The organism is Microbispora siamensis (assembly GCF_016863095.1).
In the GTDB taxonomy this organism is placed as follows: Bacteria; Actinomycetota; Actinomycetes; order Streptosporangiales; family Streptosporangiaceae; genus Microbispora; species Microbispora siamensis.
The window spans coordinates 1-55974 of record NZ_BOOF01000012.1; the positions used below are offsets into that span (position 1 = coordinate 1).

Annotated in this window: 51 protein-coding genes, 1 pseudogene and 3 riboswitches (1 of these 55 only partly in view); of the genes and pseudogenes, 21 read left to right on the plus strand and 31 right to left on the minus strand. The window is 74.2% G+C overall.

Annotated features, from left to right (window positions below):
• Nucleotides 1–285: hypothetical protein (locus tag Msi02_RS12430; protein ID WP_373308264.1), on the minus strand; the 285-nt coding region annotated here is incomplete at its 3' end.
• A gap of 531 nt (nucleotides 286–816) precedes the next feature.
• Here Msi02_RS12430 and Msi02_RS12435 point away from each other — a divergent pair.
• The gene (locus tag Msi02_RS12435; protein WP_204048493.1) at nucleotides 817–1257 is read left to right on the plus strand and encodes an HNH endonuclease signature motif containing protein; all 441 of its coding nucleotides are present in this window, start codon (nucleotides 817–819) and stop codon (nucleotides 1255–1257) included.
• Nucleotides 1258–1335: 78 nt separating this feature from the next.
• Here Msi02_RS12435 and tsaA read toward each other — a convergent pair whose 3' ends face one another.
• Entirely contained in the window at nucleotides 1336–1755 is a 420-nt protein-coding gene (gene tsaA, locus Msi02_RS12440) for a tRNA (N6-threonylcarbamoyladenosine(37)-N6)-methyltransferase TrmO (protein ID WP_239108353.1), read from the minus strand.
• A gap of 85 nt (nucleotides 1756–1840) precedes the next feature.
• On the opposite strand from tsaA, the gene Msi02_RS12445 reads away from it, so the two are divergent.
• Both Msi02_RS12445 and Msi02_RS12450 read left to right on the plus strand, forming a co-directional pair.
• On the plus strand, nucleotides 1841–2398 hold the full coding sequence (locus Msi02_RS12445; protein WP_204048494.1) for a YceI family protein: 558 nt from the start codon (nucleotides 1841–1843) through the stop codon (nucleotides 2396–2398).
• Nucleotides 2399–2428: 30 nt separating this feature from the next.
• A complete protein-coding gene (locus Msi02_RS12450) occupies nucleotides 2429–3274 on the plus strand; it encodes an NAD-dependent protein deacetylase (protein WP_308441802.1) in 846 nt (281 codons plus the stop codon).
• 10 nt (nucleotides 3275–3284) lie between these two features.
• Here the strand turns inward: Msi02_RS12450 and Msi02_RS12455 are convergent, their stop codons facing one another.
• Nucleotides 3285–4031, minus strand: a complete 747-nt coding sequence (locus tag Msi02_RS12455) for a CbtA family protein (protein ID WP_204048495.1) — start codon at nucleotides 4029–4031, stop codon at nucleotides 3285–3287.
• 20 nt (nucleotides 4032–4051) lie between these two features.
• On the minus strand, nucleotides 4052–4264 hold the full coding sequence (locus tag Msi02_RS12460; protein ID WP_204048496.1) for a CbtB domain-containing protein: 213 nt from the start codon (nucleotides 4262–4264) through the stop codon (nucleotides 4052–4054).
• Between the two features lie 31 nt (nucleotides 4265–4295).
• A riboswitch (cobalamin riboswitch) is annotated at nucleotides 4296–4459 on the minus strand.
• Nucleotides 4460–4522: 63 nt separating this feature from the next.
• Here Msi02_RS12460 and cobF point away from each other — a divergent pair.
• The 4 genes from cobF to Msi02_RS12480 are packed head-to-tail and all read left to right on the plus strand — an operon-like array spanning nucleotide 4523 to nucleotide 7987.
• The gene (gene cobF, locus Msi02_RS12465; protein WP_204048497.1) at nucleotides 4523–5281 is read left to right on the plus strand and encodes a precorrin-6A synthase (deacetylating); all 759 of its coding nucleotides are present in this window, start codon (nucleotides 4523–4525) and stop codon (nucleotides 5279–5281) included.
• Nucleotides 5278–6498: a precorrin-6y C5,15-methyltransferase (decarboxylating) subunit CbiE gene (gene cbiE, locus Msi02_RS12470; RefSeq protein WP_204048498.1), complete on the plus strand. Its 1221-nt coding sequence runs from the start codon at nucleotides 5278–5280 to the stop codon at nucleotides 6496–6498. Before cobF ends, cbiE begins: the two co-directional genes overlap by 4 nt.
• Nucleotides 6495–7247, plus strand: a complete 753-nt coding sequence (gene cobM, locus Msi02_RS12475) for a precorrin-4 C(11)-methyltransferase (RefSeq protein WP_204048499.1) — start codon at nucleotides 6495–6497, stop codon at nucleotides 7245–7247. The genes cbiE and cobM overlap by 4 nt, the downstream gene beginning before the upstream one ends.
• Nucleotides 7235–7987, plus strand: coding sequence for a cobalt-precorrin-6A reductase (locus Msi02_RS12480; RefSeq protein ID WP_204048500.1), 753 nt, complete (start codon nucleotides 7235–7237; stop codon nucleotides 7985–7987). The genes cobM and Msi02_RS12480 overlap by 13 nt, the downstream gene beginning before the upstream one ends.
• Here Msi02_RS12480 and Msi02_RS12485 read toward each other — a convergent pair.
• The 3 genes from Msi02_RS12485 to cobG are packed head-to-tail and all read right to left on the minus strand — an operon-like array spanning nucleotide 7975 to nucleotide 11287.
• Nucleotides 7975–9471: a precorrin-2 C(20)-methyltransferase gene (locus Msi02_RS12485; protein ID WP_204048501.1), complete on the minus strand. Its 1497-nt coding sequence runs from the start codon at nucleotides 9469–9471 to the stop codon at nucleotides 7975–7977. The genes Msi02_RS12480 and Msi02_RS12485 overlap by 13 nt on opposite strands.
• Nucleotides 9472–9477: 6 nt before the next feature.
• A complete protein-coding gene (locus tag Msi02_RS12490) occupies nucleotides 9478–10110 on the minus strand; it encodes a precorrin-8X methylmutase (protein WP_444543489.1) in 633 nt (210 codons plus the stop codon).
• A 10-nt stretch (nucleotides 10111–10120) separates the two neighbouring features.
• Nucleotides 10121–11287 carry a precorrin-3B synthase gene (cobG, locus tag Msi02_RS12495; RefSeq protein WP_204048503.1) on the minus strand — a complete coding sequence of 389 codons (1167 nt, stop codon included), beginning with the start codon at nucleotides 11285–11287 and terminating at the stop codon, nucleotides 10121–10123.
• Nucleotides 11288–11359: 72 nt separating this feature from the next.
• Nucleotides 11360–11482, plus strand: a riboswitch (cobalamin riboswitch).
• A gap of 53 nt (nucleotides 11483–11535) precedes the next feature.
• On the opposite strand from cobG, the gene cobN reads away from it, so the two are divergent.
• The gene (cobN, locus tag Msi02_RS12500; RefSeq protein WP_204048504.1) at nucleotides 11536–15147 is read left to right on the plus strand and encodes a cobaltochelatase subunit CobN; all 3612 of its coding nucleotides are present in this window, start codon (nucleotides 11536–11538) and stop codon (nucleotides 15145–15147) included.
• Here cobN and Msi02_RS12505 read toward each other — a convergent pair.
• The 6 genes from Msi02_RS12505 to Msi02_RS12530 form a co-directional block, all read right to left on the minus strand.
• Nucleotides 15105–16451 (minus strand): cobyrinic acid a,c-diamide synthase CobB, encoded by a 1347-nt coding sequence (locus tag Msi02_RS12505; RefSeq protein WP_204048697.1) that lies wholly within the window; start codon nucleotides 16449–16451, stop codon nucleotides 15105–15107. The two genes, cobN and Msi02_RS12505, sit on opposite strands and share 43 nt — an antisense overlap.
• Complete coding sequence (gene cobO / locus Msi02_RS12510) at nucleotides 16448–17050, minus strand: cob(I)yrinic acid a,c-diamide adenosyltransferase (RefSeq protein WP_139572288.1); 603 nt, start codon at nucleotides 17048–17050, stop codon at nucleotides 16448–16450. Before cobO ends, Msi02_RS12505 begins: the two co-directional genes overlap by 4 nt.
• 1 nt (nucleotide 17051) lies before the next feature.
• Nucleotides 17052–19055 carry a VWA domain-containing protein gene (locus tag Msi02_RS12515; protein ID WP_204048505.1) on the minus strand — a complete coding sequence of 668 codons (2004 nt, stop codon included), beginning with the start codon at nucleotides 19053–19055 and terminating at the stop codon, nucleotides 17052–17054.
• Nucleotides 19052–19624, minus strand: a complete 573-nt coding sequence (locus Msi02_RS12520) for a histidine phosphatase family protein (RefSeq protein WP_204048506.1) — start codon at nucleotides 19622–19624, stop codon at nucleotides 19052–19054. Before Msi02_RS12520 ends, Msi02_RS12515 begins: the two co-directional genes overlap by 4 nt.
• Complete coding sequence (locus Msi02_RS12525; RefSeq protein ID WP_204048507.1) at nucleotides 19624–21117, minus strand: cobyric acid synthase; 1494 nt, start codon at nucleotides 21115–21117, stop codon at nucleotides 19624–19626. Before Msi02_RS12525 ends, Msi02_RS12520 begins: the two co-directional genes overlap by 1 nt.
• A 53-nt stretch (nucleotides 21118–21170) precedes the next feature.
• Nucleotides 21171–21294: riboswitch (cobalamin riboswitch) on the minus strand.
• A 62-nt stretch (nucleotides 21295–21356) separates the two neighbouring features.
• Nucleotides 21357–22799 carry a serine/threonine-protein kinase gene (locus Msi02_RS12530; RefSeq protein WP_204048508.1) on the minus strand — a complete coding sequence of 481 codons (1443 nt, stop codon included), beginning with the start codon at nucleotides 22797–22799 and terminating at the stop codon, nucleotides 21357–21359.
• Nucleotides 22800–22916: 117 nt separating this feature from the next.
• Here Msi02_RS12530 and Msi02_RS12535 point away from each other — a divergent pair, with 117 nt between their 5' ends.
• The 4 genes from Msi02_RS12535 to Msi02_RS12550 are packed head-to-tail and all read left to right on the plus strand — an operon-like array spanning nucleotide 22917 to nucleotide 29727.
• Entirely contained in the window at nucleotides 22917–25634 is a 2718-nt protein-coding gene (locus Msi02_RS12535) for an FtsX-like permease family protein (protein WP_204048509.1), read from the plus strand.
• Complete coding sequence (locus Msi02_RS12540; protein ID WP_204048510.1) at nucleotides 25631–28141, plus strand: FtsX-like permease family protein; 2511 nt, start codon at nucleotides 25631–25633, stop codon at nucleotides 28139–28141. The genes Msi02_RS12535 and Msi02_RS12540 overlap by 4 nt, the downstream gene beginning before the upstream one ends.
• Nucleotides 28125–29066, plus strand: a complete 942-nt coding sequence (locus tag Msi02_RS12545) for an ABC transporter ATP-binding protein (protein WP_204048511.1) — start codon at nucleotides 28125–28127, stop codon at nucleotides 29064–29066. Before Msi02_RS12540 ends, Msi02_RS12545 begins: the two co-directional genes overlap by 17 nt.
• On the plus strand, nucleotides 29059–29727 hold the full coding sequence (locus Msi02_RS12550; protein WP_239108354.1) for an ABC transporter ATP-binding protein: 669 nt from the start codon (nucleotides 29059–29061) through the stop codon (nucleotides 29725–29727). Before Msi02_RS12545 ends, Msi02_RS12550 begins: the two co-directional genes overlap by 8 nt.
• Before the next feature lie 2 nt (nucleotides 29728–29729).
• On the opposite strand, the pseudogene Msi02_RS12555 reads toward Msi02_RS12550, so the two are convergent.
• Nucleotides 29730–30374, minus strand: a pseudogene (locus tag Msi02_RS12555) (aldo/keto reductase); the annotation flags it as partial.
• Between the two features lie 36 nt (nucleotides 30375–30410).
• Nucleotides 30411–30665 carry an aldo/keto reductase gene (locus Msi02_RS43175; protein WP_239108356.1) on the minus strand — a complete coding sequence of 85 codons (255 nt, stop codon included), beginning with the start codon at nucleotides 30663–30665 and terminating at the stop codon, nucleotides 30411–30413.
• Nucleotides 30666–30766: 101 nt separating this feature from the next.
• Here Msi02_RS43175 and Msi02_RS12560 point away from each other — a divergent pair, with 101 nt between their 5' ends.
• Complete coding sequence (locus tag Msi02_RS12560; protein ID WP_239108357.1) at nucleotides 30767–31792, plus strand: family 2 encapsulin nanocompartment cargo protein polyprenyl transferase; 1026 nt, start codon at nucleotides 30767–30769, stop codon at nucleotides 31790–31792.
• On the opposite strand, the gene Msi02_RS12565 is transcribed toward Msi02_RS12560, so the two are convergent.
• The 3 genes from Msi02_RS12565 to Msi02_RS12575 are packed head-to-tail and all read right to left on the minus strand — an operon-like array spanning nucleotide 31789 to nucleotide 37041.
• Nucleotides 31789–32271: a MarR family winged helix-turn-helix transcriptional regulator gene (locus tag Msi02_RS12565; protein WP_204048512.1), complete on the minus strand. Its 483-nt coding sequence runs from the start codon at nucleotides 32269–32271 to the stop codon at nucleotides 31789–31791. The genes Msi02_RS12560 and Msi02_RS12565 overlap by 4 nt on opposite strands.
• A complete protein-coding gene (locus Msi02_RS12570) occupies nucleotides 32268–35270 on the minus strand; it encodes an FAD-binding and (Fe-S)-binding domain-containing protein (RefSeq protein WP_204048513.1) in 3003 nt (1000 codons plus the stop codon). Before Msi02_RS12570 ends, Msi02_RS12565 begins: the two co-directional genes overlap by 4 nt.
• Nucleotides 35271–35274: 4 nt before the next feature.
• The gene (locus tag Msi02_RS12575) at nucleotides 35275–37041 is read right to left on the minus strand and encodes a thiamine pyrophosphate-dependent enzyme (RefSeq protein ID WP_204048514.1); all 1767 of its coding nucleotides are present in this window, start codon (nucleotides 37039–37041) and stop codon (nucleotides 35275–35277) included.
• 102 nt (nucleotides 37042–37143) lie between these two features.
• Here Msi02_RS12575 and Msi02_RS12580 point away from each other — a divergent pair, with 102 nt between their 5' ends.
• Nucleotides 37144–38232 carry an enolase C-terminal domain-like protein gene (locus Msi02_RS12580; RefSeq protein ID WP_239108358.1) on the plus strand — a complete coding sequence of 363 codons (1089 nt, stop codon included), beginning with the start codon at nucleotides 37144–37146 and terminating at the stop codon, nucleotides 38230–38232.
• Nucleotides 38233–38288: 56 nt separating this feature from the next.
• Here the strand turns inward: Msi02_RS12580 and Msi02_RS12585 are convergent, their stop codons facing one another.
• From Msi02_RS12585 to Msi02_RS12595, 3 genes are all read right to left on the minus strand, one after another.
• Nucleotides 38289–39005 (minus strand): TNT domain-containing protein, encoded by a 717-nt coding sequence (locus Msi02_RS12585; RefSeq protein WP_204048516.1) that lies wholly within the window; start codon nucleotides 39003–39005, stop codon nucleotides 38289–38291.
• 258 nt (nucleotides 39006–39263) lie between these two features.
• Complete coding sequence (locus tag Msi02_RS12590; RefSeq protein WP_373308265.1) at nucleotides 39264–39965, minus strand: response regulator; 702 nt, start codon at nucleotides 39963–39965, stop codon at nucleotides 39264–39266.
• Entirely contained in the window at nucleotides 39953–41158 is a 1206-nt protein-coding gene (locus Msi02_RS12595) for a sensor histidine kinase (RefSeq protein WP_204048517.1), read from the minus strand. Before Msi02_RS12595 ends, Msi02_RS12590 begins: the two co-directional genes overlap by 13 nt.
• A 181-nt stretch (nucleotides 41159–41339) precedes the next feature.
• On the opposite strand from Msi02_RS12595, the gene Msi02_RS12600 reads away from it, so the two are divergent.
• Complete coding sequence (locus tag Msi02_RS12600; protein WP_204048518.1) at nucleotides 41340–41573, plus strand: hypothetical protein; 234 nt, start codon at nucleotides 41340–41342, stop codon at nucleotides 41571–41573.
• On the plus strand, nucleotides 41560–42558 hold the full coding sequence (locus tag Msi02_RS12605) for an AF_0692 family protein (RefSeq protein ID WP_204048519.1): 999 nt from the start codon (nucleotides 41560–41562) through the stop codon (nucleotides 42556–42558). The genes Msi02_RS12600 and Msi02_RS12605 overlap by 14 nt, the downstream gene beginning before the upstream one ends.
• Nucleotides 42559–42598: 40 nt before the next feature.
• Here Msi02_RS12605 and ligD read toward each other — a convergent pair whose 3' ends face one another.
• Nucleotides 42599–43597 carry a non-homologous end-joining DNA ligase gene (gene ligD, locus Msi02_RS12610; RefSeq protein WP_239108360.1) on the minus strand — a complete coding sequence of 333 codons (999 nt, stop codon included), beginning with the start codon at nucleotides 43595–43597 and terminating at the stop codon, nucleotides 42599–42601.
• 106 nt (nucleotides 43598–43703) lie between these two features.
• On the opposite strand from ligD, the gene Msi02_RS12615 reads away from it, so the two are divergent.
• Genes Msi02_RS12615 through Msi02_RS12630 form a run of 4 tightly spaced genes read left to right on the plus strand, consistent with a single transcriptional unit; the run spans nucleotide 43704 to nucleotide 46789 of the window.
• Nucleotides 43704–44417 carry an ABC transporter ATP-binding protein gene (locus Msi02_RS12615; RefSeq protein WP_204048520.1) on the plus strand — a complete coding sequence of 238 codons (714 nt, stop codon included), beginning with the start codon at nucleotides 43704–43706 and terminating at the stop codon, nucleotides 44415–44417.
• Nucleotides 44414–45103: an ABC transporter permease gene (locus Msi02_RS12620; RefSeq protein WP_204048521.1), complete on the plus strand. Its 690-nt coding sequence runs from the start codon at nucleotides 44414–44416 to the stop codon at nucleotides 45101–45103. Before Msi02_RS12615 ends, Msi02_RS12620 begins: the two co-directional genes overlap by 4 nt.
• A 4-nt stretch (nucleotides 45104–45107) precedes the next feature.
• On the plus strand, nucleotides 45108–46193 hold the full coding sequence (locus tag Msi02_RS12625; protein ID WP_204048522.1) for a sensor histidine kinase: 1086 nt from the start codon (nucleotides 45108–45110) through the stop codon (nucleotides 46191–46193).
• Nucleotides 46193–46789, plus strand: a complete 597-nt coding sequence (locus tag Msi02_RS12630) for a response regulator (protein ID WP_204048523.1) — start codon at nucleotides 46193–46195, stop codon at nucleotides 46787–46789. Before Msi02_RS12625 ends, Msi02_RS12630 begins: the two co-directional genes overlap by 1 nt.
• Here the strand turns inward: Msi02_RS12630 and Msi02_RS12635 are convergent.
• From Msi02_RS12635 to Msi02_RS12655, 5 genes are read right to left on the minus strand one after another with little or no spacing between them, the layout of a single operon-like run.
• The gene (locus Msi02_RS12635) at nucleotides 46786–47235 is read right to left on the minus strand and encodes a hypothetical protein (protein WP_193206244.1); all 450 of its coding nucleotides are present in this window, start codon (nucleotides 47233–47235) and stop codon (nucleotides 46786–46788) included. The two genes, Msi02_RS12630 and Msi02_RS12635, sit on opposite strands and share 4 nt — an antisense overlap.
• Nucleotides 47232–47465 carry a ribbon-helix-helix domain-containing protein gene (locus tag Msi02_RS12640; protein ID WP_142648514.1) on the minus strand — a complete coding sequence of 78 codons (234 nt, stop codon included), beginning with the start codon at nucleotides 47463–47465 and terminating at the stop codon, nucleotides 47232–47234. The genes Msi02_RS12635 and Msi02_RS12640 overlap by 4 nt, the downstream gene beginning before the upstream one ends.
• Nucleotides 47462–48532, minus strand: a complete 1071-nt coding sequence (locus Msi02_RS12645) for a GDSL-type esterase/lipase family protein (protein WP_204048524.1) — start codon at nucleotides 48530–48532, stop codon at nucleotides 47462–47464. The genes Msi02_RS12640 and Msi02_RS12645 overlap by 4 nt, the downstream gene beginning before the upstream one ends.
• Nucleotides 48533–48581: 49 nt before the next feature.
• On the minus strand, nucleotides 48582–49076 hold the full coding sequence (locus Msi02_RS12650) for a hypothetical protein (protein ID WP_204048525.1): 495 nt from the start codon (nucleotides 49074–49076) through the stop codon (nucleotides 48582–48584).
• A 4-nt stretch (nucleotides 49077–49080) separates the two neighbouring features.
• Nucleotides 49081–49647: a hypothetical protein gene (locus tag Msi02_RS12655; protein ID WP_204048526.1), complete on the minus strand. Its 567-nt coding sequence runs from the start codon at nucleotides 49645–49647 to the stop codon at nucleotides 49081–49083.
• Between the two features lie 160 nt (nucleotides 49648–49807).
• Between Msi02_RS12655 and Msi02_RS12660 the strand changes: the two genes are divergently transcribed.
• Nucleotides 49808–50542: an SDR family NAD(P)-dependent oxidoreductase gene (locus Msi02_RS12660; RefSeq protein ID WP_204048527.1), complete on the plus strand. Its 735-nt coding sequence runs from the start codon at nucleotides 49808–49810 to the stop codon at nucleotides 50540–50542.
• Between the two features lie 14 nt (nucleotides 50543–50556).
• On the opposite strand, the gene Msi02_RS12665 is transcribed toward Msi02_RS12660, so the two are convergent.
• The 4 genes from Msi02_RS12665 to shc form a co-directional block, all read right to left on the minus strand.
• Nucleotides 50557–51555, minus strand: a complete 999-nt coding sequence (locus Msi02_RS12665) for an RNA polymerase subunit sigma-70 (RefSeq protein ID WP_204048528.1) — start codon at nucleotides 51553–51555, stop codon at nucleotides 50557–50559.
• A gap of 94 nt (nucleotides 51556–51649) precedes the next feature.
• On the minus strand, nucleotides 51650–52654 hold the full coding sequence (gene hpnH / locus Msi02_RS12670) for an adenosyl-hopene transferase HpnH (protein ID WP_204048529.1): 1005 nt from the start codon (nucleotides 52652–52654) through the stop codon (nucleotides 51650–51652).
• Nucleotides 52654–54180 carry a 4-hydroxy-3-methylbut-2-enyl diphosphate reductase gene (ispH, locus tag Msi02_RS12675; protein WP_239108361.1) on the minus strand — a complete coding sequence of 509 codons (1527 nt, stop codon included), beginning with the start codon at nucleotides 54178–54180 and terminating at the stop codon, nucleotides 52654–52656. The genes hpnH and ispH overlap by 1 nt, the downstream gene beginning before the upstream one ends.
• A protein-coding gene (gene shc, locus Msi02_RS12680; protein WP_239108362.1) for a squalene--hopene cyclase crosses the window boundary here: on the minus strand, nucleotides 54177–55974 show its 3' portion. It continues 74 nt past the right edge of the window; 1798 of the gene's 1872 nt are visible here — the last part of the coding sequence; its start codon lies off the right edge, out of view; the stop codon is at nucleotides 54177–54179. Before shc ends, ispH begins: the two co-directional genes overlap by 4 nt.

The window sequence follows — 55974 nt, forward strand, 5'->3', positions numbered from 1 at the left end:
ACCGCCGAATCCCTCCCTGCCGACCCCGAAGACACCAGCGACCCCAGCGTTGCCGAAGACACCCGCGGCTGCACCCCGAGCGGCACCGGAAGCGCCGACGACCCCGGCACTGCCGATGCAGGGGCAGAGGCACAGGCAGATGTAGCCGCGGGTCCCGTTGCCGAGAGTGCCGACCGTGCCACCACCGCCTTCCGCGATGAGGAGTCTCGCGACCCCGGAGCCGTTGAGCATGGGGCTGGGGGGCACGAGACCCATGAGCATGGGGCCGGTGGGTGCGGGGTCCATGAGCAGCAGGCCAGCGAGCGCGACACCGCGAGCACTGCCTCTGCCGAGGGCGATGTTGACACGAGTATGGCCTCTGGCGAGGGCGACGACACCGCGCCGAACAAGGGCGGAGACGGCGATCGTGGTGCGGTCCAGGCTGGAGCTATGCACGCCAGGCGCGCATCAGCATGCCCCGCACATGGCGGCAGCGCGCGCCCGCACACAGCGCCTCCCACCACCGCGCCTCCGAACACCGCGTCTCCAACCACCGCGCCTTCGGCCGCAGTGCCTCCGAACACCGCGCCTCCGGCCACAGCCCAGCCGGATCCTCCTCCCGAGGACACAGCCGTGCATCACACCCACGCCGGGCATCGGCCTGCGGGGGAGTGCCGGCACGGGCAGGGCACGCGTGAGGACCACGGCCACGGGCAGCGGGGGCACGGCGAGAGCGGATGCGCGTGCGGCCGCAACACACGGTGCTCGTCGGCAGCACCGGGGACGCCGCGGACACCGGGAACGGCGTCAGGGACGGCGCTGGGAGCGTCATCGGGAGTGCTGCCGGGGGCGTTGCTGGGGACGGCGCCGGGGTTGTTGCTGGCGACCGGGCAGATGCTGCCCGTCTCCAGCGTGCACCGCCTCGCCCGCACCAGCACCCTGGTGCGCCTGGTCATGGACGCCGACGGGCAGGTGCTGGACATGGGCCGCAAGGTCCGCCTGGCCACCCCCGCCCAACGACGCGCGATCTTCGCCCGCTACGCCACCTGCTGGATCGACGGCTGCCCCCTGCCCGCCACCATGTGCCAGATCGACCACGCCGACAACTGGAGCACCGGCGGCCTGACCGACCTGAAACTGCTCGGCCCCGCCTGCCAGTTCCACAACCGCGACCGCTACCGCCACCCCGACCGCTACACCCGCCGCAAAGAAGGCACCGACCGCTGGGCCTTCACCTACCACCCCACCCACATAAGAGCCCGGCGACTACGGATCTAGGGGGCCCCTGTGGCACGGCCTCGGGACCGCGAAGAAATCCACGAGGAAATCTACGATGTAAAGGGGCCCGCGGGATTGTCATCGCTCGACCGCGTCCAGCACCGGCTTGATGTCGATTACAGGAGTGCCGTCGATGGCCTCCAGTGGATGCACGCGCAGGCCTCGCGCCGGGTCCGCCTCGAGGACCGTGACCCGGTGCAGGCCGATCGGGTTGGGGCGGTCCGGGGAGCGCGTGGCGAACACGCCGGCCAACGGATTGCTCGTCTCCCCGCGCGGGTGGACCCGCAGGGTTTCGCGGTCGGCCTGGTGGAACCAGGTGAGGACGAGCACCTCGTCGCCCACTGTCACCCCGTCAAGCGCCTCCGTGACGGCCGGGTCGACCTCCAACCAGGCGTCCGGCGCCCCCTCGCGCCCCTGGCGCGGGGCATCGGCGCGATCGGTCAGCACGGACCGTACGACGCCGACGGGCCGCACGGTGAACGTCACGGGCTCAGTCATGATCCTTCTCCTTCGGGGCGATTGGATCACCACGATGTCATCCGGTGCCGACATCTCCGGCCCGTTTCGCGGGAATGCCCACGAAATGGACGTCGAGGCGGGCACGTACGCGCTGGGGCCGAGGTCCGGCCGGCTCCTGGTCCTCACCGGCCGCGCCGGGCTGGGCGCGAAGGCCGGGCACGATCTGACGATCGAGGTCACCCGGTGGCGGGGCGAGGCGGTGGTGACGCCGGACGACCCGGCGGGCTGCCGGGTGACGGTGGAGGCCGAGGTGGCCTCGATGCGGGTCCGGGAGGGCACGGGCGGGGTCAAGCCGCTCACCGACTCCGACCGCGTCGAGATCGAGAAGAACATGCGCGACAAGGTCCTCAAGGCGGATCAGCACCCTCTGGTCACGTTCCGGTCGACCCGGGTCGAGGGCGATCCCGAGGCGTTCCGCGTCGAGGGCGACCTGACGATCGCGGGCGTCACGCGGCCGGTCACGGTGGACGGCGCGATCGCGGACGGGCGGGCGCGCGGCCGGGCGACCGTCGTGCAGTCCGAGTGGGGCATCCGCCCCTACTCGGCGTTCTTCGGGGCGCTCAAGCTGCGCGACGAGGTCGAGGTCATCTTCGACGTACGGCTGGGGGAGGGGCGGGGCTGACATGTGCGTTGTGTGGGGCACCATGGATGCGTGACTGTGGTGCGCGACGCGGGGACCGCCGAGCGGTGGGGCATGCTGGCCGATCTCCTGGCCGACGGCGAGGTGGTTATCCTCAGCGGGGCCGGCCTGTCGACCGAATCCGGGATCCCGGACTACCGAGGGGAGACCGGCCGCAGGCGCAATGCCGAGCCGATGACCTACCACACCTTCGTGAGCAGCGCCGCCGCCCGCAGGCGCTACTGGGCGCGCAGCCACCTGGGATGGCGTCACATCGTGGACGCCGCGCCCAACGCCGGGCACCGCGCGGTCGCCGAACTGCAGCGCCGCGGCCTGGTCGCCGGGATCATCACCCAGAACGTGGACGGCCTGCACCAGGCGGCGGGCGCGCACGGGGTCGTCGAACTGCACGGCAGCCTGCACCGGGTGCGCTGCCTGGCCTGCGGCCACCGCACCTCGCGGCACGCGCTCGACCGGCGGTTGCGGGCGGCCAACCCCGGCTGGCAGGCCAGCTCGGAGATGATCAACCCGGACGGCGACGCCGTCCTGTCCGCCGACGAGATCGAGACGTTCCGCACGGTGGACTGTGAGGGCTGCGGCGGCGTGCTCAAGCCCGACGTGGTGTTCTTCGGCGAGAACGTGCCGCCGTCACGGGTCGAGGAGTGCTACGCGCTGACCGAGCGGGCCGGTTTGTTGCTCGTCCTGGGGTCATCGCTGACCGTCATGTCCGGATACCGGTTCGTCCGGCGTGCCGCCGCCCACTCGATTCCCGTCGCGATCATCAACCAGGGGCCGACCCGGGGCGACGGCGAGGCGCTGATGACCTTCGACGCCCCGCTCGGCGCGACCCTCACCGCCCTTCTGGAGGCTCTCCGTTAGTCGAGGGGAGTCAGGCTGTTCCGGCCGGATGCAGCAGCGCCTCGGCGCGGGCGCCCTGGCGCAGGAAACGCTCGGTGAGGCCGCCGAACAGCAGTCCGATGGCGGCCCACAGGACGAACTGGACGCCGAACGACGACACCCTGAACCACCAGAGGGTGTCGCCCGGGAAGTCGCCGGGGACCTCGTCGATCCGGGGCAGCAGAGCGTACGAGACGCCTACGAGGACGGCGTAGACGACGATGCCGGCGAGGGTCGCGTTCCAGCCGCCCAACCGGGGCGACAGGGCGCGGCCCGCGTACGTCGCGACCGCGGCGGCCAGCAGCGCGATCAGGATCATCGCGAAGTACAGCGTGGTCCGGCGGCCGATGGTGTCGGGGTTGCCGACGGCCGGGGGATTGGGCGGGTACTTCAGGATGGGGGTCACGTACACGACGACGAACCCGGCGGCCGCGACGGCCAGGGCCGTGGCGCGGGCGCCGAGGGCGCCGAGGCGGCCGTGGGCCAAGGCATACGCGATGGAGAAGAAGCCGCCGAGCGCGGCGCCGTAGACGAGCAGGGCGGTCAGCAGGCCGGCGGTCTCCTGGACGGTCCGGCTGACGAGTTCGGGCTCGGCCGCCTCCCCGGCTGCGGCGGCCTTGGCCTCCTCGATGGAGATGGCCGCGGCGACCTGGGGTTCGCCGGCGAACCAGGCCACGACGTACGCGAGCAGCGCGGCCACGAGGCCGACGAGCATGCCGCGCACCAGCAAGGAGCGCATGGTGGGCATCGGGCGGTGCCTCAGTGGCAGGGGAAGCCGAGGAGGTGGCGGCCGTCGTGCACGAACTCGTGCACGGTGTGACCGCTGATGAGGTGGGTGGCGCCCTGCTCCGCGCCGACGAAGTAGATCAGGATGAGCCCGACCACGGCGGCGAAGACCGCCCACGGCAGGATCTCGCGTACGGGGATGGTGACCGGCAAGGGCCGGGATGCGGGAATGGCAGGCTGAGCCATATGACTTTCTCCTCACGGGGTCGCTCGCCCCGGTGACGGAGGACAACGGGTCAGTGTCCTGACTCCCGGCTCGTCGTGTCGCCCGACCTTCCAGCCGTCTTGGCCGTGGTCACAAGCGGGGACACTCCCCGGTCACAGTGGCGGGACCGTCCTGGATTCGCACCAGGTTCCTGCGCACCGTCGCCTCTGTATGTATTTGTCCTCTAGAGCGTGCACCGTCTGCAAAAGTACGTCAAGCCGTGGTCCATACTCGTGACCATGAAGCGCGTCCTCATCATCGGCATCGGCGCCGGGGACCCAGCCCACCTCACCTTCCAGGCCGCCGCGGCGATCGCATCGGCGGACGTGTTCTTCCTGCTCGACAAGGGTGCCGCGAAGGACGGTCTGGTGCGGCTGCGGCGCGAGCTGATCGCGGCCCACGCGCGGGAGCCGTACCGGGTGGTGGAGGCACGTGACCCGGAACGGGACCGGACGAGCGGCGCGTACGTGGAGGCGGTGGCCGACTGGCGGGCCCGCCGGGCAGACGTCTACGCGCGGCTCATCGCCGACGAGGTGCCCGAGGACGGCGTCGGCGCGTTCCTCGTCTGGGGTGACCCCGCCCTGTACGACAGCACGATCGCCATCGTCGAGGACGTCCTGGCCAGGGGCGGGGAACCGTTCGACTACGAAGTGATCCCGGGGATCAGCAGCGTGTCGGCGCTGGCCGCGCGGCACCGCGTCAGCCTGACCAGGGTCGCCAGGCCGCTGCACATCACGACCGGCCGCCGCCTGCCCGCCGACGTCGAGGCCGCCGACGACATCGTGGTGATGCTCGACGCGGGATGCGCGTTCGCCGACCTGCCGGAGGCCGCCGACGCGGACGTCTACTGGGGCGCGTACGTCGGGACCGAGGACGAGATCCTCCTCGCCGGGCCGGTGCGCGAGGTCGCCGGCGAGATCCGGCGGCTCAGGACGGAGGCGCGCGAGACGCACGGCTGGGTCATGGACACCTACCTGCTCAGGAAGCCCGCTCGATGAGGCCGGTGTCGGTCGTCGGGATCGGCGCGGACGGCTGGGCCGGTCTCACCGACGCGGCGCGCACCGAACTGATCGCGGCGGACGTCGTGGTCGGGTCGGCCAGGCAGCTCGCGCTGCTGCCCGCGTCGGTGGCCCCCGAGCGGGTGCCGTATCCGTCGCCGCTGGTCGCGGGGTTGCCTGGGCTGCTCGACGCGCACGCGGAACGCGCGGTCGTGGTGCTGGCGAGCGGCGATCCCATGTTCTTCGGGGTCGGTGCGACGCTGGCCCGGCTGCTCGGACCCGAGCGGCTGCGCGTGCTGCCGCACGTGTCGTCGGTGACGCTGGCCTGCGCGCGGCTCGGCTGGCCCGCCGAGGGCGTCGAGACCGTCAGCCTGGTCGGGCGTCCGCTCGCCACGCTGACCGCCGCGCTCGCGCCGGGCCGCCGCGTCCTCGTCCTCAGCGCGGACGCGGGCACGCCCGCGCGGGTCGCCGCCCTGCTGACCGAGCGGGGGTACGGGGCGAGCCGCGTCACCGTCCTCGGCGATCTCGGCGCGGCGACCGAATCGCGCCACGACGGCACGGCCGCCGCCTGGCCAGACGCCGAGCCGATGCCGGCCCTGAACATCGTGGCCGTGACCTGCGCCGACGTCCCGGACGCCGAGCCACTGGGGTGGGCTTGCGGGCTTCCGGACGATGCGTACGAGTCGGACGGGCAGCTGACCAAGCAGGAGGTGCGCGCGGTCACCCTGGCCAAGCTGGCGCCCCTGCCGGGCGAGCTGCTGTGGGACGTGGGAGCGGGTTCGGGGAGCGTGGCCATCGAGTGGCTGCGCGTCCACCCCTCATGCGAGGCCGTCGCCGTCGAGCGTGACCCCGTACGGGCGGACCGCGTCAGGCACAACGCGGACGCGCTGGGCGTGCCGCGCCTGCGGGTCGTCACCGGCGCCGCGCCGGACGCGCTCCACGGGCTGCCGGCCCCGGCGGCCGTTTTCGTAGGCGGCGGCGTGACGGGGGCCGGCGTGGTCGAGACCTGCTGGGCCGCCCTCGCCCCGGGCGGCAGGCTGGTCGCGAACGCCGTCACCGTGGAGTCGGAGGCGGTTCTCGCCAGATGGCACGCGCGGCTCGGCGGGGACCTCGTGCGGTTGTCGGTGCAGCGCGCCTCGCCGGTGGGCGGCTTCACCGGGTGGCGTCCCCTGATGCCGGTGACCATTTGGACGGCGCGGAAGGAGCGCGAGCAGTGACGGTTCGATTCATCGGTGCGGGGCCCGGCGCGGCCGACCTCATCACGGTGCGCGGGCTGCGCGCCCTGCAGGCGGCCCCGGTCTGCCTGTACGCGGGATCGCTCGTGCCACGGGACCTGCTCGCCGACTGCCCGCCCGGCGCGCGGCTCGTCGACACCGCCAACCTGACCCTGGTCGAGATCATCGCCGAGATGACGGCGGCGCACGCCGCCGGGCTCGACGTGGCGCGGCTGCACTCGGGCGATCCCTCGCTGTTCAGCGCGGTCGCCGAGCAGATGCGCAGGCTCGACGCGCACGGTGTGCCGTACGAGGTGATCCCCGGGGTGCCCGCCTTCGCGGCCGCCGCAGCGGCGCTGGGGCGGGAGCTGACGGTGCCCGAGGTGAGCCAGACCATCATCTTGACCAGGACGTCGGCGCGCGCCACCCCGATGCCGCCCGGCGAGGACCTCGCGACGCTGTCGGCCAGCCGCGCCACGATGGTGCTGCACCTGGCCGTGCAGCGGATCGGCGCCGTCGTGGCCGAGCTGCTGCCCGCGTACGGGGCGGACTGCCCGGTTGCGGTCGTCGCGCGGGCCAGCCGGGACGACGAGGAGATCATCAGGGGCACTCTGGACGACATCGCCGACCGGGTGATCGCCGCGGGGATCAAGCGGACCGCCGTCATCGTGGTGGGCCGGGCGCTGGCGGCGCACGAGTTCCGCGACAGCCACCTCTACTCGGCCGAGCGGGAACGGGCGTGCTCGTCCTGATCCTCGGCGGCACCGCAGAGGCGCGGGCGCTGGCGGCCGGGCTGGTCGCCCTGCCCGGTCTCCGGGTGGTGTCGTCGCTGGCCGGGCGGGTCGCCGACCCCCGGCTGCCGGTGGGCGAGGTCATATCGGGCGGCTTCGGCGGCCCGGAGGGGCTCGTCCGGTGGATCCGCGCGCACGGCCCCGGCGCCGTGGTGGACGCCACGCATCCGTTCGCGCGGACGATGAGCGAATCGGCGGCGCGCGCGTGCGCGGCGACCGGGGTGCCGCTGCTCGGGCTGCGGCGTCCCGGCTGGTCGGAGGGGCCGGAAGACGCGTGGCTGCGGGTGCCGTCACTGAAGGCCGCGGCGGACGCGCTGCCCGGCCTCGGCGACCGGGTGTTCCTGACCACGGGCCGCCGCAGCCTGCCGGTCTTCGCGCCGCTGGCCGGGCTGTGGTTCCTGGCCAGGTCGGTGGACCCGCCGGAGCCGCCGGTGCCCGCGAACGTCCACGTGATCCTCGACCGGGGGCCGTACACGGTGGCGGGGGAGCGTGCCCTGATCGCCGAGCACCGGCTCGACGTGCTGGTCACCAAGGACAGCGGCGGGGAACTGACCCGCGCCAAGCTGGTCGCGGCGCGCGAGCTCGGGCTGCCGGTCGTCATGGTGGACCGGCCACCGGCACCCGGCGGCGTCACCCAAGTGACGGACGTCGCCGACGCCGTCACCTGGGTGCGCGATCACGCGGAAAATCACACGGGATAGCGGCGCGGGGTGTAGACGGTCGCCCGGCCGACGCGTTCGACGACGCGGGTGGTGGACGAGCCGACGATCAGCAGGCAGCGCATGTCGACGGTGGCCGGGTCGAGGTCGCCGAGCGTGGTGACCGTGACCGACTCGTGCGCGCCGCCGACGTCGCGGCCGACGACCACGGGCGTGGCCGGGTCGCGGTGTTCGAGCAGCAGGTCGCGGGCCGCGGCGACCTGCCAGGTGCGGGTCTTGGACGCCGGGTTGTAGATCGCGAGCACCAGGTCGGCGCGGGCCGCGGCGGAGATCCGGTCCGCGACCACCTCCCACGGCTTGAGCTGATCCGACAGCGACAGCACGCAGTAGTCGTGGCCGAGCGGCGCGCCGGCCCGGCTCGCCACGGCCTGCGCGGCGGTCAGGCCGGGCACCACCCGCACCGGGACGTCCGCGTAACGCGGGTCGGCGGCGGCCTCCAGCACCGCGCTGGCCATCGCGAACACGCCCGGGTCGCCGGACGACACGACCGCCACCCGCGCCCCGGCGAGGGCGAGCTCGAGCGCGTGACGCGCGCGTTCGGCCTCGACGCGGTTGTCGGTACGGTGCCGGGTCTGCCGCGGGTTGGGCGCGACGCGGTCCACGTAGGGGCCGTATCCGACCAGGTCGGTGGCCGCGGCGAGGACCTCCTGCGCCTCCGGGGTCAGCCAGGGCCGTCCGGCGGGGCCGAGGCCGACGACCGCGACCTCGCCGGGACCGGTGCGTCCCGTGGTCTCCGGTACGAACGTGAGCTGGGCCGGGCTCGGGACCAGCGCCAGGGAGAAGTACGGCACCTGGCCGGGGTCCACGTCCTTCAGGGGGGCGACGCGCTGGGCGTCGGTGGTGGCGCGTTCGACGTACCAGGCCTCGTTGAGACGGCCCGCCTCGGCGAGGGCGTCGCGCACCTTCTCGAACGTGCGGCCCAGCTTGAGCACGGCCGCGGAATCCGTGCCGCGCAGCTTCTCGGCCAGCACGTCGGCGGGCAGGGTCCCGGGCAGGACCGTCAGCGTCTCGTCGCGTTCGACCAGCGGGCGGCCGAGCACGGCCGACGCGCCCGCGATCGACGTGACGCCGGGGACGACCTCGGCCGGGTAGTGGTGCGCCAGCCGCTTGTGCATGTGCATGTAGGAGCCGTAGAAGAGCGGGTCGCCCTCGCACAGGACGACGACGTCGCGCCCGGCGTCCAGGTGGGCGGCCAGCCGGGTCGCGCAGTCGGCGTAGAAGTCGTCGAGCGCGCCCTGGTAGCCGCCGGGGTGGTCGGTCGTCTCGGTCGTGAGCGGGTACTGGAGCAGCTCCTCGATCTGGCCGTCGCGCATGTGGTGGGCGGCGATCGAGCGGGCGATGCTGCGGCCGTGCCGGGCGGCGTGGTAGGCGATCACGTCGGCCGCGCCGATGAGGCGGGCGGCCTTCACCGTCATCAGTTCGGGGTCGCCGGGGCCGAGGCCGACGCCGTAGAGGGTACCTGTCACGTCACGTCACTCCTGCTCGCTGGCGATGGCGTTGATCGCCGCCGCCGTCATGGCACTGCCGCCCCGGCGGCCGTGGACAACCAGAAACTCCAGGCCGGACGCCGCGAGGGCGCGCTTGGACTCGGCCGCGCCGATGAAGCCGACCGGGACGCCCAGCACGGCGGCGGGCCGTCCCGCGCCCTCCGCGACCAGTTCGAGCAGCCGGAACAGCGCGGTCGGGGCGTTGCCGACGGCCACGACCGCGCCGTCGAGACGGTCGAGCCACAGATCGAGGGCGGCGGCGCTGCGCGTGGTGCCGAGCCGCTCGGCGAGGGCGGGCACCCGGGGGTCGCCGAGCGTGCAGACGATCTCGTTGGCGGCCGGCAGGCGTTTCCTGGTGACGCCGGAGGCGACCATCTGCGCGTCGCACAGCACGGGCGCGCCCGCCAGCAGCGCGGCGCGTGCCTCGGCGACCACGCCGGGGGAGTAGTCGAGGTCGGCGACCAGGTCGGTCATGCCGCAGGCGTGGATCATGCGGACCGCGACCCTGGCCACGTCGTCGGGCAGGCCCGTCAGGTCGGCCTCGGCCCTGATGGTCGCGAACGACCGCCGGTAGATCTCCGCTCCGTCGCGGACGTAGTCGTGCTCGGGCACGGACACCCCTGTTCGTTCAGTGGCTCACGCGGTAGCCGCCGGGCGTGGCGACAACGTCGACGACCCGCCCGCGCGGGCGGCCGCAGCGGCGCTCGCACCCGGCCCAATGCATAGAGGCACGGGGCACGGGCTCACCGGGCAGGACGGGTGTGCCGGACTCCGCCCAGCGCAGCGCGTCGGCCTGGACGTCGGCCAGGGCCTTTGCACAGCCGGGCCGCCCGGTGCAGGCCGACAGTCTGGCGTACGGGGACGCGGGATCGGTCACCAGCCCCGCTCCGGTGAGCGCGGAGGTCACCGGCCCGGCCGCCTCGGGGACCAGATCGGGCAGCACGACGGTACGCCACGGCGTCAGCCGCACCTCGGCGGGGGTCAGGTCGGCGAGCAGGCCCGCCTGCGCGGTGGTGAGCCTGCCGAGCGGCACGATCACGTCCACCGCGACCCGCCCGTCCACCTGCGGAAACACCCCGCCCTTACGCGGTTCGGCAGCCGCTGCGGCCACGGGCCTGGCCACGGGCACGGCACCGGGAAGGCGGGCGGCGATGGTCGCGGGGCCGCCGGGGAGTTCGGCCACACGCCAGGCGTCCCCGCGTACCGACTGGAACGCCTCAGCGGCGGCGAGAGCGACGGCGACCGCGTCGCCGGCGGTCACCGAGCCGACCGGTTCGCCCGCGAGCAGGAGCGTCAGTCCGCCGCCGGTGTGGCCGGCGAGCGTCACGTCCGCGCCGAGCCCGAGGACGTCGCCGGTGCCGTCGTCGAGCGCGAACAGGAACCGGCCGGGCAGGTCGGCCAGCGCCGGACGCCCGCACAGGCCCGCGTCCAGCGCCGTCACCAGCGGCCGGACGTCGAGGACGCCCGTGGCCGACCGGCCGCTGAGGGGTGAGGCGACGATGTTGCGCACGCGTTCGTGGGTCGTCGAGGGCAGCAGCCCGGCGGCGGCCATCCGCGCGGCGAACGCGGCCGGGTCCGCCAGCCCGCGCACCTGGACGTTGGCGCGTGAGGTGAGCTCGATGACCCCGTTGCCCAGTTCCCCGGCGCAGGCGGCCAGCTCGCGCAGCGCGTCCGTGGTCAGGGCGCCGCCGGGCACGCGGACGCGGGCCAGCGCCCCGTCCGCGGCGGCGTGCACCTGGAGCGCGCCGGGGCAGGCGTCCCGAGGCGCGCGTCCGGAAAGGTTGCCTATGACCACAGGCAGGATGCTAACGCCAGTTTTCCGATAGGGCCTCCGTCCCGTAAGGTCTGCGGTGAGCGATGGCAAGCGGAGGAAGCCGGTGCGAATCCGGCGCGGTCCCGCCACTGTGACCGGGGAGCGAACCCCACCACAAGGCCACTGTCGGAAGACGGGAAGGCCGGGGTGAGCGTCGATCCGGGAGCCAGGAGACTCCTGCCGTCGCGCCGCCACGACCCGGGGCGAGGACCCCGAGGGAGGACCCTGCCATGCGCGCGGACGAGCCACTCATCGTGCTGTTGTCCACGTCGGACACCGATCTGCTGAGCGCGCGCGCCAGCGGGGCGGCGTACCGGCTGGGGAACCCGGCCAGGCTCGCCGTGGACGACCTGCCCGCGCTGGTCGAGGGGGCCGGCCTCGTGGTCGTCCGGCTGCTCGGCGGGCGGCGCGCCTGGGAGGACGGGCTGGACGCCCTGCTCGCGGGTCCGCGTCCGGTGGTCGTCCTCGGCGGCGAACAGGCCCCGGACGCCGAGCTGATGGAGCTGTCCACGGTGAGCGGCGGGGTGAGCGGCGGCGTGTGCGCCGAGGCGCACGCCTATCTGGCGCACGGCGGCCCCGCCAACCTCGCCGAGCTGCACGCGTTCCTGTCGGACACGGTGCTGCTGACCGGCCGCGGCTTCGCGGCCCCGGCAGCCACCCCGACCTGGGGCGTCCTCGAACGCGACGCCCGGCCCGGCGACGGCCCGGTGATCGGCGTGCTCTACTACCGGGCGCACCACATGGCGGGCAACACCGGCTTCGTCACCGCGCTGTGCGACGCGATCGAGGACGCCGGCGGCCGGGCGCTGCCGGTCTTCTGCTCCTCCCTGCGCACCGCCGAGCCCGAGCTGCTCGACGTGCTGCGCCGCGCGGACGCCCTCGTCGTGACCGTGCTCGCGGCGGGCGGCTCGCGCCCCGCGACCGCGTCGGCGGGCGGGGACGACGCGGCCTGGGACGTCGGCGCGCTCGCCGACCTCGACGTGCCCATCCTGCAGGGCCTGTGCCTGACCACCGGCCGCGCCGAGTGGGAGGCCAACGACGACGGCCTGTCCCCGCTGGACGCCGCCTCGCAGGTCGCGATCCCCGAGTTCGACGGACGGATCATCACGGTGCCGTTCTCGTTCAAGGAGATCGACGACGACGGCCTGACCGTCTACGTCGCCGACCCCGAACGCGCGGCCCGGGTCGCGGGCATCGCCGTCCGGCACGGCCTGCTGCGTCACGTTCCCCCGCAGGACAAGAAGCTCGTCGTGATGCTGTCGGCCTACCCGACGAAGAACTCGCGGGTCGGCAACGCCGTCGGCCTGGACACCCCGGCCAGCACGGTCAGACTGCTGGCCCGCCTGGCCGAGGAGGGCTACGACCTCGGCGACGGCTTCCCCGGCCAGGCCGAGCAGGACGGCGACGCGCTGATCCACGCGCTCATCGCCGCGGGCGGGCAGGACCAGGACTGGCTCACCGAGGAGCAGCTCGCCGCCAACCCCGTGCGCATCCCCGCCGAGACCTACCGCGCCTGGTACGAAACCCTCCCCGGCGACCTTCGCGCCGACGTGGAACGCCACTGGGGCGCCCCGCCCGGCGAGCTGTTCGTCCACGACGGCGACATCGTGCTCGCGGCGCTGCGCAGCGGGAACGTCGTGGTGATGGTGCAGCCCCCGCGCGGCTTCGGGGAGAACCCGATCGCGATCTACCACGACCCCGACCTGCCGCCGAGCCACCACTACCTGGCGGCCTACCGGTGGCTGTCGGCCGGGGAAGGCACCGGGGAAGGCACAGGGTTCGGCGCGCACGCCGTGGTCCACGTCGGCAAGCACGGCAACCTGGAGTGGCTGCCCGGCAAGTCGGCGGGCCTGTCGGCGTCCTGCGCCACCGACGCGGCGATCGGCGACCTCCCGCTCGTCTACCCGTTCCTGGTGAACGACCCCGGCGAGGGCACCCAGGCCAAGCGCCGGGCGCACGCCGTGCTCGTGGACCACCTGGTGCCGCCGATGGCCAGGGCCGAGACCTACGGCGACATCGCCCGCCTGGAGCAGCTTCTCGACGAGCACGCGACGATCGCGGCGATGGACCCGGCGAAGCTGCCCGCGATCCGCGCCCAGATCTGGACCCTCATCCAGGCCGCCCGCCTCGACCACGACCTCGGCCTGAACGAGCGCCCGCACGACGCCGAGTTCGACGAGTTCATCCTGCACGTGGACGGCTGGCTCTGCGAGGTCAAGGACGCCCAGATCCGCGACGGCCTGCACGTCCTCGGCACGGCCCCGACCGGCGAGGCCCGCGTGAACCTCGTGCTGGCCATGCTGCGCGCCCGCCAGATGTGGGCCGGCCGCGAGACCCTGCCCGGCCTGCGTGAGGCGCTCGGCCTGACCGAGGACGGCAGCGCCTCGACCGGCGCCGTGGACCGCGTCGAGGCCGAGGCCCGCGCGCTCGTCACCGCCATGGAGGAACGCGGCTGGGACCCGGCCGCCGTCGCCGGCGTCACGGACGACCCGGCGGTCGCGCGGGTGCTGACGTTCGCGGCGACCGAGGTGGTGCCGCGGCTCGCGCGTACCACCGACGAACTTGACCACGTGCTGCACGCGCTCGCCGGGGGATACGTGCCCGCCGGGCCGTCCGGGTCGCCGCTGCGCGGGCTGATCAACGTGTTGCCGACGGGCCGCAACTTCTACTCCGTCGATCCGCGCGCCGTGCCGAGCCGCCTCGCCTGGGAGACCGGGCAGGCCATGGCCGACTCCCTGCTGGCCCGCTACCGCGCGGAGACCGGCGAGTGGCCGCGCTCGGTCGGGCTGTCGGTCTGGGGGACCAGCGCCATGCGCACCGCCGGTGACGACATCGCCGAGGTGCTCGCGCTGCTCGGCGTACGGCCCGTCTGGGACGAGGCGTCGCGGCGCGTCACCACGCTCGAACCGGTGCCGCTGGAGGAGCTGGGCCGCCCGCGCGTGGACGTGACGGTGCGCATCAGCGGGTTCTTCAGGGACGCGTTCCCGCACGTGGTGGCGATGCTCGACGACGCCGTCCGGCTCGTCGCGGGGCTGGGCGAAAGTCCCGAGGACAACTACGTGCGCGCCCATGTGGACGCCGACCGCGCCGCGCACGGCGACGCCAGGCGGGCGACGCTGCGCGTGTTCGGGTCGCGTCCCGGCGCGTACGGCGCGGGCCTGCTGCCGCTCATGGACAGCGGCAACTGGCGCGACGACGCCGACCTCGCCGAGGTGTACGCCGTCTGGGGCGGCTACGCCTACGGCCGCGACCTCGACGGCGAGCCCGCCCGCGAGGACATGGAGAACGCCTACCGCCGCATCGCCGTCGCCGCCAAGAACGTGGACACCCGCGAACACGACATCGCCGACTCCGACGACTACTTCCAGTACCACGGCGGCATGATCGCGACCGTCCGCGCATTGACGGGCCGCGCGCCCGCCGCGTACGTGGGCGACAGCACCCGCCCCGACGCCGTCCGCACCCGGACCCTGTCGGAGGAGACCGCGCGGATCTTCCGCGCCCGCGTCGTCAACCCCAACTGGCTCGCCGCGATGCGCCGCCACGGCTACAAGGGCGCGTTCGAGCTGGCCGCGACCGTGGACTACCTGTTCGGCTACGACGCCACCACCGGCGTCGTCGCCGACTGGATGTACGACACGCTCGCCTCGGCGTACGTGCTCGACCCGGTCAACCGCGACTTCATGGCGAAGTCCAACCCGTGGGCGCTGCACGGCATCGCGCAGCGCCTGCTGGAGGCCGCCGAGCGGCGCATGTGGGAGCACCCCGATCCCGACGTGCTCGCCGGGCTGCGCGAGGCCTACCTCGCGATCGAGGGCGACCTGGAGGAGGGCTCGGCGTAGGCCAGCAGCCGCCGCGCGAGTTGCGGCGCGCCCGCCCAGTGCAGGTGCAGGTACGACGCGGTGAGCCGGGCGTCGCCGGCCCCGTCGGCCCCGCCCCGCCAGCGGAAGACGGGCCGCCCGCCGCCGGTGACCGTGGTCCGGTGGAACTCGTGGCCGCGGAACCGCTCGCCCTGCCGGGTCAGCAGCGTGTCGCGTACGGCCACGGCGTCGCGGTAGCCCAACGTCAGCCGGTCGGTCATCCGCCCCACGCCCGGCACCCGGCCGCACATCGGACGGCCGTCCAGCTCCTCGCAGAGATAGAGCAGGCCCGCGCACTCGGCCGCCACCGGGCCGCGGAAGGCCGCCACCTCGCCACGCAGCCGCTCGTTGGCCGACAGCTCCGCCGCGTACACCTCGGGGAAACCGCCGCCCACGACCAGCGCGGACGCGCCCTCGGGCAGGGACTCGTCGCGTACCGGGTCGAACACGGCGACCTCGGCCCCGGCGGCGGCGAGCATCTCGACGTGCTCGGCGTAGCCGAACGTGAACGCCGCACCGCCCGCGACCGCCACCACCCGCCGTTGGCCGGGCTCGTGTCCGTCCGACGGATCCCACGGTCGTCCGGTGAGCGGGGACGCCGTCGCGGCGAGCCGTACGAGACCGTCCAGATCGCACGCGCCCGCCACGAGCGCGCCGAGCCGGTCCACCGCCGACACGGCGGCGGGCAGCCGCTCGGCCGCCGGGACCAGCCCGAGGTGCCGCGACGGCGTCATCACGTCGTCGTCGCGGTGGACCGCCCCCAGCACCGGGACCCCGGTCTCCTCTAGCGCGGCCCGGCACAGCTCCTCGTGGCGCGCCGACCCGAGACGGTTCAGCACCACGCCCGCGACCCGCACCCGCGAGTCGAACGTCGCGAACCCGTGCACCAGCGCCGCCACCGACCTGCTCTGCTTGCCGGCGTCCACGACGAGCACCACGGGTGCGCCGAGCAGCCGCGCCACGTGCGCGGTCGAGGCGAAGTCGCCCTCGCCGCGCCCGTCGAACAGCCCCATCACGCCCTCGACGACCGCGATGTCACAGCCCGCCGAACCGTGCAGGAACAGCGGCGTCACCCGGTCCTCGCCGGTCAGCCAGGGATCGAGGTTGCGGCCGGGACGTCCGGCGGCCAGCGTGTGATAACCGGGGTCGATGTAGTCGGGCCCGACCTTGAACGGCGCGACGCGCAGCCCGCGCGCCGCCAGCGCCGCGATCAGCCCGGTGGCCACGGTGGTCTTGCCGCTTCCCGAGGCCGGGGCCGCGACCACGAGACGCGGGACGCCCGTCACCACTCGATGCCCTTCTGACCCTTCTGCCCGGCGTCCATGGGGTGGCGGACCTTGCCCATCTCCGTGACGAGGTCCGCGGCCTCGACGAGCCCCGCCGGGGCGTCGCGGCCGGTGATGACGACATGCTGCGAACCCGGCCGGCCGGCGAGCGCCGAGATCACGTCGTCAAGGTCGATCCATCCCCATTTGAGCGGATAGGTGAACTCGTCCAGTACGTAGAACCGGTAGGTCTCCGCCGCGAGGTCGCGCTTGATCTGCTCCCAGCCCTCGCGCGCGTCGGCCGCGTGGTCGGCCTCGGTGCCCGGCCGCTGGATCCACGACCACCCCTCGCCCATCTTGTGCCAGGCGACCGTGCCGCCCTCACCGCTCGCGCCCAGCACGGTCAGCGCGCGCTCCTCGCCGACCCGCCATTTGGCCGACTTCACGAACTGGAACACGCCGATCGGCCAGCCCTGGTTCCAGGCGCGCAGCGCCATCCCGAACGCGGCCGTCGACTTGCCCTTCCCCGGACCCGTGTGGACCATGAGCAGCGGCCTCGTCCGGCGCTGCCGGGTCGTCAGGCCGTCGTCCGGTACGTTCTCCGGCTTGCCCTGCGGCATGTCAGCCCGCCTTCCTTCGATCGCGTACGAGATCACCGAGCGACTCCAGCGGGAGCACCCGCGCGCCCAGTCGCAGGGCGAGCGCCTGCGCCATGCCCAGGCGGACCGGGCCGCTCTCGCAGTCCACGACCACCGAGGTCACACCGGCGAGCGCGGCGGCCGCGCGGGTCACGTCGCCGCCCGAGGTCGCGCGGCCGTCGGTCACGACGACCAGCAGAGGGCGGCGATCGGGGTCGCGGAGCCGTTCCACGCGGAGCACGCCGGCGGCGGTGGCCAGCCCCTCGGCGAGCGGGGTGCGGCCACCCGTCGGGAGCGCGCGGAGGCGGGCCGCGCCCGCTTCGACCGACGAGGTCGGGGGGAGCGCGACCGTCGCGCCCGCGCCCCGGAAGACGACGAGGCCGACCTTGTCCCTGCGCTGGTACGCGTCCAGCAGCAGGCTCAGCACCGCCGTCTTGACGGCCGTCATCCGCCTGCGCGCGCCCATCGAGCCGCTGGCGTCCACGACGAACAGGACGAGGTTGCCTTCGCGGCCTTCACGGACGGGCTCGCGGAGGTCGTCCCGCGTGAGGACCAGGCCGGGGCCGCGCCTGCCGCGGCGGAGCTGGTGCGGGGCGGCGGCGAGGAGGGTCGCGGGGAGGTCGACGGCGGCGGGGCCGGTGCCCGTCGGGACGCGGGTCCCGATCGTCCGGCCGTGCCGTCCCCGGCCGCTCGACCGCCGCCCCGCCACGCCCGCCCCGACTCCGGCCACCTTGAAAACGGGAACGCGGAAGGGGGCGCCGGCCGCCGCCACGTCCTGGGGGCGGTCGCCGGAGCCGGTGGCGGAGCCCGGCCCTTCTGGGGCGCCCGGAGCCCCTTCGGGAGCGCGGTCGGGGGCGCCGTCGCCGGCCCCCGAGCCACCGGAGCCATCATGTCCCCCGGGACGGCGGGAGCCGGGGCCGGGCCCGCCGGAGTCGTCGGGACCCTCGGGGCCCTCGGGGTCCTCGGGGGTTTCGGGCTCGGTCCGGTCCAGGAGCTCGTCGAGAAGACGTTCGTCCAAGCCGGGCGCGTCGAACGGATCACGGCGGCGCCGGTGGGGCAGTGCCAGCCGGGCCGCCACCCGGACGTCCTCCCGGATCACCACGTCCCGGCCCTGCCAGGCCGCGTGCGCGACCGCCGCGTGCGCCGTGACGAGGTCGGCCCGCAGCCCGTCCACCTCGAACCCCGCGCAGACGGCCGTGATCTGCCGTAGGCGCGAGTCGGGCAGCCGTACCGACCCGAGGACGGCACGGGCACGCGCGATCCGGGCGGCCAGGGCGGCCTCCTCCGCGGCCCAGCGCGCGGCGAACCCCTCCGGATCGGCGTCGAACGCGAACCGCCGCCGCACGACCTCGGCCCGCTCGTCCGGCTCCCGCGTCGCGCGCACCTCCACGGTCAGCCCGAACCGGTCGAGCAACTGCGGCCGCAGTTCGCCCTCTTCCGGATTCATGGTCCCCACGAGCAGGAACCGCGCGGCGTGCCGTATCGAGACGGTCTCCCGTTCGACGTAACAGACCCCGAGCGCGGCCGCGTCGAGCAGCAGGTCCACGAGGTGGTCGTGCAGCAGGTTGACCTCGTCCACGTAGAGCACGCCGCGATGCGCCGCCGCGAGCAGCCCCGGCTCGAACGCCTTCACGCCCTCGGTCAGCGCCCGCTCCAGATCGAGCGAACCGACCAGCCGATCCTCCGAGGCCCCCACCGGAAGCTCGACGAGGGACGCCGGACGCAGCGCCGCGGCCGCGTCGGGCTCGTGCGGACCGTCCGGGCAGCCCGGGTCCGGCGCTTCGGGATCGCAGCGGAACCGGCACCCCGACACCACTGCGACCTGCGGCAACTGCGCCGCCAGCGCGCGCACGATCGTGGACTTCGCGGTCCCCTTCTCCCCGCGGACGAGAACGCCGCCGACCCGGGAGGAGACCGCGTTCAGCACCAGGGCCAGCTTCAGATCGGCGAGCCCGACGACGGCGCTGAACGGATAGGAGGGGTTCACAGGGCGGCCTTCCGGTTGACGTACGCGATGCGCCAGCCGCCATGCCGGGCGGCCAGCGCGGTGCAGGACAGCGGGGCGATGTCGAAGGACGCGGCCCGCGTCGCGGTCAGGCCGAGCGCGTGCGCGAGCGCGGCTCGGATGGGCCCGGCGTCGCAGACGGCGACCACGCGGGCCGCGTCCTGGTGTACCGACTCCAGCCACGCGGCCACCCGCGCGCCCAGCTCGGCGAGACTCTCCCCGCCGTGCGGGGCGGCGCCGGGGTCGGTCAGCCAGGCGCCGAGCCCCTCGGGGTCGGCCTCCGCGATCTCCGCGAACGGCCGTCCCGCCCACGTGCCGTAATCGGCCTCGGCGAGCGCGCCGGCCACGACCGGCTCCCGCCCGGACACGGCCCGCGCGGTCGCCACCGCCGCGGGCCACGGCGCGGCGAAGACCACCGCGTCATCGGGGAGGGCCAGATCGCGGAAGTTCAGCGTGGCGGCCCGCGCCAGCGCCGACGGATCGGCGTCCTCGCGCGCGGGGAAACAGGCGCGGCGCGTGCCCGGCGTCCCCGCTTGGCGGATGATCAGCATCAGACCGCGCCGGGAGGCAGGGTCGGCAGGCCCGGCGTGGGCCCCCGCTCGATGAGCGAGACCAGCGCCTCGGTGTCGACGTTCCGCTCGACCAGGTCCCCGAGCGCGTCCAGCCGCGCCTCCCGCAGCCCCGCGAACGACAGCGACGGATCACCCTGGAACTCCCGCCCCGCCGCCCGCGCCACCTCTCCGAGGAAGGCCCGCCGGAACCCGTCGTTCTCCAGCGCGCCGTGCCAGGTCGTGCCCCACACGTTTCCGGCGCGGCACCCGTCGAGGAACGGCTCGCCGCCGTCGCGGGTGACGATCCCGTGGTGGATCTCGTACGCGCGTACCGGATGCCCATAGCCCTCGCCGACCGGCCGCCCGAGGGTCTTCTCCGGCGCGAACGCGACGTCGGCGGGGAGCAGCCCCAGGCCGGGCACCGTGCCCGCGCCGGACTCCACGTGGTCGGTGATGGTGCGGGCGAGCATCTGGTAGCCGCCGCAGATCCCGAGCACCGGACCCGTCCTGCGGACGACGAGGTCGGCGATGCCGGTGTCGCGCAACCAGGCCAGATCGCGCACCGTGGCCCGCGAACCCGGCAGAACCAGCAGGTCGGCGTCGGCGCAGGCGGCGGGTGACGTGACGAAGCTGACCGTGACCCCCGGCTCGGCGGCCAGCGCGTCCACGTCGGTGAAGTTGGAGATGCGCGGATACCGCACGACGGCCACCCGCAACGCGCCGTCCACTGCCGCGCTCCCCGGGTTCCCGGGCCGGTTGTCGAGCGACAGCGAGTCCTCGACATCCATCCAGAGCCCGTCGAGCCAGGGCACGACCCCGTAGACCCGGCGCCCGGTCAGCCCTTCGATCATGTCCAGCCCCGGCGCGAGCAGTTCCCGCGCGCCCCGGAACTTGTTCACGATGAATCCGGAAATATGCGCCTGGTCGTCGGCGTCGAGCAGGGCGACCGTGCCGTACAGGTGCGCGAAGACGCCGCCGCGGTCGATGTCGCCCACGACGATCACCGGCAGCCCGACGGCTCTGGCCAGCCCCATGTTCGCGATGTCCCCCGCCCGGAGGTTGATCTCGGCGGGGGACCCCGCCCCCTCGCAGATCACCACGTCGAACTCGCCGGCCAGCCGCCGGTACGACTCCACGGCGATCGCACGCAGTTCGTCGCGTCGCGCGCCGTATTCCAGGGCGTCCACGTCCGCGACCGGCCGTCCGCGCACGACGACCTGGCTACGGCGGTCGCTGCCAGGCTTGAGCAGGATCGGGTTCATGTCGGCCGTCGGCTCCAGGCCGCAGGCGGCCGCCTGCACGGCCTGCGCCCGCCCGATCTCCGCGCCGTCGGCGGTGACGTAGGAGTTCAGCGACATGTTCTGCGCCTTGAACGGCGCGACCCGTACGCCGCGGCGGGCCAGCCATCGGCACAGGCCGGCCACCAGCACGCTCTTTCCGGCATCGGAGGTGGTGCCCGCCACGAGCAGGCCGCCGCCGGGCGCCACGGCCATGGCATGTCCCCCTTTGGGGGTGTCCGCGCCCCCGGTAGAAGGTCCGACGGCCGGAGTATCCTGGCTCCCGGATCGGCGCTTCCCTCAGCCTTCCCGCCCGTGCTGGGCAGTGGCGTGGGTGAGGGTCGCTCCCCGGTGACAGTGGCGGGACCGCGCCGGATTCACACCGGCTTCCTCCGCGTCCGTCGCTTGCGCTGGTCAACATACACCTTCGTGCCGGATGTCCCGCAAGTGCGGCGCTACGTGCGCGTGAGTGTGGCGATCATGTAGAACGGGATGTTCTTCGTCACCTTGTTCTCGCCGTGCCCGTTGTAGTCGAACGTCATCGTCCCGTTGTCGTGGACGGTGAGGTAGATCGTGCCGTTGCGCACGCAGTTGCCCCGCATCGACACCCGCTTCAGCCGCACCGTCGTCCCGCTGACCACCTGGAGCTTGGACGTGCCCACGCACCGGTAGTCGACGAACTGCTCGGTGACGGTGTCGCCGCCCTTCGGCACGGTCAGCACGAGCGTGTCGTACGCGCCGGGCTCGTAGTCCACCCTGCCGCGCCACACGCCCGCGAAGCGTGCGGTGAAGCGCAGGGGCACGCGCGCGGTGGACGTCGGACTGGGCGTCGGGCTGGGCGTCGAAGTGGGCGAGGGGACCGGCGTGACGGTCGCCGCCGCGTGCCGCGCGTCACCGTCGGCGTTACCGTCGGCGACACCTTCGGACGGCAGCACGGACAGCAGCACGGCCCCCGTCGTGGCGGCCGCGAGCGCGACCGCCGCCCCCGCGAGAAGCCCCCGGCGGCGGCCGGAACCGCGCCGTGCGGGGACGGTGTCCGGCCCCGCGGGCACGGGATGCCCCGCGACGGTGAGCGCGCCCGGGATGTCCTCGGCGGTCCCCTCCGGAACCGCGCCGAGCAGCCGCATCGTGACGTCGAGGATGTCCGGGCGCTGCGCGGGGTCCTTGCGCAGGGCCAGCGCCACGATGGAGCGCAACGGCTCTTCCAGGTCGCCGAGGTCGGGCTCCTTGGTGAGCACGCGGTTCAGCACGGCGGGCAGCGAGTCGTCGCCGAACGGCGGCCTGCCGGTGGCGGCGAACACCATCACGCAGCCCCACGCGAACACGTCCCAGGCGGGCGCGGGCGGCTCGCCGGCGATCTGCTCGGGCGCCATGTAGGCGGGCGTGCCGACGATGCCGCCGCTCGCCGTGGTCCCGCCGAGACGGCGGGCGACCCCGAAGTCGACGACCCTCGGACCGTCGGGCCCCAGCAGCACGTTGGCGGGCTTGAAGTCGCGGTGGACGATCCCGGCCCGGTGCACGGCGGCGAGCGCGGTCGCGGTCGCCACGGCCAGCCGGTGCAGGGCGGTCCCGGACCGCCGTCCCGCCTGCTGCAGCGTGGGCCCCTCCACGTACTCGCTCACCACGTAGGGCCGCGGGCCGTCCAGGTCGAAGTCGAGCACCCGGGCCACGCAGAACGGCGCGACCCGCCGCGCGGCGGAGATCTCCCGTGCGAAGCGGCGGCGCGCGTCCTCGTCCCCCGCCCAGTCCTCATACAGCAGCTTGACCGCCACGGGCGTGCCCTCGGCCGTACGGCCGAGGTAGACCACCCCCTGGCCGCCCGCGCCGAGGCGGCCCTCCAGCCGACAGCCGCCGATCTCGGCCGGATCTCCCGTGAGCAACGGCCCCACCGCAGGCATGCAGCCCTCCTCGGCCCGGTTTTCCCTCACTTTAGGTGAACGGAACGCTGGTGCTTCCCGATCATGCTTGTCATGATGCCGGGATGAACGTGGTGAGCCCCGGATGGTGAGGCCCGGATGGTGAGGATGGTGCGGACGCGGCTGCCGCTGGTGGTCCGGCGCGCGCTGGCCGAGCCCCTGCTGCTGGCCGCCGCGTTCGGCTCCATCCTGCTCGCGACCACGGCGATCTCGGCTCTCCTGCTGCACGCGGGGTCGGCGACCCAGGCCGGCGTGCGGCGGGCCCTGGACACGGCTCCGCTCGCCGCCACCGCCACCGTCGTCACCTCCTCGGTCACTGCCGGGGACTTCGCCGAGACCGACCGGGCCGTCCGCGCGGGGATCGCCCACGCCCACCGGGAGGTGCCCGTACGGGTCGCCGTGCGCGTCGAGTCCGCCTCCTACGCACTGAAGGGACAGGACCTCGGTGGTCAGCCCGTCCTGACCCGGTTCGCCACGTACGAGGGACTGGACGGCCGGACGGACCTGGTGAGCGGGCGCCGGCCCGCCGAGGCGAAGACGAAGACGGCGACGGTGGAAGCGGCACTGTCCGAGCCGGCCGCGCGGGCGATGGGCGTGTCCACCGGTGACGAGTTCACCGTCGTCGGACGCCTGGACGGCGAACCGGCCCGCGTGCGCGTCACCGGCGTCTTCCGGCTGCGCGACCCCGACGACCCGCGCTGGAAGGGAGAGGATCTGCTGCGCAACGGCACGCAGACCGGCGACTTCACCTCGCGTGGACCCCTGGTCGTGCCGGCCGGCACCTTCCTCGGTCGGTTCGCGACCGGCCTGTCGGCCCGCTGGCTCGCCGAACCCGACCTGCACCGGCTTTCCCCCGACCGGCTCCGGCCGTTCTCGGCGTCGGTCGCCGGGGCCTCCGCCGCCGTGCGGGCCGGCTGTCCCCGGTGCGCGGTCACCGAGACGTTGTCCGGCACGCTGCTGCGGCTCGACCGCGGCGCCCTGGTCGCCCGCTCGACCATGCTGGTGCCGGTGCTGCAACTGCTGGTGCTGGGCGCGTACGCGCTGGCGCTGACTGCGCGGCTGCTCGCCGAGCACCGCCGGATGGAGACGGCCCTGCTGCGATCGAGGGGCGGCGGGTCGCCGCGGCTCGCCGCCATGGCGGCGGGGGAGGCGCTGCTGATCGCGCTGCCCTGCGCGCCCGCGGCGCCGTTCCTCGCGCCCGTCCTCCTGCGGCTGGTGAGCGCGTTCCCCTGGATCGAGGCCACCGGCGTGGAGCCGCCCCGCACGCCCGACGGAGCCACGTTCGCGGTCGCGGCGGCGGTCGCGCTCGCCTGTGCCGCCATGCTGGCCGCCCCGCCCCTGCTCGCCGCCCGCCGCACGTACGTCGAGGAGCAGGCGGCGCGCGGGCGCGCCGACAGGCCGGGCCTGCTCCAGCGGGCCGGGGCCGACGTGGCGCTGCTCGTGCTGGCGGCGCTCGCCGTCTGGCGCCTGCGCGCCCAGGACGCGTCGGAGACGGCGCGCCTCGGCGGCGAGCTCGGGCTCGACCCGCTCGTCGGGGCGGGCCCGGCGCTCGCCCTGCTCTGCGGCGGGATGGCCGCCCTGCGGCTGGTGCCCGCCGTCGCCAGGATCGCCGAGCGGGCGACGCGGCGGCGCCCCGGGTTCGGGCCGGCCCTGGCCGCCCGCCAGGTGAGCCGGCGTCCGGCCCGCTACTCGGGTCCGGCGCTGCTGCTGACGATGGCGATGGCGATCGGCGTGCTGTCCCTGACCACCGCCGCGACCTGGCGCGGCGCCCAGGAGGACCGGGCCCGGCATCTCGCCGGCGCCGGCCTGCGCGTCCCGGCCCTCCCCGGGGACGACGCGCGAACCTTCACCACGCTGCCGGGGGTCGCGGACGCCGTGCCCGCGCATCGCGCCACGGTCGTCGCGGACGGCGCGGACGCCACCCTGATCGCCGCGGACGCGGCGCACCTGGGCCGCGTCCTGCTGCTGCGCCCCGACCTGTCGGAGCTGTCACCGGCCACGCTGGCGTCCCGGCTCGCCGGGTCCGCCTCCGCCGGACGGCCGCTTCCGGTCGTGGTGACCCCCGGCCTTTCGGACGCCGTACGGATCACGGCCGGCACGGCGACGATACCGATCACAGTGGTGGGCGTCGTCGCGGCGATGCCCGGCACACCGGAGGGCACCCCGGCCCTGCTCGCCGACCTCGCGGCGCTGCGGGCGGCGGGCGCGAAGGGGGCGAAGGGCGCGCAGTGGCCGGTGACGGAGTGGTGGCTGGCCGCGGACGGGCACGACACCACACGGGCCGCCGCCGCACGAGCCGCCGTACTGGCCGCCTCCGGGCGAGGCCGCGGGGAGGTCGTCGACGTGGCCGCGCTCACCGCCGGCTTCAGGGACGACCCCACGGCGGCCGGCCTGCAGGGTGCGCTGCTGCTCGGCTTCGCGGCGGCGCTGGCGTTCGCCGTGCTGGGATTCCTGGTCAACGCGGCGGTCGCGGCGCGCGAGCGCAGGGGTGAGTTCGCCGTGCTCGGCGCGCTCGGCGTGAGCTTCCGGCAGACGTTCGGCCTGCTGGCGGCCGAGCAGTCGTTCGTCATCGGGCTGTCGCTGGCCGGCGGAGTGGCGCTCGCCGTGGCCGTCTCCGCCGCGGTGGTGCCGCCGATGGTGACCGCCGGACACGCGACCGGGGGCGGCCTGCCCGTGCTGCTCCACGTTCCGTGGCCGCAGGTGGCGGCGCTGGCCGCCGCGGTTCTCGCGGTGCTCCTCGTGATCGTCGCCGGGCTCGCGCGGTCGCTGCACCGCCGCGAGCCGGCCGCCGCGCTGCGTGCGGGGGAGGCGTCGTGATCCGGATCCTGGGTGTGCACAGAGGTGTGGCGGCGCTGCTGGCCGCGCTGGTGTTCGGCGCCGCCCTGGTCGTCTCGGCCCTGCCCCGGATGGTCGAGTCCTCCCTCGACGCGGCTGCCAGGTCGGTCATCGGCTCCGCCCCGCCCGCCACGGCCTCGCTGGGGGTCCAGTTCACCCGGCGCTTCGACCTGACGCCGCTGCGGACGACGGCCGAGGTGGCCGAGGCGGACACCGCCTGGCGCGCGCTGCTGCCCCCGGCGCTGCGGGAGGTCGCCGACCCCGCCCCGCTCTTCGAGATCACAGCCCCGCCGATGCTCGTCAACGAGCAGACGCACCGGTATCTCACATTGAAGTGGGCGTCGGGGGCCGACCGGCGGGTGCGGTACGTCGAGGGCGGCCCACCGGGCCCCGGCTCGGGCACCCGTCTCGAGGTGGCCGTCCCCGCCGTCGCCGCCACCGAGATGTCGATCAAGACGGGCGACACGCTCCGCCTCGGCGAGTTGACCGCGAAGGTCACCGGCCTGTTCGAGCCGGCGCGTCCCGCCGACAGGTTCTGGGCCTTCGAGCCGGAACTCACCTACGTCATCCGCAGCCGCGTGCCGCTCGCCACGGAGGACGACCTGACCGTCACCGCGCTCACCGACGGCGACAGCCTCGCGGGCGCCGAACTGCCGTTGGTCTACCGCTGGATCGTCACCCCGGAACCGGACCGGATCACCGCGGGCAACGCGCAGGACGTGCTGGCCGCGACGGAGGAGTTCGGCCGCCGCCTGGGCAGGCAGGACCTCGAACTCGTCCTGTCGACCGGGTTCGACCGCCTCCTGAAGGAGTACCTGGACCGGCTGGCCGTCACCCGCGCGCTGATCACGGTGTTCCTGACCGGGCTGGCCGTCGTGTGCCTGGGCACCACGGCCCTGGCCGTGCTGCTGCTCGTCCGGCGGGTGCAGGGCGACCTGCTGCTGATGCGGGCCCGCGGCGCGTCCCTGGCCCGGGTCGTGCGCGCCTGCGGGGGAGCGGTCGTGCTCGCGGCGGTGCCGGCGGCCGTGGCGGGCCAGGTGGCCGCGGGTTTCGTGCCGGGCGCCCCGACAGCGGCAGCACGGCTGGGACCCGCCGCGCTGGCGGCGGGGACCGTCGCGATCGCCTGCGCCGCCGTCGCGCTGGGCCAGTCCGCAACGTGGCGGTCCCCGAGACGGCGGGCCCACGGACGGCTGACCGGGAGCGCGGCCCGCCGGATCGTGGTGGAGATCCTGGTGCTCGTGGTCGCCGTGGCGAGCCTCCATCTCCTGCGCACCCGCGGCCTCGGCACCGGTGACGCGTTCCTCGCGCTCGCGCCCGTGCTGCTGGCGCTGGCCGTCGCGCTGGCGGTGCTGCGCGCCGGCCCGGCCGTGATCCACCTGGCCTTCCGGGTCGCCGCCCGGCGCAGCGCCGCCGTTCCGTTCCTCGGGCTCGCCGCCGCCCGGGCCGTGCCGGGCGCCGCGCTGCCGGTGCTCACGCTGCTGCCGGCCGTCGCGCTGGCGGCGTACGGCATGGCCACCGCCGGAGGCCTGGAGGCGGCGCAGCGGCAGACGGCGTGGGAGCGGACCGGCGCCGAGATCAGGGTGGAGCGCGCCCAGGGCATCCCCCCGGAGACGGTGGAACAGATCGTCCACGCGCCGGGCGTCAGGGCCGTCGTCCCGGCCGCGGTCGGGACGACCGTCGCCGAGGTGGGATTCGAGGGGCGGCCGGCCACGGTCGTCGCGGTCGATCTCGACGCCTACCGCCGGCTGGTCGCGGGCAGCCCCCTGCGCCTGCCCGAGCTGCCCGAGCGCCCGGCGCGGGCGACGGGCGCCCTGGTGTCGCACGACCTGTCGGCCATGCGGAGCTTCGAGATCGGCTGGCCCGCGCGGATGACGGTCACCCCGGCGGGGACCGTCGACGCGATGCCGGGGGTGCGGGCGGGCGACGGCGCCCTCATCGTCCTCCCCGCGGCCCCCGACCACGTCAACACGCTGCTGATCGCGGGAGACGCCGGCGCGGTCAGGCCGCTGCTGCCGTCCGGCGCGCGCATGACCACCGTGGCGGGCGCGCTCGCCGAGATCACCGGGACGCCGCTGACGGCGGCGCTGACCGCCGCGCTGCGGGTCGCCGCCGTGGCGCTGGCCGCGTACGCGCTGGCGGCCGTCGCGATCGCCCTGACCGGAGGGGCGGCCCGGCGGGCGGAGGACCTCGGGCTGCTCCGCGCTCTCGGCCTCACCCGCAGACAGGCCGGACTGATCACCGTCCTGGAGGCGGCCCCGCTGCTCGTCCTGACCGCCGTCGCCGGGCTTGCGGCCGGTCTCGCCATGCCCGCGCTGCTCGGGGCCGGGATCGACCTGTCGGCGTACGCGGGCGGGCGTCCCGGCGCCCTGGCGGCAGGCGCGGCCCTGCCCGTCCTGCCCGCCGCCCTGGCCGGTGCTCTGGCCGCCGGGGTTTCCGCCGTCGCCCTCGCGGGCGCCTACCTGGGAGGAAGCCGTGGACACTCTGGCTGACCTGGAGGCCCGGGCCACGCGGGGCGGTCCCGCGTTCGGCGCGGACGCCCACATCCTGTGCGACAACCTCGTGCGGATCTACAAGACCGAGGGCTCCGCCGCGGTCGAGGTGGTCGCCCTTCAGGGCCTCGACCTGCTCATCGGCAGGGGTGAGCTGGTGGCGATCGTCGGGGCCTCGGGATCGGGCAAGTCGACGCTGCTCAACATCCTGTCGGGGCTCGACGTGCCGACGGCCGGGCTGGCCCGGGTCGCCGGGATCGACCTGCTGTCCATGACCCCGCGCGACCGCCTCCGCTACCGGCGCTCGGTCGTGGGCTTCGTCTGGCAGCAGACCGCCCGCAACCTGCTGCCCTACCTCACCGCGCGGGAGAACGTCATGCTGCCCATGCGGCTGGCGGGCGGCACGTCCCGCCGGGCCAGGTCGTCCCGTACGGACGAACTGCTGGAGCTGACCGGGATCGCCGACCGCGCGGACCGGCGGCCCGGGGAGATGTCCGGGGGCGAGCAGCAGCGGGTGGCCGTCGCCGTGGCCCTGGCCAACGCGCCCGAGGTGGTGCTCGCCGACGAGCCCACCGGGGAGCTGGACAGCGAGAACGCCGAGACGGTCTTCGGCGTGCTGCGCCACGCCAACCGTGAGCTCGGCGTCACGACCGTCGTCGTGACGCACGACCCGATGGTGTCGGAGCAGGTCGACCGGACCATCGGCATCCGCGACGGCCGCACCTCCAGCGAGACGTTCCGCCGCACCTCAAGCGACGGGAGGGTGGTCGCCGAGGAGTACGCGGTGCTGGACCGGGCCGGGCGCCTGCAACTGCCGAGGGAGTTCATCAACGCCCTGTCCATGGAGCACCGGGTGCGCCTGGAGCTCGAACGCGACCACATCGGGGTCTGGCCCTCGGGGGTGGAGGAAGAGACGAATGAGTGAGCCGCTGGTCGTCGTCGAGGACCTGCGCAAGACCTACCCCAAGGGCGTGCGGGCCCTGAGAGGGGTCTCCTTCGAGGCCCATCCCGGCGAGCTGGTCGCGATCCGCGGGCGTTCCGGCGCGGGCAAGACCACGCTGCTCAACCTGGTCGGCGGCCTGGACCGGCCCGACGAGGGGCGGGTGCGGGTGGCCGGACAGCAGGTGCCTGAGCTGCCCGAGGAGGGCCTGCTGCGGCTGCGCCGCGACGTCGTCGGGTTCGTCTTCCAGTCGTTCCGGCTGATCCCGGTGCTGTCGGCCGCCGAGAACGTGGGCCTGCCGCTGCGGCTGGCGCGGGTCCCGGCCAAGGACAGGGAGGAGCGGGTCAAGGTGCTGCTGTCCCTGGTCGGACTGTCCGGCCATGCCGAGCAGCGGCCGTACGAGCTGTCGGGCGGCCAGCAGCAGCGCGTGGCCATCGCCAGGGCCCTGGCCAACCGGCCCCGCCTGCTGCTCGCCGACGAACCGACCGGTCAGCTCGACTCCCAGACCGCCCGCCAGATCATGGAGCTGCTCCGGGTGCTCGTCCGGGGCGAGGGCGTCACCGCGCTGGTGGCCACCCACGACGCGGGCCTCGTCGGCCTGGCCGACCGGGTCCTGGAGCTCAAGGACGGCGAGTTCCTCCCCTGAGCTCAGGCCCAGGGGAGGGCGGCGCGGCGGGCCCAGTAGGTCTCGGCGTCCTCCGCCAGATCGGCGAGCGCCTCCTCGGCCTCGTCGTCCCAGGTGACGGTGCGCGCCGCCAGGTTCTCGGCGAGCTGGACGGTCGTGGCCGCGCCGCTCAGCACGACCCCCGCCCACGGGCGGGCGAGCACGGCGGCGAGCGCCAGGGCGTCGGGGGTGACGCCGCGGTCGCGTGCGGCGTGCGCCAGGGCCGGTGGCGCGCCGCGGGTGGTCAGCCTGCCGTTGGCCACGCCCTCCTTGACGATCACGCCAAGGCCGGCCGCGTGCGCCCGGGCCAGGGGCTCGCCCGCCGAGCGCTCCAGCAGGTTCCAGGTGGACTGCACGGTGTCGAACAGCCCCGTCGCGACCGCCCTGTCGATCGTCGCGGCCTGGCCGGGCCCGGTGGTGGACAGGCCGACGGCGACGCCCTCGGCGCGCAGGGCGCGCAGCTCGCCGAGCACCTCCTCGTCGTCGAGCACCCCGCTCTCGACCGTGGCGGAATGGATCTGGTAGAGCGACAGGTGGTCGCCGAGCAGCTCCCGGGTCTCGCCGAGCTGGCGGCGCAGCCGCGCGGCCGACAGGTCCTTCTCCTCGTGGCGGTCGGCGTCCATCCGCCAGCCGCCGACGTACTCGTACCCCCACTTCGACCCGACCTAGACCTCGCCGGGCCGGATGCCCCGGTCGGTCAGCCAGCCCGCGAGGAACTCCTCCGCCAGCCCGTAGGAGCGGGCCGCGTCGAAGTAGCGCACGCCCGCCGCCCTGGCGGCGTCCAGCACCTCCCAGGTGCGCGCCCGCATCGTCGCCACGTCGCGGTCGCCGCCGAAGTCCTCGTCCCGGCCGAGCGTGATGTACGCGGGGCGGCCGAGCGCCGCGAGCCCGAGACCCATCTCCTGCATCAACTTCCGCATGGGGCACCACGTTAAGAGACACGTGTGGTGAGGAGGCGGCCGGGGTATGGCGACAAGTCCAGCCGGCCTGTGGGTCCACTCAAGCCCGAGGTGGTGGGAGCGTGACGGAACCGGTTGCAGAGGGAGTGCGGACGGCGGCGGACGTGCTCGCCCGGACGCGCGACCTGGTGGAGCCCGCCCTGCGCCGCGCGGTCGGCACCCTGCCTCCGTCGATGTGCCGGATGGCGGGATACCACTTCGGATGGTGGGACGCGCGGGAGCGTCCGGTGCGGGCGGGCGGAGGCAAGGCCCTGCGGCCCGCGTTCACGCTGCTGGCGGCCGAGGGCGCCGGGGGAGACGCGGACGCGGCGCTGCCGGCCGCCGTCGCGGTCGAACTGGTGCACAACTTCTCCCTCGTCCACGACGACGTGATGGACGGCGACGCGGTCCGCCGCCACCGCCCCACGGTGTGGAACGTCTTCGGGCGCTCCGAGGCGATCCTGGCCGGCGACTCCCTGCTGGCGCTGGCCTTCGCCGCGCTCGCCGCGGGCGGCAGGCCCGCCGACAGCGCGCGCATGCTGGCCCGGTGCGTCCAGTCGCTGCTGGACGGCCAGAGCGCCGACCTCGGCTTCGAGGAGCGCGCGGACGTGAGCCTGGGGGACTGCGTGCGCATGGCCGAGGGCAAGACGGGCGCGCTGTTCGGATGCGCCTGCTCCCTCGGCGCGCTCCACGGCGGCGCCACCACCGAGCAGGTGGCCTTCCTGCGCGTGTTCGGCGAGCGCGTGGGGCTGGCGTTCCAGATAGTCGACGACCTGCTGGGCATCTGGGGCGACGCGGCGGTCACCGGCAAGCCGGTCCACTCCGACCTGCGCAACCGGAAGAAGTCCCTGCCGGTCGTCGCCGCGCTGACATCGGGCACGCCGGCCGGCGGCGCGCTCGCCGTACTGTACCGCCGCCCGCTCGCGCAGGCCGACCTCGCACGGGCGGCGCGGCTGGTGGAGGAGGCGGGCGGGCGGGCGTGGAGCCTCGCCAGGGTGGACGATCTGCTGTCCGAGGCACTGGAGGCGCTGCGGTCGGCGGAGCTGGCGCCAGGGCCGGCGGCGGGTCTGGAGGCCCTGGCCCGCCTGGCCGCCGACCGCGACCGCTAGCTGCTCGCCTCGCCCGCCCCGGCCGCCGCCGTGAGCTCGCGCAGCGTCCGCGCGAGCGTACGGCGGCTGTCCGGCGGCAGATGGCGCAGCGCGGCGGCGATGTGCCCGCGGCGGGCCGAGCGGATCCGCTCGAGCGCCCGCCTGCCGGACTCGGTGACGTCGATGCTGACCTCACGGCGGCTGTGCGGGGACAGCAGGCGCGTCAGCAGCCCGGCGGTGTGCAGGCGGGCCACCAGGCGGCCCGTGGCCGAGACCGACATGCCCAGCAGGGCGGCGAGCCCGCTCAGGTTCAGCGGGCCGTGCCGGTGGACCGCGAGCAGCACCCGCAACTGGGTGACCGACAGATCGGAGCCGCGGGCCACCGCGTTGAGGGTCATCTCCACCAGGGCGAGCGAGGCGTCCTCGACCGACCACGCGTCCTCCTCCAGCGCGGGGTCCGTCTCCTCCAGAGCTTCGGACCGCAGGGCTCCGGTGCTCATCGCGCCCCCAGGACCCGCGCCGGGCCGGGCCTGCGCGAGGCGCGACACTCGGGGTGGTCGCCCAGCGGCGTGCCCCGCACCCCGGCCGCCAGCAACTCCGCGAGGTGGATCGCCTGGCGCCCCACCCCCGCCTGCTCGATCTGCGTACGGCAGCTGAATCCGTCGGCGAGCACGACCGTGCGGGCGTCGGCGGCGCGGATGGCCGGCAGGATCTCGTGCTCCGCGCAGGCCATCGACACCTCCAGGTGGCCGGCGGTGAAGCCGAAGTTCCCGGCGAGGCCGCAGCAGCCGCCCACCGCCTCCACCCGCACCCCGGCCCGGGACAGCAGGGCCTGGTCGGTCTCGAAGCCGAGCACCGAGTGGTGGTGGCAGTGCGGCTGGGCGACCGCGTCCCGGTCGATCCGGGGCGGATCCCACCCGTCGGTCGCGCTCAGCAGTTCGGCGAGGGTCCTGGTCTGCTCGCGCAGCCGGGCGAAGTCCCGGTCGTGCGCGAACATCTCCGGCGCGTCGGCGCGGAACACCGCCGCGCAGCTCGGCTCCAGCCCGACGATCGGGATGCCGCGGCGCAGCGCCGGGGCGAGGGTCCGCACGGTGCGGCGCAGCACCCGCCGCGCCACGCCGAGCTGGCCGGTCGAGATCCACGTCAGGCCGCAGCACAGCGTTCGCGGCGGAATCAGCACGCGGTAGCCCGCCGACTCCAGCACCTCGACGGCGGCGCGGCCGATGTGCGGGTGGAAGTTGTCGGTGAAGGTGTCCGGCCACAGCACCACGGGCCCCCGCTCGCCCCCGCCGTGCGGCCCGCGCCGCCGATACCAGTCGCTGAAGCGGGCCCGCGCGAAGTCGGGCACCGGCCGGGCCGGTTCGAGCCCCGCCAGGCGCTTGGCGAGCCCGGACAGCACGGGCGCGTGCGCCAGCGCGTTGACCACGCCCGGGGCGAGCGCCGCCGCGCGGGCCCACACCGGCAGCCACCCCATCGCGTAGTGGTCCATCGGCCGGATCCTGCGCGCGTAGTGGTGGGCGAGGAACTCGGCCTTGTACGTCGCCATGTCGACCTGCATCGGGCAGTCGTGCTTGCAGCCCTTGCAGGCCAGGCACAGATCGAGGGCGTCGTGCACGGCGGTGGAGCGCCAGCCGTCCTTCACCGCGGAGTCGGCGTGGCCGTTCAGCATTTCGAACAGCAGCCGGGAGCGCCCGCGAGTGGAGTGCTCCTCCTCGCCGGTGGCCCGGTAGGACGGGCACATCACGCCGCCGACGTGCTCGCGGCATTTGCCCACCCCCACGCACCGCATGACGGCCCGCTGGAAGCTGCCCTCGTCGTCGGGGTAGCCGAAGTGCACGGGCGGGTCGGCGGGCGTCCACTCGGGGCCGAGCCGCAGGTTCTCGTCCAGCCGGTACGGCGCGACGACCTTGCCGGGGTTCATCCGGTCACCGGGATCGAAGACGGCCTTGACCTGCTCGAACGCGGTCATGACCGCGGGCCCGAACATCTTGGGCAGCAGCTCGCCCCTGGCCTGGCCGTCGCCGTGCTCGCCGGACAGCGAGCCGCCGTAGGAGACGACGAGATCGGCGGCCCGTTCGAGGAAGGCGCGGAAGGCCGCCACCCCGTCGGCGGTCACCAGGTCGAACGGGATGCGGGTGTGCACGCAGCCCTGCCCGAAGTGCCCGTACAGGGAGGCGTCGCCGTAGCCGAACTCCTCGAACAGGCGGCGCAGGTCACGCAGGTAGGCGCCGAGCTTGTCCGGCGGGACGGCCGAGTCCTCGTAGCCCTCCCACGTCTCGCGCATGCCGGGCACGCGGGCGGTGGCGCCGAGCCCGGACTCGCGGACCTCCCACAGCTCCTTCTCGGTCTTCGCGTCGTCGATGAAGGAGATGTGCGGCGCGTGCTCGCTGCCCTTCAGCTCCTTCAGCAGGTCACGTCCCTTGGCGTCCGCCTCCTTCTGCGAGTCGCCGCCGAAGGAGACCATGAGCCAGCCGCCGCCCTCCGGCAGCCGCGTGAGCGCGTCGGGATGCATGTGCTTGCGCCGCTCGAAGTCCACAAGCTTGTCGTCCACCCCTTCGAGCTGGAGCGGGCCGTGGCGGGCGATGCGCGGCACGGCGTCGGCGGCCACGTTGATGTCGTGGTAGCCGAGCAGGACGAGGCACTCGGCCTTGGGCGCGGGCACCAGGCGCAGCTCGGCCCGCAGCACGGTGACCAGCGTGCCCTCCGACCCGACCAGCGCCCTGGCCAGGTCGAACCCGGCCTCGGGCAGAAGCTGGTCGAGGTTGTAGCCCGACACCCGGCGGGGGATGTCGGGGAAGCGGCGGCGGATCTCGTCGGCGTGCTCGTCCACGATCGCGCGCAGCTCGCGGTAGATCCGCGCCCTCGGCCCGCCCTCGGCCATGATGCGGTCGAACTCCTCGCCGCCGGTCGGCCCCACCCACATCCGCTGGCCGTCGTAGGTGAGGATCTCCAGCCGCGCGATGTTGTCGGCGGTCTTGCCGTACGCCTGGGCGGTCGAGCCGCAGGAGTTGTTGCCGATCATGCCGCCGAGCGTGCACTGGGAGTGGGTGGACGGGCGCGGCCCGAACATCAGGCCGGTGTCGGCCAGCAGCCGGTTCAGCACGTCGAGCACGATGCCGGGCTCGACCACGCAGGTGCGGGCCGCGGCGTCCACCGACACCAGCCGGTGGCAGTACTTGGACCAGTCGATCACCACGGCGGCGTTGCAGGTCTGGCCGCCCAGGCTCGTCCCGCCGCCCCGTGAGGTGATGGGCGCGCCGTGCTCCCGGCAGACCGCGATCGCCTCGGCCGCCGCGTCCACCGTGCGCGGCACCACCACCCCGAGCGGCACCTGCCGGTAGTTCGATCCGTCGGTGGAGTAGGACCCCCGGCTGCCCGGGTCGAACCTGACCTCGCCGTCCACCCGGGCGGAGAGGTCTCGCTCCAGGTCGCGCAGCCGCACGTACGGCCGGCGCGGCCGGGCTGCCACGGGCGCGGGAACGAGCACCTGGTCCGTCATGGCGTCACCGCCCCAGTTGAGAGATCTTGTCCTTGAACAGCGTCGTCGCGATGGCCGCCTTGTGCGGCTGGCCCTTCAGGAACGCCTCGGCGAACTTGACCGCCTGGTCCCGGGCGACCTTGCCCGGCATGGGCGGCTCGTTCGGGTCGACGTCGACGTCCACCAGCGCCGGCCCCGGATGGGCGAGGGCCTGCCGCACGGCCTCGTCCACCTCGGCGGGGTCGGTGACCTTGCGGCCGTACCCGCCGCAGGAGCGGGCCCAGGCGGAGAAGTCGGAGGTGGGCGCGCCGAACCTGACCCCGTGCTCGGGGAACCCCAGCACCATCTGCTCCCACAGGATCTGGCCGAGCGAGCCGTTGTTGTTCACCACCACCGTGATCGGCAGGCCGAGCCGGGCCGCGGTGAGGAACTCGGCCATCAGCATCGCGAAGCCGCCGTCGCCGATGAACGCGATCACCTGCCGGTCGGGGTGGGCGAGCTGCGCCGCGATCGCGTACGGCAGTCCGGGGGCCATCGTGGCGAGGTTGCCCGACAAGTAGAACTCGCGATCGCCGCGGATCGTCCAGTGCCGGGCCGCCCACGTGGCGATCGTGCCCGAGTCGCAGGTGAGGATGGCGTCGTCGGAGGCGGCCCGGTCCACGCAGCCGATCAGGTACTGCGGGGCGATCGGGGCGCGCTCCGGGTTCTCCAGGGCGGTCATGTTGTCCCGCCACTCGGCCATGGCCTTCTGGTACTTCTCCAGATGGGCCCGGTCGTCGTTGCGGTGCAGCAGCGGCAGCAGCGCGGCCAGGCCCTCCTTGGCGTCCCCGACCATCGGCACCTCGGTCGGCATGCGCACGCCCGCGCGGGCGGGGTCGGCGTCGATCTGCACGACCCGGACCTTGCCGGGCTCAGGCAGGTGCTTGGTGTAGGGGAAGTTGGTGCCGACCATCAGCAGGGTGTCGCAGTCCTCGACCAGTTCCTCGCCCGGCTTCGTGCCGAGCAGGCCGATGCCGCCCACCGCGTACGGCGAGTCGTCGGGGATGACCGCCTTGCCGGGCAGCGTCTTGATCACGGGGGCGCCCAGCGTCTCGGCGACGGCCAGCACCTCCGCGCGGGCGTGCAGGGCGCCGGCCCCGGCCAGGATCGCGGGCCGCCGGGCCGCGTTCAGCACCTCGGCGGCGGCCGTCAGGTCCTCCTGGCGCGGCACTCCAGGCGGGGACAGGTAGACGGGGGCGGTCGCGGGGGGCCGCGCGGGGGCGACGTGCTGGTAGGGGTCGGCGTCGGCGGGCGCCACCTGGACGTCGTTGGGCAGGCACAGGTGGGCCACCCCGCGTCGCGCGTACGCCGTCCGGATCGCGATGTCCACCACGCCCGGTAGCTGGGCGGGGTTGTCCACCACGAGGTTGTACTCGGCCACGTCCTCGAACACCCGGTCGAGGTGGACCTCCTGCTGGTAGCCGGTGCCCAGCACACTGGTCTCCTGCATGCCCGTGATGGCCAGCACCGGCTGGTGGTCGAGCTTGGCGTCGTACAGGCCGTTGAGCAGGTGGATCCCGCCGGGGCCCGAGGTGGCCAGGCACACCCCGATGCGGCCGGTGGCCTTCGCGTGCGCGGCCGCCATGAACGCGGCCGCCTCCTCGTGGTGCACCAGCACGAACCTGACACGGTCGGATTGGCGGCGCAGCCCTTCCATGATGCCGTTGATGCCGTCACCGGGAAGCCCGAAGACGGTGTCGACACCCCAGTCGGCGAGCCGCCTGATGAGTACTTCGGAGGCGATTTCCGTCATACGTGCCGCGCTGCCCCTGTAATGGGAAGCCGAACACTCACCACATGGAAAATTTTTCCTTTTGTCAGAATCGCCGTGTCACGGCCGGGTAGGGGGACGCCCGTGATCAGAGACCTCCACGTGTCGGCCTACCGCGTGCCGACCGACCGCCCGGAGGCCGACGGCACGCTGAGCTGGGACGCGACCACGATGGTGGTGGTCGGCGCGGACGCCGGCGAGACGGCCGGGCTCGGCTGGACCTACGCCCCGGCCGCCGCCGCGCGGGTCGTCACCGACCTGCTCGCGCCGGTGGTGCGCGGCGGCGACCCGATGGACGTGCCGGGCCTGTGGACCGCGATGGTCCGCCGGGTGCGCAACGCGAGCCGGACGGGCGTCGCCGGGTATGCGATCTCCGCGGTCGACGTCGCCCTCTGGGACCTCAAGGCCCGGCTGCTGGGCGTGCCGCTCGCCCGCCTGTTCGGCCTCGCGAGGCAGGACGTGCCCGTGTACGGCTCGGGCGGGTTCACCACGTACGACGACGACGTCACGAGCTTGCAGCTCGCGCACTGGACGCACGAGCAGGGCATCCCCCGCGTCAAGATCAAGATTGGGGAGTCGGCGGGCACCGCGCCCGACCGCGACCTGCATCGCGTGGCGCTCGCCCGCCGCGTCATCGGGGACGCCGCCGAGCTGTACGTGGACGCCAACGGCGGCTACAGCGCGAAGCAGGCCGTGCGGATCGAACGCCGCATGCGCGACCACGACGTGCGGTGGTTCGAGGAGCCGGTGTCCTCCGACGACCTGGCCGGGCTGCGCCTGGTGCGCGAGCGGGCCGACGCCGACGTCGCGGCCGGGGAGTACGGCGGCGACCTCACCTACTTCACCCGCATGTGCGCGGCGGGCGCCGTCGACTGCCTGCAGATCGACGCGACCCGCTGCGGCGGCTACACGGGCTGGTCCGGCGCGGCGGCGATCGCGGCCGGGCACGGGCTGGAGGTGTCGGCGCACTGCGCGCCCAACCTGCACGCGCCGGTCGCCGCGGCGACGCCGAACCTGCGCCACATGGAGTGGTTCCACGACCACGTGCGCATCGAGGGCGACCTGTTCGACGGCGCGGCCGATCCCACGGGCGGCGCCGTACGCCCGCCGGACGCGCCGGGCCACGGCCTGACGCTGCGCGCCGACGCGGCCGAGCCGTACCGGGTCGCGTAGGTCCCGACCACGGGGCCCGGGCGGGCGCGGGTGCCCGCCCGGTCGACCCCAAGGGCTCAGTTCAGGCGTTCGAGGTAGCCATTGTCGGCCAGCCAGCCGATCGACACCTCGCCGTCCGGGTTCGCGGGCGCGCCGGGGATGTACTTGGCGAGCGTGTGGAACTGCTCGCCCTGCCCGGGCATCTGGAACGCGGAGGCCGCCGGTCCCGCGTCCACGAGGAACGGCCGGATCACCCGGTAGGCGTGGTAGTTGCACAGATGCGGGTCGCCCGGGACGTTGTTGAGGTTGTTCGGCCGCAGCGACCGCCTGGCGTACGGCGTGCCGAACGGCGCGAGGAACGCGCCGCCCTCTCCGCCGAAGCGGTCCACCTTGTAGCCGAGCGGCAGTTGCGCCGTCCTGATGAGCGGGCGGCCGTTGGTGTACCCGCCGGAGTGCGCGAACCCGGAGTCCTGGGGGAAGCGGTAGGAGTTGGCCGACGGGATGTAGTAGCGCTCCAGGAAGCGCTCGGGGGAGAGGCCGCCGTACCGCACGTAGCCGTCCAGGATCTTGGCGACCAGGCCGGTGCGCGGCAGGACCACCGGGCCGAGGTTCGGGTCGCCGTTGACGAACGGCGGTCCGCAGACCTGGCCCGTCGTCGTGTCCAGGGGCTGGGGGTCGGAGGTCGCCGGGCCCTGCCCGGCGGGCGCGGTCGCGGCCTGGGCCGGGACGCCGGTCAGAGCCGCCGTGGCAAGGGTGCAGGCGGCCACGAACAGCTTGCGAGAATGAACGCGCACGAATTCTCCTGATATTGCGCACACAGCGTGCGATCTGGACATATTCGCATCAGAAGGATTTCCGTGGGAATTGCTCGGCGAAAGGTGCCGAGAAACAGCAGTGATCACTCTGACGCGATGGATTCGTGCGTACCCGGCCTTTGTTCAGGCGCATCGCAAGAAGATCGCCGCAGCGTCAAAAAACCCCGTGCGGCCTGGTGAAACAAAGCCGACATGAGGCGATGTCAGGAATTCCGTGAAAGGAGGCGAGCGCCCTTTTCAGTCGTCCGGGTCGAATGGGTCGCCGAGCAGTCCGGCGTCGTGGACGAGCAGGGCGATCTGGACGCGGTTGTTGAGGCCGAGTTTGGCGAGGATGCTCGACACGTGCGTCTTGACGGTGGGGACGCTGAGGTGCAGCAGGGCGCCGATCTCGGCGTTCGGCCTGCCCTGGCCGACCGCCACCGCGACCTCCCGTTCCCGGTCGTTCAGCCGTGACAGGCGCTCCCCGGCGCGGGCCCGGCGCCGGTCCCGGCCGTCCTCGGCGACCCGGGCGATGAGCCGCCGGGTCACCGCGGGGGACAGGACCGGATGGCCGGCTGCCACCCGGCGGATGGCGTCCACGATCTCGCTCGGCGGCGTGTCCTTCAGCAGGAACCCGGCGGCCCCCGCGCGCAGGGCGCGCAGCACGTGCTCGTCGGCGTCGAAGGTGGTCAGCACGATCACCTCGGGCGCGCCGTCGCGGGCGCGCAGCGCCTCGGTGGCGGCCAGGCCGTCCATCACCGGCATCCGGATGTCCATCAGCACCACGTCGGGGCGGTGCCGCCCGGCCAGCGGCAGCACCTCGGCGCCGTCCCCGGCCTGGGCGAGGACGCGGATGTCCGGGGCGCCGCCGAGCATCATCACCAGGCCGGCCCGGACCAGTGGGTCGTCGTCGGCGATGAGCACACCGATGGGGGAGTCAGGCACGATCACGCCGGCCACGGTAGCCAGGCCCGCACGCGCCAGCCACCCGGGCCGCCGCCGCCCCCGTTCATGGGTCCGTCCACGGGCCCGTGCTCCAGCCGTCCCCCGGTCAGCGTGACGCGCTCGGCCAGGCCGGCGAGGCCGTGGCCGCCTCCGCTTCCGGCCCCCCGTCCGACGGCCGCAGGGGCGTCGTTGACCACCTCGACCGTCAGGCCCTCGCCGGGCGCCCCAGTGACCCGTACGCGGACCCCGGCTCCCGGCGCGTGCCTGCGCGCGTTGGTGAGGGCCTCCTGCACGACCCGGTAGGCGGTGCGGCTCACCCGCTCCGGGACCGTCTCCTCCGCGCCGAGGTCGTCGCACAGCTCCACCCGCATGCCGGCCCGGCCCGACTCCGCGACGAGCTCTCGCAGGTCGGCCAGGGTGGGCAGGCCGGGCCGCGTGGGCGCGGACGGCTCGCCGGCCGGGGCGCGCAGCACGCCGATCACCTCGCGCAGATCCTGCAGGGCCTGGTGGGCGCTCTCCCTGATCACCCGTGCCGCCCGGGCGACGTCGGCGGGGTCCGCGCCGGGGTTGAACTCCAGCGCTCCCGCGTGCACGCTCAGCAGCGACAGCCGGTGGCCGAGCACGTCGTGGATCTCCCTGGCGATGGCCTCGCGGACCTGGTGCTGCGCCTGCTCGGCGCGCAGCCTCGCCTCGGTCTCCATCCGGGCCGCGCGGTCGCGCTGCGCCAGCACCAGCCGCCGCCGGTGGTGGACGAACAGCCCCCAGCCGGTCGCCGCGCCCTGCAGCGCCAGGCCCAGCGTGAACATCGCGAGCGGCGGCATGCTCGGTTCGGGACGCAGCCACGTGAACAGGGCCGAGACCGGCACGCTGAGGCCGAACACCGCGCCGGAGGTCCGCGGGCGGCGGTGGACCGCGACCGAGAAGAGCGCGGCCAGCATCGGGCCCGCGACCATCTCGAAGACGGCCGACAGCGCAACGAGCGTCACCGCGAGCCCGACCGGCCACCGGCGGCGCAGCCACAACGCGGCGCAGCCGAGCGCGCCTGCGAACTGGTCGAGGGGGAACAGCCACGCGGGCGGCAGCGGCGCGGTGTCGAGACGGTCCACCGACATGTAGAAGGCGAAGGCCGCGGCGAGCACGAACATCGCCGAGTCCACGAGCCAGTCGCGCCGGCTTCGCCGGTGCCGGGGGGTGCCGGAGGAATCCATATCCCCCGCAGCGTACGACCCGGGGGGAGACCGGCCCACGGCCGAGCGGCGAAGACCATACCGAAGTCGGGCGCCGTCCGACTTCGGTCGGACGACATGCCGCACGCCGGCGACCTTCGCCGACGGGGAGGATGCCGATGCCCGATCCCCGAAGGGCGGGCCGGTCCCTAGCGTCGGCGCCATGCGCAACGTCATCCAACTCGCCGGGGCGTACCTGGTCGTCGCGGGCATCAGCGGCACCATCGACCACCTGGCCGTGCAGCCGTTCTGGAGCGCGATACTCAACGTCTTCAACCGGCAGGTCATCCCGCGCCTGGACTTCCTGACCGGCTACGAGGTCTACGCCAACCTCCTGGTCGCGGTCGTCGGCGCCGTCGTCCTCGCCGCCGCCTGGAGGCGGAATGAAGACGCGTGATCCGTGGCGTTTCGCCATGGCGGCCGGGCTCCTGGTGCTGGCGCCGATGTGCGCCGAGTACGTCACGGGATACGACGACAGCACGGGCGACCCGTTCGTGCTCGTCGCCAGCCTGCTGATCTTCAGTCCGCTGTACGGCGCGCCCGCCCTGCTCATCCGTGAGGCGGCCCGCCGCCTGGGCATGCCCTGGCCCGGCATCCTCGCCCTCACGGCGGCCTTCGGCGTGCTCCAGGCCGGCGTGATCGACCAGTCCATGTTCAGCGAGGGCTATCGGGACATCCCGTACTGGGAGGAGATGATCCGCCCGACGTACGTCGAGCCACTGGGACTGGCGGCCTACACCACGCTGTCCTTCGTCGCGGGCCACGCGATCTGGAGCTTCGGCGTGCCGATCGCACTGACGGAGGCGCTGAGCCCGCGGCTTTCGCGTACGCCCTGGCTGCGGACGCCCGGCCTGGTCACGGCCGCGGTGCTGTACCTCGCGGCGGCGGGGTTCGTCCTGCGCGAGCACCTGCGGACCGAGCCCGACCACGCCACGGCCGCGCAGATCGCGGGATCGCTGGCGGTCGTCGCGCTGCTCGTGCTCGTCGCGCTGGTCTCCGCCGTGGGAAGGCGGCGCCGAGCCGAACTCCCGGCGCCGCAGGGAGGCGCCGCGCCGCGGCCGATCGTCGTGGCGGCGGCCGGCCTGGTGGCGGGGCTGCTCTTCAACTTCCTGCCCTCGACCTGGGCCGGGGTCGTGGCCGGGCTCGCGGTGATCGCGTTGTGCGCCGCGGCCGCCGTCCGCCTCGCCCGCTCGCCGGAGTGGAGCGTCCGCCATGCCGCCGCGCTCGCCGCCGGAGCCCTGACCGCGCGCGCCGCGGTCGGGTTCTTCGCGGTCCCGCTGGGAGAGGTCGCACCGGTCGCCAAGTACGCCCACAACGTCGCGTTCCTCGCGGGCGCGGTGCTGCTCGGCGTCCTGACGACCCGGCGTCGCGGCGCCGCATGATTCGGCGCAGGGTGACTCGGCGCCGGGTGACTCGGCGCGTTCATCCTTCCTCGCGGACGACCTCGCCGGGGTCCTTGTCGTCGCGCAGGCCCCGCCAGGAGGGGTGGCGCAGCCGCCCCTCGCCCGTCCATTCGGCGAACTGCACCTCGCCGACCAGGACGGGGTCCACCCACCGGCCGCCCCTGGCCTCCTCACGGGTGATCCCCTCGAACGGGGGCGTGTCCCGCCGCAGCGGCGCCAGGCGCTCGCCGAGCCGCCGCAGCGCCTCGTCGGTGAAGCCGGTGCCGACGCTGCCGGCGTACCGCAGGCGCCCGCTGTCGTCGTTGACGCCCACCAGCAGCGCGCCGACGGTGTTCGCCCGGCGGCCCTCCCCGGCCCGCCAGCCGCCGACGACGACCTCCTGCGTACGGACGTTCTTGACCTTCACCCAGTCGGGGGAGCGGCGGCCGGGGCGGTAGGGGGAGGCGAGCCGCTTGGCCACGACGCCCTCCAGCCCCAGCCGCCGGGAATCGGCCAGCGCGTGCTCGCCGCCGTCGGCGTAGTAGGGCGGGATGGCCCAGTGGCGTCCGGCGTGCACGAGGTCCTCCAGACGGCGCCGCCGCTCGGTGTACGGCATGGTGATCGCGGTGGCGTCGTCGACGTGCAGCACGTCGAACAGCAGGTACGTCACGGGCGTGGTGACCAGGAGTTGCCTGATCCTGAGCGGGTTGCGCTGGTGCATGCGCGGCTGCAGCGCCTCGAACGACGGCCTGCCCTGCTGGTCGAAGGCGACGATCTCCCCGTCGAGCACCACCGCGTGCCCGCCCGTGGCGCCGGCGAGGCCGGCGAGTTCGGGGTAGGCGGCGGTGACGTCCTTGCCGTTCCGGGAGATCAGCCGCAGCGTGCCGCCCTCGACGTACCCGAGGGCGCGGACCCCGTCCCACTTCATCTCGTGCGCGTAGTCGCCCTCGGGCTCGGGCAGCCGCCCGAGCCGGGCCATCATCGGCGTGTACGCCGGAAGGGCGGCCATGCCCTGCTGGTACCCCGGCGAGCCCGGCACGTACCTCCTGACCTGCGGTGACGCGCTCCACCATCCTCCGAAGGAGGGATGCCGGGCGACGAGTCGGGTGATGCCGCGTGATCGGCGCCGCCGCGAACCTTGAGGCATGGAAGCCATCGAGGTGACAGACCTCCGCAAGGCGTACGGGGACACCCGCGCCGTGGACGGGGTGACGTTCACGGTCCGGGCCGGTGAGACGTTCGGGATCGTCGGCCACAACGGCGCGGGAAAGACCACGACCGTCGAGTGCCTGATCGGGCTCAGGAGAGCCGACGCGGGCACGGTCCGCGTGCTCGGCGAGGATCCGGCGCGCAGGCGGCGCGCCCTGGCTCACCGCCTCGGCGTGCAACTGCAGGACAGTTCCCTGCCCGAGCGGATCAAGGTGGGCGAGGCGCTGCGCATGTTCGGCTCCTTCTACCGGAACGCGGCCGACTGGCGGCGGGTGATGGAGCGCTGGGGCCTGCGGCCGCTGGCGAGGAAGGCGTTCGGCGACCTGTCGGGCGGGCAGAAGCAGCGGCTGATGCTCGCGCTGGCCCTGGTCGGCGACCCCGAGGTGGTCGTGCTCGACGAGCTGACCACGGGCCTCGACCCGATCGCGCGCCGCGAGACCTGGCGGCTGATCGGCGATCTGAAGACGGCCGGCACCACCGTGGTGCTGGTCAGCCACTACTTCGACGAGATAGAGGCGCTCTGCGACAGGGTCGCCGTCTTCGCCCACGGCCGGGTGGAGGCGACGGGCACCACGGGCGAGCTCATCGCCCGGACCGGAACCGCCTCGCTGGAAGAGGCCTACCTCGCTCTGGAGGGAGCAGACCGATGAAGGCGTTCACGGCTCTGACGGCCGCCGAGCTCAGGCTGCTGTCGCGCGATCCCGCCTCGTTGTTCTTCATGGTGGCCTTCCCTCTCATGCTGCTTGTGCTCAAACGCGGCGACGGCGGCGCGGTCCCCGGCTACCTCGCAATGATCGCCACCATCGGCGGGATGGGCGCGCTGCCGGGCCTGTTGGCCTCGTACCGCGAGCGCAAGGTGCTCAAGCGGCTGGCCACCACGCCGATCTCCCCGGTTCTGTTGCTCGGCGCCCAACTGGTGGCACAGGTCGCCGCGGGTCTGGCGGGCTCCGTGCTGCTGGTGGTCGTGGCGATCGCGGTGTTCGGCGTGCGGGCGCCCGGCGACGTCCTCATGCTGGCCGCCGCCTTCCTGCTGTGCTCGGTGATGGTCTGCGCGTTGGGCTTCATGATCGCCGCGGTCGTGCGCAACACCAGGGGCGCGAGCCTGATCGGCATGCTGGTCATGTTCCCAATGATCTTCCTGTCGGGCGCGGCCGTGCCCAGGAAGGCCCTGCCCGGCTCGCTGCGCCAGATCGGCGACTTCCTGCCCCTGACCCCGGCTGTGAAGGCTCTGGGGGACGCCTGGTCCGGCACCGCCGCGTCCTTCCCCCTGCTGATCCTGGCCGGGATAATCGTGGTGGCCACGGCCGCCGGCGCCGCGCTGTTCCGATGGGAGTGAGGACGTGAACGTCTGGGAGGCGCGCTGGTTGCGCGCCTTCCACATGTTGTACTACGCCTGTCTGGCGCTCGGGCTGATCCTCTCGTATGGGGAGGGCGCGGGCCCCGGCCCGCTGACGCCGGCAATCGTCGCGCTCATGGCTGGCTGGCACGGCTTCTTCGTCGCACGGCGGCCGCGGCTGCTCGGGCGGCCGAACCCGATGGCCTTCCACCTGGCGGTCGTCTGCGCGCTCTACGTCGCGCTTGTGGTGCGGGACCGGTCCTTCGACGTGGTCGTCTTCGGGCTGATGCCCCAGCCGTATCTGATGCTGGCGAGGCCCTGGTCCTACGTGGGGGCCGTGGCGACGGTCCTCAGCACGTTCGCCGCCAGAGGCTATCTGGACGATCCGAACGCCCTGTGGCGGCTCGTCGGGAGTTCCGGTCTCGTCGTGGCGATCGGATTGTTCGTGGACTACGTGTCCCGGCAGAGCGCGCAGAACCGGACGTTCGGGATGCTGGAGGAGCGGGCGAGGCTGGCCAGGGAGATCCACGACACCCTCGCACAGGGGTTGAGCGGGATCGTCACCCAACTGGAGGCGGCCGAGCAGGCGATGCCCGATCTGCGTGCCGTACAGAAGAGGATCGCGCTGGCCAAGGAGCTGGCGCGCGACAACCTCCAGGAGGCGCGGCGCTCGGTCGAGGCGCTGCGGCCGGGCCCTCTCGCCGGCGCGGGTCTCGACGCGGCGCTCGCGGAGGTGGCCGCCCGGTGGTCGAGGGCGTCGGGGGTGACGGCGACCGTGTCGGTGGAGGGGACGCCCCGGCCGCTGTCCGGTGAGGCAGGGGCGACGCTGTTGCGGGCGGCGCAGGAAGGGCTGTCGAACGCGGCCAAGCACGCCCGGGCGGGCAGGGTCGCGATCACGCTGACCTACATGGACGATGAGGTGACGCTCGACGTGTTCGACGACGGGGTGGGTTTCGATCCGGACGTGCGCGGCGCGGGTTACGGGCTGGCGGCCATGCGGGAGCGGGCCGGCGGCATCGGGGGAACGCTGACCGTGGAGTCCGCTCCGGGAGAGGGGACGGCGCTGTGCCTGCGGATCCCCTCAAGTTGATGATCGTCGATGACCATCCGGTGGTCCGCGACGGACTGCGCGGCATGTTCGACCGTGTGGCGGACATCGAGGTGGTGGCGGAGGCGTCCGACGGGTTCGAGGCGCTGGCCATGGCCAGGAGGGCGCGGCCGCATGTGGTGCTGATGGACCTTCGCATGCCCGGCCTGGACGGTGTCGGGGCGATCCAGCGGCTCCGGGCGGACCATCCGGAGATCAAGGTGGTCGTGCTGACCACGTACGACACGGATGCGGACGTGGCGCGGGCCATGGCCGCCGGGGTGGCGGGCTACCTGCTGAAGGACGCGCCACGCGAGGAACTGCACAGAGCGGTCCGTACGGCCGCCGCCGGCGGAGCGGTCCTGGCGCCATCGGTCGCGTCCGCTCTGATGAGCAGGCCCGCGGCGCAGGAGCCGAGCCCGCGCGAGCTGGAGGTGCTCCGCCTGGTGGCGCGGGGCTCGGCGAACAAGGAGATCGCCAGAGCTCTGCTGATCAGTGAGACGACGGTGAAGACGCATCTCAAGCACGTCTTCGCCAAGCTCAATGTCGACAGCAGGGCCGCGGCCGTCGTCGTCGCCATGGAGCGCGGGCTCATCTAAGGGAGGATCTCCAGGCGGACGTCGAGGCCCTCGTACAGGTAGGGGGTCGCGGTGATGATCCGCCAGTTGCGGCGGGTGGCGTGGACGACCGCGTGGGCGGCCACCAGGACGTCGGGCAGGAGCGCGTCGGCGGCGGACGGCCGGTGGCGCCGCAGGCTCGTCATGACCGCCTGCGCGTACGGCCCGCCTTCGACGGCGTCGTCGGGGGAGAGCGCGCCGGTGACCACCATGGACATGCGCAGGAAGCGTTCGAGCCGGGGCTGGATGGGGCCCAGCGACAGCACCTGGACGGCGAGCGCGGGGACGAGGAGGGTGACGCCGTGGGCCGAGGACTGCCGCACGACGGCCCTGCCGTACATGCTCTTGCCCTCGATCAGGTGGACGACGGCGTCGAGGTCCAGCACGTGGCCGGACAGGACGCCGGCCGGTGGGACGGGGTCGGTCACGCGGCGTCCGCCTTGGCGTCGCCGGTCACCAGGCGCGCCGCGCGGGCGCTGTCGTCATCGGTGATCCCGTCCTGCCAGCCCGGCCCCCATAAATCGGCCATGATGGCCAGGTCGCCCTGGATGCGCCGCCGCTCCCGCAGCGCCGCGGCGATGTAGGCCGAGGCGTTGCCGGACGCCTGCGCCTCGTCGGCCAGTTCGTCCGGCAAAGAGATCGTAATCTTCTTGGTCATACTCGGTAGGCTACCCAGTCATACCGTCGGTGGTCCATCGGTTCGCGGAAGGCCGCGTCGCCGGCGTGCGCGAACACGGGCTCGCGATCCTGGCCGAGGGCGAAGCGGACGGTCCTCGTCGGCGGGCTCTGCTGGTCGCCGCGGGCCGCGCTCACCCGCACCTCGTACGTCCGCCCGCCGTGCAGCCGCAGGTCGCAGCCGCAGGCCGTGATCGGCAGCGGCGACCGCTCGAACCCCGTCCCCGTGCCGGCGTCACGCAGATCGAGCCAGTAGCCGCTCGCGCCGAAGACGCGGGGCCAGGAGACACGCGCCGTGGAGCCGCGGGCCGCCACGGTGAGCCCGGCGGGCGGGCGGATCGGCAGCGGCTCGGCCACGGAGGGGATCGGCCCGGCGAAGTCGAGCCGCCCGCCGTGGAAGGCCCGCGAGAACGCGTCCGCGAAGGCTTTGGCGATTCTGAACTCGCCCACGCTGTTGGGGTGCAGGCCGTCGTAGGTGTCGGCGTACGGGTCGTAGACGGCCGCGAGGCCCACGGGGACGACGGGGGAGTCCGGCGTGGACAGGGCGGCCAGGACGGCCGGCAGGCGCGCGTTGTACTCCTCGACGATGCCCTGGAGGTGCGGCATGTGGGGCAGTGGAGTGCGGCGGACGACGTCGGCCACGAGGAAACGCAGGTCCGGGCGCACGCCGCGGGCCCGGCGCACGAACTCCCCGACGTGGGCCAGCAGCCGCTCGGGGCCGCTCACGCCCCAGGCGAGGTCGTTGAACCCGAGCGCGACAACGAGGTGGTCGGGCCGGTGCGCGGCGACGGCGTCCGCGATGTTCCGCCTGGCCTCGTCCATGAGGCGGCCCCAGCGGGCGTAGTGCCGGTCGTGGGCGAAGCGGGTCCCCGGGCGGTAGCCGCCCTCCCGCATTTCGTCGGCGCCCTCCTTCGGCAGGTCGGGCAGGGCGCGGGTGCCCGTCCACGGCCCGGTGAAGCGCGCCGGCACTCCGTGGGCGGCGAAGTGGCGAGCCAGCCGGTAGCGCCAGGTGTAGTCGCCCTCCAGGCCGTGGCTGATCGAGTCACCCACGATCATGATCCTCGGATGCGGGGTCACACGCCTCCCGGTGGATCGTCCGTCAGCGGCCGGCCGGGACCTGCCCGGACGGCGCCGGGGTACGGGCACGGGTATGGGCACGGAGCAGGTTCCGCACCGGCGGGCCGTACGCGACGAGCAGGATGCCGAGCGCGGCGAGCAGCAGCAGCGCGGTGAAGACCCATTCCATGGAACCACCGGGGCCGTAGACCCGGCTCTGCCGCCCCACGTCCACGGCCGGGGTCTGCTGCCCCTCACGCAGCATGTCGCGGTCGGCGCCGTACAGCGCCACGCCGGTGCGCCGGATCGCGCCGTCGGCGGACCGGAAGTCGCCGGTCCAGGTGCAGGACTCGTGCCCGGGGTGCCGGATGCACGTCACCGAGCGGGCGGTGAAGGTGCCGGGCACGCCGTCCGCCCTGGCCGCGCGTACGACGGGCCCGATGTTCGGCACGGCCAGGAAGAGCAGGAAGACCGCGACGAACGTGAGCGCGGCGGTGAAGGCCGGGGAGCGGCGGCCTGCCCCGGGTCCGGCCGTCATGGCGTCACCTCGCGAGCGCCGGGGCGCAGGAGCAGCGCATGACCGCGCGCTCGGCCTCGTTGGGACGGCGGTGGAGGATCATCGCCACCACCATCGGGATCGTGACGAGGGTGTTGTAGAACAGGTGCAGCTCCATGCGCGGCACCAGCAGCTGGATGATGCTGGTCGGCACGGGGCGGCCCAGCAGGTGGTCGCCGGTCATCGCCTGCACGAGCAGCAGGAAGTGCTCGAAGTGGTGCCAGACCTGGATTCCGAGCGACACGTTCCACCAGACGCGGGCCCGGCCGGTGAAGCCGTGCCTCAGCATGATCAGCCCGATCAGCATCAGCAGCGCGTAGCCGTAGTGCATCCACTCCGACGTCACCAGCCAGGGGAACGGCAGGCCGAGCACGCCGCGGGCCTCGGGCAGGCTCCAGCCGAGCACGTAGACCTGGATGGCCTGGGCGATGTGCTCGGCCCAGTGGGCCACGACGATGAGGGCGAAGACCCCGAGCGCGGCGCGGTGGTGCCGCGTGTTGAGCGCCCGGTCCCGGCCGGAGGGGTTGAGTGCGGGAACCGCTTCAGTCGCCATGCGCAAACCTCACTCAAGGAACGGTGGCCTCCGGGCCCGGAACACCGACAAGGGCCCGCAGGCCCATTGTTCGGTCGCGGTCCCCCGGCCGCTTCTTCCGTCGTGCGGAACCGCGGACGCGCGTGCTCCGCGGGTACACCCTGGGCGAGGGGGTGGGGCGATGCGGCTGGCGGGGGCACGGGTGCTCGTCACGGGCGCGTCGTCCGGCATCGGCGCCGCCACGGCGCTGGAGCTGTCGGCCCGAGGCGCACGGCTGGTGCTGTCCGGGCGCGACCAGGAGGCGCTCGCGGGCGTCGCCGCCCGGACCGGCGGAGAGGTCCTGCCGGCCGACCTGTCCGACCCCTCGGCCGACCTCGCCGTACGCGCCGGGCGGGTGGACATGCTGGTGGCGTGCGCGGGCGAGGGCTGGAGCGGGCCGCTCGCGCGGATGTCCGGCGGCACGGCCGAACGCATGATCGCGGTCAACCTGACGGCGCACGTGCAGCTCACCCGGCTGCTGCTGCCCGGGATGCTGGAGCGCGGCCGGGGTCACCTCGTCTACGTCGCCTCGATCGCCGGCGTGGTGGGCGTGCGGGAGGAGGCGGTGTACGCCGCGACCAAGGCGGGCCTGCTGGCCTTCGCCGAGAGCCTGCGCTACGAGCTGCCCGGGGTCGGCGTGACGGCCGTGGTGCCCGGCGTGGTCGACACGCCGTTCTTCGCCCGGCGCGGCAGGCCGTACACGCGCCGCAGGCCGGCGCCCGTCCCGCCGGAGCGGGTGGCCCGGGCCATCGCGGTCGCCGTCGAGCGCGACCGCGCCGAGGTGTACGTGCCTGCCTGGCTGCGGCTGCCCGCTCGCCTGCACGGGGCCGCGCCCGGCGCGTTCCGCGTCCTCGCCCGCCGCTTCGGCCGCCCCTGACCGAGTCCGGCCGACTACTCCGTGCCGTCCGACGGCAGGCGCTCGGGCAGCCCGAGCCGCGGGAACCGGTCGTCGTGGAACGTGATGATCTCGGTGATCGCCCCGCCGGTGACGCGCAGGACGTCGATGGTCAGCGGCAGGTACGCGCCCTCCTGCTTCCGCCACTGGTAGAAGGCGACGGCGGGCTGCCGGTTCACGGCGGTGGGGACGGCGCGCAGGTTCTTCATGTCCGCGAAGCCGCTCTCGATCCAGTCGTTCACCACCGCGTCGCGGCCGACGCACAGGCCCGGCGTGGGCGGCATCGAGCAGCGGACGTCGTCGCGCAGCAGTGCGGCGAGCCCGTCGACGTCCGTGGCCACGCTGGCGTCGGTATAGCGGCGCACCAGCTCGCGCGTTCCGGCGTCCTCCTCGCCGCCGGTCCAGTCCTGCCGCTCGGCGGGCAGGTGCTCCCGCATGCCGGCGCGGGCCCGCTGCAGCGCGCTGTTCACGGAGTTGACGGAGTCCCCGAGGAGCTCCGCGACGTCCCTGGCCGGCCAGCCGAGCACGTCCCGCAGGATCAGCACGGCCCGCGGGCGCGGCGCGAGGTGCTGGACCGCGACCAGGTAGGCCAGCTCGATCGTCTCCCGCGCGACGGCGACGGTCTCCGGCTCATCCGCGTCGCTTGCGGGCAGCTCGTCGAGCAGCCGGTCCGGGTAGGGCTGCAGCCACGGCACCTCGCCGCCGGTCGCGGGCTCCGGGCGGCACTTGGCGAGCAGGTCCAGGCAGGCGTTGGTGGCAATCCGGTACAGCCAGGCCCGGAACGTCGACCGCCCCTCGAAGGTCTCCCGCCGCCGCCAGGCACGCAGGAACGTCTCCTGCACGGTGTCCTCGGCGTCCTCGAACGACCCGAGCATCCGGTAGCAGTGCACGTGCAGCTCCCGCCGGTGCCGCTCCGCCAGCCCCGAGAACGCCGGCTCGCCGACTTCGCTCAGACCGCTCACACCCAGCTCCTCCAGCCGCGTGTCCGCACCCATCACGTCATCCTTCCGCCTCGTCGTGTCCCTTCGCAGGTATGACGGGCGCGGGCGTGACAACTCATCACCAGGATCGGCCGGCATGGCCGCGCGGTCAGCCGCCGCGCAGGGCGCGCAGGGACTCGCGCAGCGAGCCGAGGGTGGCGAACACCGCCGTCGGCTCGTAGCCGCAGTGCGCCATGCAGTTGGCGCAGCGCGCGTCCCGCCCCCGGCCGTAGGCGCTCCAGTCGGTCTCCTCGACCAGCTCCCGGTAGGTCTTGGCGTACCCGTCGGCCATCAGGTAGCAGGGCCGCTGCCAGCCGAACACGGAGTAGGACGGGATCGCCCAGGCCGTACAGGGGAAGTCGGTCTTCCCCTCCAGGAAGTCGAGGAACAGCGGCGAGTGGTTGAACCGCCAGCGCCTGCGGTTGCCGCCCGCGAACGCGGCGCGGAACAGCTCCCGCGTCTGCCGCACCCCCAGGAAGCAGTCCTGGTCGGGCGCCTTCTCGTAGGCGTACCCCGGCGAGATCATCATCTGGTCGACGCACAGGTCGTCGTTGAGGAAGTCGAGCACCTCGATCACGGTGCGCGGGCTGTCCCCGGCGAAGAACGTGGTGTTGGTGGTGACGCGGAAGCCGCGCCGCCGGCACTCGCGCACCGCCGCGACCGCCTCGTCGAACACGCCCTCCTTGCAGACCGACGCGTCGTGCCGCTCGCGCAGGCCGTCGATGTGGACCGCCCAGGCGAAGTACGGCGAGGGCGTGAACTCGTCGATCTTGCGGGGGATCAGCAGCGCGTTGGTGCACAGGAAGACGTACTTCCTGCGCGCCACCAGTTCCTCGACCATCTCCCCGATCTGCGGGTGCATGAGCGGTTCCCCGCCGGCGATGGACACCATCGGGGCACCGCACTCCTCCACGGCGGCCACCGCCTGCTCGACCGGCATGCGCTGCTTCAGCACGCCGGCCGGGTGCTGGATCTTCCCGCAGCCCGCGCATTTCAGGTTGCACGCGAACAACGGCTCAAGCTCGAGCAGCAGCGGGAACCTCTCCCGCCGGCGCAGCCGCTGGGCCAGGATGTACGCGCCGACGCGCAGACTCTGGCGTAAGGGCATCGGCATCAGGGCCGCACCTCCTTCGGCAACGTGAACTCGACGTTCTCCTCGGTCACCCGCCGTTCCTCCACCTCCAGCGGGCCGAGCCCGCCGAGGGCGGCCACGACGGCGTTCACCATCGCGCCGGGGGTGGACGCCCCGGCGGTCAGCCCGACCGTCCGCACTCCGCGCAGCCAGTCGAGCGCGATGTCGCCGGGGCCGTCGACCAGGCGGGCGAGCGGCGCCCCATCGTGACCGCAGCGGGCGGCGACCTCGGTGAGGCGCAGGGCGTTGGAGGAGTTGGCCGAGCCGACGACCAGCATCAGGTCGGCCTCCGCGGCGACGGCCCGCACCGCGTGCTGCCGGTTGGTCGTCGCGTAGCAGATGTCGTCGCCGCGCGGGCCCTCGGCGTCCGGGAAGCGCCGCCGTATCGCCGCCGCGACCCGCCCGGCCTCGTCGGCCGCCAGCGTGGTCTGCGTCAGGTAGGCGACTCCGCGCTCCGGGCGCAGGCTCGCGACCCCGGCCTCGTCCTCGACCAGCGCGCCCGCGCCGGGCACCTCCCCGAGCACGCCCTCGACCTCCTCGTGCCCGGCGTGGCCGATCAGCACGACGAGGTCTCCCCGCGCGGCGAACCTGCGGGCCTCCGCGTGGACCTTCGCGACAAGCGGGCACGTCGCGTCGACGACGCGCAGCCCGCGCCGCCCCGCCTCCTCCCGTACGGCGGGCGCGACCCCGTGTGCGGAGAAGACGGTGACCGCGCCCTCCGGCACCTCGGCCAGGTCGTCGACGAACACCGCGCCGCGCCGCTCCAGGTCGCGTACGACGTGGATGTTGTGCACGATCTGCTTGCGCACGTACACGGGCGCGCCGAACCGGTCCAGCGCGCGCTCCACGATCTCGATGGCCCGCTCGACCCCGGCGCAGAACGAGCGGGGCGAGGCCAGCAGGACCCGCCGCGGGCCCACCGCCGCCGCCCACCGCGCGAGGACCGGACCGATCCGGGCGAGCGTGCGCCGCGCGGCGACCGCGCCGCCCATCGTGGCGAGGTTCAGCAGGGGCGCGTCGGGGGTGTCCACGATGACCCGCACGGCGGCGAACGGCCGGGCCCCCGCGGCGGCGGCCAGCGCGGCGCTCTCCATGTCGACGGCGTACGCGCCCTCGCGGGCCAGCGCGTGGCGGGCGCGGCCCGTGACGATGCGGGGGGAGGTGACGAGCGGGCCGGTGCGGGCGGGCAGTCCGGCGCGGAGGAGTTCGCCGGCGAGCAGCGGGGCCGACGGGCACGGCCAGACCCTGCCGCCGGAGCGGACCTCGGTGGCGACGAGCACGTCCCCGGGCCGCAGGCCGTCGTGGAGGGCCCCGCCGAAGCCGGTGACGGCGAGGGCGGCGGAGGGAGGGAGCAGGGCCGCCGCGCGCGCCGCCCGGTCGGGCCCCATGCCGATCCGGACGACCCGGACGCGCGGACGGTCGCTCCCGGGATCCGGCCGGGCCCGCAGCCCGCGGGCGACGGCCCTGGCCTCCATGCCCAGCGCGGTGCACACGATCAGATCGGTCATGACATCCCCTCCCGGGCATGCAGGTAGCGGCCGAGCGCGCTGACCGGGAAGACGAGGCGGTAGAGGTGGTAGTTGATGAAGAAGTCGCCGGGGAAGCCCGTCCCGGTGTAGTAGGGCTCGTCCCAGGTGCCGTCCGGGCGCTGGCTGTCGGCCAGCCAGGCCACGCCCCTGTCCACGCACGGGCCTCGCTCCCCGGCGGCGAGCAGGCCGATGAGGGCCCAGGCTGTCTGCGAGGCGGTCGGCTCGCCCCGCCCGATCCAGGCGGGGTCGCGGTAGGAGCGCATGTCCTCGCCCCAGCCGCCGCAGGGGTGCTGGTGCGCCTCCAGCCACGCCACGGCCCGCCGTACGCAGGGGGCGCCGGGCCGCACCCCGGCGGCGGCGAGGGCGGGCAGTACCGCCCCGGTGCCGTACACGTGGTTGGCCCCCCACCGGCCGAACCACGAGCCGTCGGGCTCCTGCGCCCGCAGCAGCCACACCACGGCCCGGCGTACGACGGGGGAGCGGGCCATGCCCTCGACGGCGAGCGCCTCGACCACGTGCGCGGTCACGTCGGCCGACGGCGGGTCGATGACCGCGCCGAAGTCGCAGAACGGCAGCCGCAGGCACAGCTCCCGGGTGTTGTCGGCGTCGAAGGCGGCGAATCCCCCGTCGCGGGAGGCCATGCCGGCCATCCAGCGCAGCCCCCGCTCCAGCGCGGGCCGGGCGTCGGGCCGGCCCAGCCGGCGCAGCGCGAGGATCACCTCGGCCGTGTCGTCGATGTCGGGGTAGCCGTCGTTGTCGAACTCGAACGCCCAGCCGCCGGGCGGGAGGCCGGGGCGCCGCACCGTCCAGTCGCCCGGCCCCCGGATCTCCTCGCGCAGCAGCCACTCGCCGGCCCGGGCCAGCGCGGGATGGTCGCGGGGCAGGCCGGCGTCGAGGAGGGCGGTCATCGCGAGCGCGGTGTCCCAGACCGGCGACTGGCACGCCTCCAGCCTGCGCGTGCCGTCCTCCCTGATGGTGAACCTGTCCAGCCCCGCCAGGCCGGCGCGCATGACGGGGTGATCGATGCCGTACCCGCTGAGGTGCAACGCGATCAGGGAGTAGACCCAGGGAGGCTGGATGCCGCCCCACGAGCCGTCGGCCTCCTGACGGGCCACCACCCACTCGGCGGCCCGCCTGAGCGCGGCGCGGCGGAGCCCGGGGATCGGGCGCCGTTCGTACCGGTGCAGGGCGCGGTCGAGGGCCGCGAACGCGGCGTCCCAGCCGGTGCGCGGGGCCCGCGGCGCGGGCTTTCCGGTACGCAGTTCCGGCAGGCCGAACGGCAGCGGGCGGACCGGCCGGTGCGCGGTCACGATCGTGAGCGGGACGATGGTCTGCCGTGCCCAGCAGGCCCAGTCGTACACGTTCAGCGGGCACCAGGGCGGCAGGAACATGATCTCCGGTGGGATGACCGGCAGGTCCTCCCACTGCCACTGGCCGAACAGGGCGAGCCAGATCCGGGTGAAGACCCTGGTCGCCTCGATGCCGCCGGCTCCGCGCACGTACGCCGCCGCGGCGCGCATGTGCGGAGCCGAGGGCGGGTCGCCCGCGAGCCGCAGCGCCGCGTACGCCTCGACCGTGGTGGACAGGTCGGCGGGCCCTTCGTGGAAGTTCGCCCATGTGCCGTCCGGGCGCTGCTGGGACCTGATCCACCGGGCGGCCTCGGCGGTCTCCTCCTCGGTCCGCACGGCCAGGAACTCGCGTAGCAGGAGGTCCTCGGCGTCCATGGTCACGTTGGTCTGCAACTCGCCCTTCCACCACCCCTCGGGCGACTGC

What these genes read in the sequence shown, in the direction of transcription:
- tsaA (WP_239108353.1), bottom strand. Translation starts at nt 1,755, where the DNA reads ATGACTGAGCCCGTGACGTTCACCGTGCGGCCCGTCGGCGTCGTACGG.
- Msi02_RS12445 (WP_204048494.1), top strand. Translation starts at nt 1,841, where the DNA reads ATGGACGTCGAGGCGGGCACGTACGCGCTGGGGCCGAGGTCCGGCCGG.
- Msi02_RS12455 (WP_204048495.1), bottom strand. Translation starts at nt 4,031, where the DNA reads ATGCGCTCCTTGCTGGTGCGCGGCATGCTCGTCGGCCTCGTGGCCGCG.
- Msi02_RS12460 (WP_204048496.1), bottom strand. Translation starts at nt 4,264, where the DNA reads ATGGCTCAGCCTGCCATTCCCGCATCCCGGCCCTTGCCGGTCACCATC.
- cobF (WP_204048497.1), top strand. Translation starts at nt 4,523, where the DNA reads ATGAAGCGCGTCCTCATCATCGGCATCGGCGCCGGGGACCCAGCCCAC.
- cbiE (WP_204048498.1), top strand. Translation starts at nt 5,278, where the DNA reads ATGAGGCCGGTGTCGGTCGTCGGGATCGGCGCGGACGGCTGGGCCGGT.
- cobN (WP_204048504.1), top strand. Translation starts at nt 11,536, where the DNA reads ATGCGCGCGGACGAGCCACTCATCGTGCTGTTGTCCACGTCGGACACC.
- cobO (WP_139572288.1), bottom strand. Translation starts at nt 17,050, where the DNA reads ATGCCGCAGGGCAAGCCGGAGAACGTACCGGACGACGGCCTGACGACC.
- Msi02_RS12520 (WP_204048506.1), bottom strand. Translation starts at nt 19,624, where the DNA reads ATGCTGATCATCCGCCAAGCGGGGACGCCGGGCACGCGCCGCGCCTGT.
- Msi02_RS12525 (WP_204048507.1), bottom strand. Translation starts at nt 21,117, where the DNA reads ATGGCCGTGGCGCCCGGCGGCGGCCTGCTCGTGGCGGGCACCACCTCC.
- Msi02_RS12530 (WP_204048508.1), bottom strand. Translation starts at nt 22,799, where the DNA reads ATGCCTGCGGTGGGGCCGTTGCTCACGGGAGATCCGGCCGAGATCGGC.
- Msi02_RS12535 (WP_204048509.1), top strand. Translation starts at nt 22,917, where the DNA reads ATGGTGAGGATGGTGCGGACGCGGCTGCCGCTGGTGGTCCGGCGCGCG.
- Msi02_RS12550 (WP_239108354.1), top strand. Translation starts at nt 29,059, where the DNA reads ATGAGTGAGCCGCTGGTCGTCGTCGAGGACCTGCGCAAGACCTACCCC.
- Msi02_RS43175 (WP_239108356.1), bottom strand. Translation starts at nt 30,665, where the DNA reads ATGCGGAAGTTGATGCAGGAGATGGGTCTCGGGCTCGCGGCGCTCGGC.
- Msi02_RS12565 (WP_204048512.1), bottom strand. Translation starts at nt 32,271, where the DNA reads ATGAGCACCGGAGCCCTGCGGTCCGAAGCTCTGGAGGAGACGGACCCC.
- Msi02_RS12570 (WP_204048513.1), bottom strand. Translation starts at nt 35,270, where the DNA reads ATGACGGACCAGGTGCTCGTTCCCGCGCCCGTGGCAGCCCGGCCGCGC.
- Msi02_RS12575 (WP_204048514.1), bottom strand. Translation starts at nt 37,041, where the DNA reads ATGACGGAAATCGCCTCCGAAGTACTCATCAGGCGGCTCGCCGACTGG.
- Msi02_RS12595 (WP_204048517.1), bottom strand. Translation starts at nt 41,158, where the DNA reads ATGGATTCCTCCGGCACCCCCCGGCACCGGCGAAGCCGGCGCGACTGG.
- Msi02_RS12600 (WP_204048518.1), top strand. Translation starts at nt 41,340, where the DNA reads ATGCGCAACGTCATCCAACTCGCCGGGGCGTACCTGGTCGTCGCGGGC.
- Msi02_RS12605 (WP_204048519.1), top strand. Translation starts at nt 41,560, where the DNA reads ATGAAGACGCGTGATCCGTGGCGTTTCGCCATGGCGGCCGGGCTCCTG.
- Msi02_RS12615 (WP_204048520.1), top strand. Translation starts at nt 43,704, where the DNA reads ATGGAAGCCATCGAGGTGACAGACCTCCGCAAGGCGTACGGGGACACC.
- Msi02_RS12620 (WP_204048521.1), top strand. Translation starts at nt 44,414, where the DNA reads ATGAAGGCGTTCACGGCTCTGACGGCCGCCGAGCTCAGGCTGCTGTCG.
- Msi02_RS12630 (WP_204048523.1), top strand. Translation starts at nt 46,193, where the DNA reads ATGATCGTCGATGACCATCCGGTGGTCCGCGACGGACTGCGCGGCATG.
- Msi02_RS12640 (WP_142648514.1), bottom strand. Translation starts at nt 47,465, where the DNA reads ATGACCAAGAAGATTACGATCTCTTTGCCGGACGAACTGGCCGACGAG.
- Msi02_RS12650 (WP_204048525.1), bottom strand. Translation starts at nt 49,076, where the DNA reads ATGACGGCCGGACCCGGGGCAGGCCGCCGCTCCCCGGCCTTCACCGCC.
- Msi02_RS12655 (WP_204048526.1), bottom strand. Translation starts at nt 49,647, where the DNA reads ATGGCGACTGAAGCGGTTCCCGCACTCAACCCCTCCGGCCGGGACCGG.
- Msi02_RS12660 (WP_204048527.1), top strand. Translation starts at nt 49,808, where the DNA reads ATGCGGCTGGCGGGGGCACGGGTGCTCGTCACGGGCGCGTCGTCCGGC.
- Msi02_RS12665 (WP_204048528.1), bottom strand. Translation starts at nt 51,555, where the DNA reads ATGGGTGCGGACACGCGGCTGGAGGAGCTGGGTGTGAGCGGTCTGAGC.
- hpnH (WP_204048529.1), bottom strand. Translation starts at nt 52,654, where the DNA reads ATGCCGATGCCCTTACGCCAGAGTCTGCGCGTCGGCGCGTACATCCTG.
- ispH (WP_239108361.1), bottom strand. Translation starts at nt 54,180, where the DNA reads ATGACCGATCTGATCGTGTGCACCGCGCTGGGCATGGAGGCCAGGGCC.